Source organism: Mycolicibacterium sp. XJ1819, from assembly GCF_053483675.1.
Genome location: NZ_JBEFST010000031.1, coordinates 1 through 47,059, shown reverse-complemented (window position 1 = coordinate 47,059; position 47,059 = coordinate 1). Strand labels below are relative to the sequence as shown.

General features: G+C 63.1%; 47 protein-coding genes. 37 read left to right on the top strand and 10 right to left on the bottom strand.

Annotated features, from left to right (window positions below):
• Positions 1-25 precede the first annotated feature (25 nt).
• From usfY to rpe, 5 genes are all read right to left on the bottom strand, one after another.
• Complete coding sequence (gene usfY / locus ABQE89_RS25580) at positions 26-403, bottom strand: protein UsfY (RefSeq protein ID WP_131815161.1); 378 nt, start codon at positions 401-403, stop codon at positions 26-28.
• A gap of 463 nt (positions 404-866) precedes the next feature.
• Positions 867-1,634, bottom strand: coding sequence for a hydrogenase nickel incorporation protein HypB (hypB, locus tag ABQE89_RS25575; protein ID WP_064927824.1), 768 nt, complete (start codon positions 1,632-1,634; stop codon positions 867-869).
• A gap of 12 nt (positions 1,635-1,646) precedes the next feature.
• Entirely contained in the window at positions 1,647-1,982 is a 336-nt protein-coding gene (locus tag ABQE89_RS25570) for a hydrogenase maturation nickel metallochaperone HypA (protein ID WP_082933117.1), read from the bottom strand.
• A gap of 227 nt (positions 1,983-2,209) precedes the next feature.
• Positions 2,210-4,228 (bottom strand): transketolase, encoded by a 2,019-nt coding sequence (tkt, locus tag ABQE89_RS25565; RefSeq protein WP_448421898.1) that lies wholly within the window; start codon positions 4,226-4,228, stop codon positions 2,210-2,212.
• A complete protein-coding gene (gene rpe, locus ABQE89_RS25560; protein WP_448421896.1) occupies positions 4,225-4,920 on the bottom strand; it encodes a ribulose-phosphate 3-epimerase in 696 nt (231 codons plus the stop codon). The genes tkt and rpe overlap by 4 nt, the downstream gene beginning before the upstream one ends.
• A 143-nt stretch (positions 4,921-5,063) precedes the next feature.
• On the opposite strand from rpe, the gene ABQE89_RS25555 reads away from it, so the two are divergent.
• On the top strand, positions 5,064-5,735 hold the full coding sequence (locus ABQE89_RS25555) for a response regulator (RefSeq protein WP_064927826.1): 672 nt from the start codon (positions 5,064-5,066) through the stop codon (positions 5,733-5,735).
• Positions 5,736-5,754: 19 nt separating this feature from the next.
• Here the strand turns inward: ABQE89_RS25555 and ABQE89_RS25550 are convergent, their stop codons facing one another.
• Positions 5,755-6,753 (bottom strand): class I fructose-bisphosphate aldolase, encoded by a 999-nt coding sequence (locus ABQE89_RS25550; RefSeq protein WP_069407306.1) that lies wholly within the window; start codon positions 6,751-6,753, stop codon positions 5,755-5,757.
• Between the two features lie 182 nt (positions 6,754-6,935).
• Between ABQE89_RS25550 and ABQE89_RS25545 the strand changes: the two genes are divergently transcribed.
• Genes ABQE89_RS25545 through ABQE89_RS25530 form a run of 4 tightly spaced genes read left to right on the top strand, consistent with a single transcriptional unit; the run spans position 6,936 to position 10,721 of the window.
• A complete protein-coding gene (locus ABQE89_RS25545; RefSeq protein ID WP_448421894.1) occupies positions 6,936-8,366 on the top strand; it encodes a form I ribulose bisphosphate carboxylase large subunit in 1,431 nt (476 codons plus the stop codon).
• A gap of 18 nt (positions 8,367-8,384) precedes the next feature.
• On the top strand, positions 8,385-8,810 hold the full coding sequence (locus ABQE89_RS25540) for a ribulose bisphosphate carboxylase small subunit (protein WP_064927829.1): 426 nt from the start codon (positions 8,385-8,387) through the stop codon (positions 8,808-8,810).
• A 4-nt stretch (positions 8,811-8,814) separates the two neighbouring features.
• Positions 8,815-9,813: a CbbX protein gene (gene cbbX, locus ABQE89_RS25535; RefSeq protein WP_069407304.1), complete on the top strand. Its 999-nt coding sequence runs from the start codon at positions 8,815-8,817 to the stop codon at positions 9,811-9,813.
• Positions 9,810-10,721, top strand: a complete 912-nt coding sequence (locus tag ABQE89_RS25530; protein WP_448421891.1) for a LysR family transcriptional regulator — start codon at positions 9,810-9,812, stop codon at positions 10,719-10,721. Before cbbX ends, ABQE89_RS25530 begins: the two co-directional genes overlap by 4 nt.
• Here ABQE89_RS25530 and ABQE89_RS25525 read toward each other — a convergent pair.
• Positions 10,711-11,868 carry an AraC family transcriptional regulator gene (locus ABQE89_RS25525; protein ID WP_448421889.1) on the bottom strand — a complete coding sequence of 386 codons (1,158 nt, stop codon included), beginning with the start codon at positions 11,866-11,868 and terminating at the stop codon, positions 10,711-10,713. The two genes, ABQE89_RS25530 and ABQE89_RS25525, sit on opposite strands and share 11 nt — an antisense overlap.
• Positions 11,869-11,999: 131 nt before the next feature.
• Between ABQE89_RS25525 and ABQE89_RS25520 the strand changes: the two genes are divergently transcribed.
• The 31 genes from ABQE89_RS25520 to nuoN all read left to right on the top strand — a co-directional run bounded on the left by ABQE89_RS25520 (position 12,000) and on the right by nuoN (position 43,526).
• Entirely contained in the window at positions 12,000-12,548 is a 549-nt protein-coding gene (locus tag ABQE89_RS25520) for a DUF1641 domain-containing protein (RefSeq protein WP_069407301.1), read from the top strand.
• A gap of 100 nt (positions 12,549-12,648) precedes the next feature.
• Positions 12,649-13,620: an NADH-quinone oxidoreductase subunit B family protein gene (locus ABQE89_RS25515; protein ID WP_448421887.1), complete on the top strand. Its 972-nt coding sequence runs from the start codon at positions 12,649-12,651 to the stop codon at positions 13,618-13,620.
• A gap of 63 nt (positions 13,621-13,683) precedes the next feature.
• Positions 13,684-15,291 carry a nickel-dependent hydrogenase large subunit gene (locus ABQE89_RS25510; protein ID WP_064927068.1) on the top strand — a complete coding sequence of 536 codons (1,608 nt, stop codon included), beginning with the start codon at positions 13,684-13,686 and terminating at the stop codon, positions 15,289-15,291.
• Positions 15,288-16,145 (top strand): hydrogenase maturation protease, encoded by an 858-nt coding sequence (locus ABQE89_RS25505; protein WP_448421884.1) that lies wholly within the window; start codon positions 15,288-15,290, stop codon positions 16,143-16,145. The genes ABQE89_RS25510 and ABQE89_RS25505 overlap by 4 nt, the downstream gene beginning before the upstream one ends.
• 5 nt (positions 16,146-16,150) lie before the next feature.
• Positions 16,151-16,417, top strand: coding sequence for a hypothetical protein (locus tag ABQE89_RS25500; protein WP_448421882.1), 267 nt, complete (start codon positions 16,151-16,153; stop codon positions 16,415-16,417).
• The gene (locus ABQE89_RS25495; RefSeq protein ID WP_448421880.1) at positions 16,410-17,687 is read left to right on the top strand and encodes a hypothetical protein; all 1,278 of its coding nucleotides are present in this window, start codon (positions 16,410-16,412) and stop codon (positions 17,685-17,687) included. The genes ABQE89_RS25500 and ABQE89_RS25495 overlap by 8 nt, the downstream gene beginning before the upstream one ends.
• Positions 17,688-17,703: 16 nt before the next feature.
• On the top strand, positions 17,704-18,624 hold the full coding sequence (locus ABQE89_RS25490) for a NifU family protein (protein ID WP_069406941.1): 921 nt from the start codon (positions 17,704-17,706) through the stop codon (positions 18,622-18,624).
• The gene (locus ABQE89_RS25485) at positions 18,621-19,817 is read left to right on the top strand and encodes an NHL repeat-containing protein (protein WP_448421878.1); all 1,197 of its coding nucleotides are present in this window, start codon (positions 18,621-18,623) and stop codon (positions 19,815-19,817) included. The genes ABQE89_RS25490 and ABQE89_RS25485 overlap by 4 nt, the downstream gene beginning before the upstream one ends.
• A complete protein-coding gene (hypF, locus tag ABQE89_RS25480; protein ID WP_069406939.1) occupies positions 19,814-22,180 on the top strand; it encodes a carbamoyltransferase HypF in 2,367 nt (788 codons plus the stop codon). Before ABQE89_RS25485 ends, hypF begins: the two co-directional genes overlap by 4 nt.
• A 3-nt stretch (positions 22,181-22,183) precedes the next feature.
• Positions 22,184-22,432 (top strand): HypC/HybG/HupF family hydrogenase formation chaperone, encoded by a 249-nt coding sequence (locus ABQE89_RS25475; RefSeq protein ID WP_069406938.1) that lies wholly within the window; start codon positions 22,184-22,186, stop codon positions 22,430-22,432.
• Positions 22,432-23,154, top strand: coding sequence for a hydrogenase assembly protein HupF (locus tag ABQE89_RS25470; protein WP_069406937.1), 723 nt, complete (start codon positions 22,432-22,434; stop codon positions 23,152-23,154). The genes ABQE89_RS25475 and ABQE89_RS25470 overlap by 1 nt, the downstream gene beginning before the upstream one ends.
• Positions 23,151-23,831, top strand: coding sequence for a D-sedoheptulose-7-phosphate isomerase (locus ABQE89_RS25465; protein WP_069406936.1), 681 nt, complete (start codon positions 23,151-23,153; stop codon positions 23,829-23,831). The genes ABQE89_RS25470 and ABQE89_RS25465 overlap by 4 nt, the downstream gene beginning before the upstream one ends.
• The gene (hypE, locus tag ABQE89_RS25460) at positions 23,828-24,940 is read left to right on the top strand and encodes a hydrogenase expression/formation protein HypE (RefSeq protein WP_069406935.1); all 1,113 of its coding nucleotides are present in this window, start codon (positions 23,828-23,830) and stop codon (positions 24,938-24,940) included. Before ABQE89_RS25465 ends, hypE begins: the two co-directional genes overlap by 4 nt.
• 33 nt (positions 24,941-24,973) lie before the next feature.
• Entirely contained in the window at positions 24,974-25,246 is a 273-nt protein-coding gene (locus tag ABQE89_RS25455; protein WP_064929219.1) for a HypC/HybG/HupF family hydrogenase formation chaperone, read from the top strand.
• 14 nt (positions 25,247-25,260) lie between these two features.
• Positions 25,261-26,406: a hydrogenase formation protein HypD gene (gene hypD, locus ABQE89_RS25450; protein WP_064929221.1), complete on the top strand. Its 1,146-nt coding sequence runs from the start codon at positions 25,261-25,263 to the stop codon at positions 26,404-26,406.
• Positions 26,407-26,411: 5 nt separating this feature from the next.
• Entirely contained in the window at positions 26,412-27,161 is a 750-nt protein-coding gene (locus ABQE89_RS25445) for a DUF6390 family protein (RefSeq protein WP_064929227.1), read from the top strand.
• Positions 27,158-28,003 carry a hypothetical protein gene (locus ABQE89_RS25440; RefSeq protein WP_448421873.1) on the top strand — a complete coding sequence of 282 codons (846 nt, stop codon included), beginning with the start codon at positions 27,158-27,160 and terminating at the stop codon, positions 28,001-28,003. Before ABQE89_RS25445 ends, ABQE89_RS25440 begins: the two co-directional genes overlap by 4 nt.
• Positions 28,004-28,176: 173 nt before the next feature.
• Positions 28,177-28,536 (top strand): NADH-quinone oxidoreductase subunit A, encoded by a 360-nt coding sequence (locus ABQE89_RS25435; protein WP_448421901.1) that lies wholly within the window; start codon positions 28,177-28,179, stop codon positions 28,534-28,536.
• Positions 28,527-29,081, top strand: coding sequence for a NuoB/complex I 20 kDa subunit family protein (locus ABQE89_RS25430; RefSeq protein ID WP_448421871.1), 555 nt, complete (start codon positions 28,527-28,529; stop codon positions 29,079-29,081). The genes ABQE89_RS25435 and ABQE89_RS25430 overlap by 10 nt, the downstream gene beginning before the upstream one ends.
• Entirely contained in the window at positions 29,078-29,737 is a 660-nt protein-coding gene (locus ABQE89_RS25425; protein ID WP_069407688.1) for an NADH-quinone oxidoreductase subunit C, read from the top strand. The genes ABQE89_RS25430 and ABQE89_RS25425 overlap by 4 nt, the downstream gene beginning before the upstream one ends.
• Positions 29,737-31,050 (top strand): NADH dehydrogenase (quinone) subunit D, encoded by a 1,314-nt coding sequence (gene nuoD, locus ABQE89_RS25420; protein ID WP_069407687.1) that lies wholly within the window; start codon positions 29,737-29,739, stop codon positions 31,048-31,050. Before ABQE89_RS25425 ends, nuoD begins: the two co-directional genes overlap by 1 nt.
• On the top strand, positions 31,047-31,796 hold the full coding sequence (gene nuoE / locus ABQE89_RS25415) for an NADH-quinone oxidoreductase subunit NuoE (protein WP_448421869.1): 750 nt from the start codon (positions 31,047-31,049) through the stop codon (positions 31,794-31,796). The genes nuoD and nuoE overlap by 4 nt, the downstream gene beginning before the upstream one ends.
• Positions 31,793-33,172 (top strand): NADH-quinone oxidoreductase subunit NuoF, encoded by a 1,380-nt coding sequence (gene nuoF / locus ABQE89_RS25410; RefSeq protein ID WP_448421867.1) that lies wholly within the window; start codon positions 31,793-31,795, stop codon positions 33,170-33,172. The genes nuoE and nuoF overlap by 4 nt, the downstream gene beginning before the upstream one ends.
• A complete protein-coding gene (locus ABQE89_RS25405) occupies positions 33,159-35,540 on the top strand; it encodes an NADH-quinone oxidoreductase subunit G (protein WP_448421865.1) in 2,382 nt (793 codons plus the stop codon). Before nuoF ends, ABQE89_RS25405 begins: the two co-directional genes overlap by 14 nt.
• A complete protein-coding gene (gene nuoH, locus ABQE89_RS25400; protein ID WP_082933229.1) occupies positions 35,540-36,853 on the top strand; it encodes an NADH-quinone oxidoreductase subunit NuoH in 1,314 nt (437 codons plus the stop codon). The genes ABQE89_RS25405 and nuoH overlap by 1 nt, the downstream gene beginning before the upstream one ends.
• Complete coding sequence (gene nuoI / locus ABQE89_RS25395) at positions 36,846-37,388, top strand: NADH-quinone oxidoreductase subunit NuoI (protein ID WP_064928410.1); 543 nt, start codon at positions 36,846-36,848, stop codon at positions 37,386-37,388. The genes nuoH and nuoI overlap by 8 nt, the downstream gene beginning before the upstream one ends.
• Entirely contained in the window at positions 37,385-38,221 is an 837-nt protein-coding gene (locus ABQE89_RS25390; RefSeq protein ID WP_448421863.1) for an NADH-quinone oxidoreductase subunit J, read from the top strand. Before nuoI ends, ABQE89_RS25390 begins: the two co-directional genes overlap by 4 nt.
• Positions 38,218-38,517, top strand: coding sequence for an NADH-quinone oxidoreductase subunit NuoK (nuoK, locus tag ABQE89_RS25385; protein WP_064927453.1), 300 nt, complete (start codon positions 38,218-38,220; stop codon positions 38,515-38,517). The genes ABQE89_RS25390 and nuoK overlap by 4 nt, the downstream gene beginning before the upstream one ends.
• Before the next feature lie 10 nt (positions 38,518-38,527).
• On the top strand, positions 38,528-40,405 hold the full coding sequence (nuoL, locus tag ABQE89_RS25380; protein ID WP_448421861.1) for an NADH-quinone oxidoreductase subunit L: 1,878 nt from the start codon (positions 38,528-38,530) through the stop codon (positions 40,403-40,405).
• Positions 40,402-41,973: an NADH-quinone oxidoreductase subunit M gene (locus ABQE89_RS25375; RefSeq protein WP_448421859.1), complete on the top strand. Its 1,572-nt coding sequence runs from the start codon at positions 40,402-40,404 to the stop codon at positions 41,971-41,973. Before nuoL ends, ABQE89_RS25375 begins: the two co-directional genes overlap by 4 nt.
• Positions 41,970-43,526 carry an NADH-quinone oxidoreductase subunit NuoN gene (nuoN, locus tag ABQE89_RS25370; RefSeq protein WP_082933146.1) on the top strand — a complete coding sequence of 519 codons (1,557 nt, stop codon included), beginning with the start codon at positions 41,970-41,972 and terminating at the stop codon, positions 43,524-43,526. The genes ABQE89_RS25375 and nuoN overlap by 4 nt, the downstream gene beginning before the upstream one ends.
• 44 nt (positions 43,527-43,570) lie before the next feature.
• On the opposite strand, the gene ABQE89_RS25365 is transcribed toward nuoN, so the two are convergent.
• Both ABQE89_RS25365 and ABQE89_RS25360 read right to left on the bottom strand, forming a co-directional pair.
• A complete protein-coding gene (locus ABQE89_RS25365; RefSeq protein ID WP_069407690.1) occupies positions 43,571-44,455 on the bottom strand; it encodes a phosphoribulokinase in 885 nt (294 codons plus the stop codon).
• Between the two features lie 14 nt (positions 44,456-44,469).
• Positions 44,470-45,543 (bottom strand): class 1 fructose-bisphosphatase, encoded by a 1,074-nt coding sequence (locus ABQE89_RS25360; RefSeq protein ID WP_064928016.1) that lies wholly within the window; start codon positions 45,541-45,543, stop codon positions 44,470-44,472.
• 172 nt (positions 45,544-45,715) lie between these two features.
• Between ABQE89_RS25360 and ABQE89_RS25355 the strand changes: the two genes are divergently transcribed.
• Positions 45,716-46,126, top strand: a complete 411-nt coding sequence (locus ABQE89_RS25355; protein WP_064928015.1) for a hypothetical protein — start codon at positions 45,716-45,718, stop codon at positions 46,124-46,126.
• A gap of 445 nt (positions 46,127-46,571) precedes the next feature.
• Here ABQE89_RS25355 and ABQE89_RS25350 read toward each other — a convergent pair whose 3' ends face one another.
• On the bottom strand, positions 46,572-46,790 hold the full coding sequence (locus ABQE89_RS25350; protein ID WP_064928014.1) for a hypothetical protein: 219 nt from the start codon (positions 46,788-46,790) through the stop codon (positions 46,572-46,574).
• Between the last annotated feature and the right edge of the window lie 269 nt (positions 46,791-47,059).

Sequence of the window (47,059 nt, the reverse complement as noted above, 5' to 3'; positions counted from 1 at the left end):
GAGCAATAGAAGAAGCAAATATAGGCTATCGATGTCGTCCAGACGATCTGGAGCCAAGGTCGTCGGATCGCGTAGCCAGCCAATGACGTTCGATCCGCAAAACTCGCCGGTGTTCGATCACCAGCCAGACAATGCCCCCTGTGATCGCGAGCAGTCCGACGATTCCTGCTGTCGGTATCCATTCGTGGCGACCATACGCAGCGGCTGCTACACAGCTGATCAGCGAAATGGTACCCAGTACGATCGACACCACGCCAGGCCAGCTGTAGACGTCGATGAACTGTTCACCGGCGTACTGATTGGTAGTGCGGAAATGGTCGATCGGGTCACGGGTATTTCCCATTGCTCCGCCTCCTAGGTCTTCGATATCCCAAGAGTCGGCTGCCGACCATGCCGTCGTCATCCCCCTTCTGGGTGGCGAGCAGGGTGTCTGAACCGATAGCGCGGCTTGGGTCGCACCGGCACGTGCACGCGAAGCTCTACACGCGTTGATTGAGACGAGCTACGTGCCTTCCGAATGCCACAACAACGTAGGCCCCACCGATGAGAGCTTTTCATGGACTCTAATGCGGTGACAGAACAGATCAGCCGCCCAGCCGCGGCCCTTTATACCTGCCGGCCACGTTTCCCACGTGGTCGTCCGCCGACGGTCATGCGGTCGGACAGTTCAGCCGACAGCGCTCTGGCTGTCGACACCACCGTCGTCGAGGAACGTGGGCAGTGGGCTGTCGACATTATCGTGGTGTTCGCCGACGGTATCGTTCGCGAACGAGTCAATATTCACCGCACGCGGGAGCGAGCCGAGCGAGCGGCCAGCGTGATCAAGCGAGCGGCCGACCGTAGCCGCTGTACTCCAGTCCCGGGCCCTATTCGCTAAGAAACCGGCGCACCCAGCCGTACCAGGCTTCCATCCCCGCGCCGGTACGAGCACTCACCGGTAACACCTCGGCCGCCGGGTTGACCTCGCGGACAGGGGCGGTGTACGCGTCGATGTCGGTATCCAGGTACGGCAGGAGATCGATCTTGTTGAGCAGTACCACGTCCACCGACCGAAACATCACCGGATATTTCAGCGGTTTGTCCTCGCCCTCGGTCACCGAATACACCATCGCCTTGGCATGCTCGCCAACGTCGAACTCCGCTGGGCAGACCAGATTGCCGACGTTTTCGATAACCACGAGATCCAAGTCGGTGAGGTCGAGCCCCGCCAGGGCACGGTTCACCATTGGGGCGTCCAAGTGACATTCACCCCCGAAACCGTTGTTGGTATTCAACAGCGACACTTGAGCTCCGCGTCCACTGAGCTTGGCGGCGTCGAGGTCGGTGGCGATGTCACCTTCGATGACGCCGACCGCGATCTCGCCCGCGAGTTCGTCGAGCGTGGCTGCCAGCACTGTCGTTTTTCCGGATCCTGGTGAACTCATCAGGTTGAGAGCACTAACTCCGTTGCTTTCGAATGCCTTTCGGTTTATGTCGGCACGCGCATCGTTCTCGGCAAAGATCGACTCCAGCACGTCGATCCGTTGCGCACCTGTCTGATAGCCGCTGTGGTCGCCATGGTCATGCGAATGCCCATGGTCACCGTGGTCGTGGCTGTGCGCGGTACCGTCTTCGTGGCGGTGGAATCTACCCATCGTGTTGACCTTTCATGTCACGTCGAGCGAAGTGACCAGGAATTCGTTGCCGCGTACTACCTCGACGTCGGCGTTTGCGCAATGTGGGCAAAGTACCGACCAGCGTGACTCGATCTGTGAGTGTTGCTGGCAAGAGCGGCATTTCACCTCGGCGGGCACCAATTCAAGCTCCAGCTCAGCGCCGCCTAGATCTTCGTAGTCACGGACCAACGACCAGCAAAACTCCAGCGATTCAGGTACGACTTGACGAAGCGCGCCAACCTGAACACGCACAACGTCGATTCGTCGCCCGTGTGCGTGCGGTTTCACGACTCCGGCGATGGCTTGACACAATGACAGCTCATGCACACCTCTATGCTGCCCGCGCGGTCCGGATTGTGTGGCCGATTGAAAAACCCGGAATTGGCCGAGATTGTGCGTGAGATTGCGATTGTCCAAAAACGTGAAGTTCACCGTGACCACCCGAACTCCAGCTGACGTCAAGACCCTGAACCTCGAAGGCGTGGTCAGACACCAGTCGGCGGCGGTCACGTTCGGCTCCTGCCCACGCGCCGTCGACATCGAAGGTCATCACATCAAGCACGACGACCCATCGCGGCGTCGGCTACGGCGGTCGGCGTCAGCCCGAGGTGTGCGGCGACCTCGGCGCCCGGCCCGCTGGCGCCGAACCGCTGGATGCCGATGACCGTATCGCGCGCGCCCGCCAGCGCTCGCCAACCTGTGCTCACTCCGGCTTCGATCCACACGATCGGCGCATCCGGGAACGAGTAAGTTGCCTCGACCATGACGCTGTCGAGCTTCTCGCGCCACATCACCGATGCGACGGTGGCCTTCACGCCACGACCGGCAAGGATGTCGGCGGCATCGAGGGCGAGTGCGACCTCAGAACCGCTCGCCGCAAGGATGACATCGGGACGCGTGCCCGCGTACTTCACGGTACGGCTGCCGTACCGCCGGATGTCGTCCAGACCGGCGCCGCCGAGGATCGGTAAGTCCTGGCGGCTCAGGACCAGAGCTGTCGGGCCAGCCGTGTTCGCGGCGGCTAGCTGCCATGCCAACGTGGTCTCAGCCGCATCAGCCGGACGCAGCACGGTCAGGCCGGGGATCAGGCGCAGCGATTCGATCTGTTCGATGGGCTGATGGGTTGGTCCATCCTCGCCGACGTACACCGAATCATGGGTGAACACATAGATGACAGGCAGCTTCATCAGTGCCGAGAGTCGCAGCGCCGGTCGTAGATAGTCCGCAAACACCAGGAACGTGCTGCCGAAGGGGCGTAGGCCGCCATGCAGCGCGATACCGTTCATCACCGCGGCCATCGCATGTTCGCGGACACCGAAATGAATTGTCCGTCCGACATAGTCGTCGGGACCCACGAAGCCGCCGGGGATGACGGTGTTCGTCGATCCGGCCAGATCGGCCGAACCGCCCACTAGCCCCGGGTACGTTGCCGAAAGTGCGTTCAATGCGGCGCCCGAGGCCTTACGGGTTGCTGTTTTGCCACCGGGCATCGCCTCGTCGGCCAGTGCTGTCAGGACGCCTATGTCTGCGGGTTCCGGCACAGCGTCGAGCGGGAAGTCCGCTGCCAGCGCAGGGTGGCTGGCCTGCCATCTTTCGTGTTCGGTGGACCAATCCGCGTATGCCACAGCACCGTTTGCGGCTGTGGCGGCGGCGATGGCACCGACAGCGAGGGGCACGTGGAATGGCACGTCCGGCCAGTCGAGCCGATTCCGCATGGTCGCAATCGTGTCGGCGCCCAGGGGGCTGCCATGCGCCTTCGGTGTGCCCTCGATGCCGGGGGCACCGTAGCCGATCGTTGTCTTGACCCGGATGAAGGTAGGTCGGTCTTGGTCGCGCGCTGCGGTGAAGGCTTCATCGAGCGCACGCACGTCGTTACCGTCCTCGACAGCCAATACCTGCCACCCGCATGCCACGAAACGACCCTCGACGTCGTCAGCGCAGCTCTGCGTGGCCGGGCCGTCGATGGTGATGTCGTTGTCGTCGAAGATCACCGTCAGCTTGCTCAGTCTTAGCCTGCCGGCCAACGACACGGCCTCATGCGAGATACCTTCCATCAGGTCGCCGTCCCCGGCCAACACCCAGGTGCGGTGGTCGACGACCGTATGGTCGGCAGTGTTGCAGCGGGCAGCCAGCATTCGCTCGGCCAGCGCCATGCCCACCGCGTTGGCCAGTCCTTGGCCAAGCGGGCCGGTTGTGGTTTCGACGCCCGGTGTGTGGCCATACTCCGGATGCCCGGGAGTCTGTGACCCGAGCTGGCGAAACCGGCGCAGTTGGTCGATCGGTAGGTCATATCCGAACACGTTCAACAACGCATACAGCAACATCGAGCCGTGACCCGCTGACAACACAAACCTGTCCCGGTCGGGCCAGAGAGGATTGGCCGGGTCGTGGCGGAGATGGCGTGCCCACAATGTCCACGCGATCGGAGCAGCGCCTAATGGCAGACCCGGATGCCCGCTGTTGGCGGCCTGCACACCGTCGGCGGCCAGAAAACGCAGCGTGTTGATCGCGAGCTGGTCGAGTTCTTCTGACTGCGAACGTGTTTCGTCTGGTGTGCTGGGTGCCGTGGTCACTGCATCACCAGCCGATCGGTTGCGGCCGCACGCAGCGCCGCGGTGCGCTCCGCCATGGTTTCGGCTCCGGTGAACAATGCCGAGCCAGCACAGAACACCGTCGCTCCTGCCGCTGCGGCACCTGCGATGGTCGCTGCACCGATTCCGCCATCCACCTCGAGCTCGATATCCAGTCCGCGCCTGTCGATTTCGTCCCGCGCTTCGGCGATCTTCGTTTCCATGCTGGACAGATAACGTTGACCGCCGAAGCCCGGATTGACCGTCATCACCAACAAGAGATCGGTAACGTCGAGCACGTTGACGACCGCGTCCAGGGGAGTGGCCGGGTTCAGTGCGACGCCTGCGCGCGCGCCAAGGTTGCGGATCAGCGAAAGGGTGCGGTGCAGATGACGGCAGGCCTCGGCGTGCACAATGACAATCTGGCAACCCGCTTCCACCCAACGTGGCAGCATCGGGTCGGGGTCCTCCACCATCAGGTGTGCCTCGAAGCCGATACCGACGCGCTTGCGGTTGGCGGCGATGACATCGGGGCCGAACGTGATGTTCGGGACGAAACGGCCATCCATGACGTCCCACTGGATCCGGTCGATTCCCGCCTCCTCGATTTCCTCGACGTCGCGGCCCAGATACGCAAAGTTTGCGGGTAGGACGGATGCGACGAGCTTGGGTTCTCCCATCACCATCGGCGGCATCGGCCACTCCTTTCCTGTTGGCGCCGATGGTAGGAATGCGAAGCGGGTCATTAATCCCCCAAAATGGGGGATAGGTGGGGTTAAACCCGGTGACCTCAGAAATTTCCGTGGACGGTTAAACAAATCGCAATTAGTGTGAGTGCATGACGGCGCCAGCATCAGCGGGCCCATTGCGGGTCGTACTTGTCGATGATCATGAGATCGTAATTGAGGGTCTCAAGGCAATGCTCGCGGCATTCAAAAATCGGGTACGTATTGTCGGTCAAGCGGTCGGCGTGGAATATGCCCTGACGGTAATTGATAGCTTGCAGCCCGATATTGTGTTGTGTGACGTGCGAATGCGCGGGGGAAGTGGACTCGATCTGTGCCGGGCGGTCCACGAACACCAGCCCGAGCGCAAGGTTGTCCTGCTGTCGGTGTACGACGACGAGCAGTACCTGTTCCAGGCGCTCCGGGCCGGGGCCTCGGGGTACCTGCTGAAGGGCGTCAGCAGTGACGAACTTGTGCAGCAGCTCGAGTACGTGCACAGCGGCTCGACGGCGATCGACGCGAGTCTCGCCGCCCGAGCGGCCGACACCGCGGCCCGCCTGCAACGTAAGGAGTTCTGGCCTGGCGCTAGCCACGGACTCACCCAACGTGAGAGTGAGATTCTCTCCCTCGTGGTGTCTGGGCTGTCCAACCGAGGCCTGGCCAGCAAACTCTTTATCGGCGACGAGACGGTTAAGAGTCACTTGCGTTCCATCTACCGCAAGCTGGACGTCAGCGACCGGACCGCTGCGGTGGCCGTCGCGCTGCGCGAGGGCATCTTCCAGTGATTGCGGCCGAGTACTGCGCTCAGGCTGACTGAAGCTCGCTGCGCAATCGCACCGCGGCGGCATTGGCTGCGACGTGCATCGCGAGTGCGGCTTGCCCGTCGGTGACTCGTGCCTCCTCACCGCGCCATGCAGCCAGCGCGGGTGAGACCAGAGCCCGGCCGAAGGAGAAGGTCAGGGGCCAGGGGGTCTGCTGCGTTTGGAGCGCCTCGAGATTTGCGGTGGCCCGCTCCGGCGATTGACCGCCGGAGAGGAAGGCCACGCCGGCCAAACTGGCCGGCCAAGCCCGCAACACGCGCACGGTGGCGTCGGCCACCTGCTGCGGTGTCGCGTGCTCGGGATGATCTGCACCCTCGGTGATCATGTTGGGCTTGAGCACGATCCCACCCAGGTCGACATTGAGCACCCCGAGTTGTTGGCGCACCGCGGCATGCACGGACGCGGTGACATCGGCACAACGTTCGATGGGGTGGTCGCCTGCGGTGAGCACCTCAGGCTCCACGATGGGCACCAGGCCCGCTTCCTGACATGCAGCGGCATACCGTGCGAGCGCATTTGCATTGCTGGTGATGGCGCCCCAGCTGGGTCCGTTCTGGGTGATCGTGTACACCGCGCGCCACTTCGCGAAGGCGGCACCCATCTGGGCGTAGCGGGCCAACCGGTCGCTGAGCCCGTCGAGGCCCTCGGTGATGGTTTCGCCGGGCAGCCCCGGACATGGTTTGGCGCCTGTGTCGACCTTGATCCCGGGCAATATGTCGAGCTCGCGAACGGCCTGCGCGAAGGGGCGGCCGTCGGAGAACACCTGATTGAGCGTCTCGTCACAGAAGATGATCCCCGAAACGCCGTCGGACAGGCCGGGCGTGCTGACCAATAGTTCGCGGTAGTCGCGGCGGCTCGTTGCGCTCGGCGTGACGCCTGCGTTCTCCAATCGGGACGACATGGTGGAAATACTCTCGTCGGCCGCCAGGATCCCCTTCCCGGGGCTGACCAGTTGGGCTGCGATCTGGGTGCAGGTGCTCATCGATACTCCTCGTCGTAGGAACCCCGTGAGGTTTGTGTCCGTAAGGCTATGAGCTGGCGGAACAGAATTACCTCACCCAGGAGGTGGATCCGACAGGGGATGGTGATACTTAAGTATTTACTTCTGAATTAGCGTCGAATTACCGATGGACAGCTTTATGATCGGGTGGAAACATTCGCGTCATGACAGACAGATGGAACGCGGGAGTCATCCCCTACGCAGAGATGGGCTACTGGCAACCGGACTACGTCCCCAGGGACTCCGATGTGTTGTGCGCCTTCAGGATCACCCCTCAAGACGGGGTGCCGCCCGAGGAAGCCGGCGCGGCGGTGGCCGGTGAATCCAGTACCGCGACATGGACGGTGGTGTGGACCGACCGGCTCACGACCTTTGAGCACTATCAGGCCAAGTGTTACAGCGTCGAGGCTGTCCCCAACGCCCCCGGGCAGTGGATCGCCCTCATCGCCTACGACATCGACCTGTTCGAGGAGGCCTCGATCGCCAACCTCACCAGCTCGATCATCGGCAACGTGTTCGGGTTCAAGCCGCTCAAGGCTCTGCGCCTGGAGGATATGCGGATCCCCACGCACTACGTCAAGACGTTCCAGGGCCCCGCGCACGGGATCGTGATGGAACGCGAGTACCTGGGTAAGTTCGGCCGGCCGCTGCTTGGCGCGACCACCAAACCCAAGCTCGGCCTATCAGCGCGCAACTACGGTCGCGTCGTCTACGAGGCGCTGCGCGGGGGCCTGGACTTCACCAAGGACGACGAAAACATCAACTCGCAGCCGTTCATGCGGTGGCGGGACCGCTTCCTGTTCTGCATGGAAGCGGTCAACCGGGCACAGGCGGCGACGGGCGAGATCAAGGGGCACTACCTCAACATCACCGCAGGCACCATGGAGGAGATGTATGAGCGGGCCGATTTCGCGGCCGAACTCGGCTCGGTGGTGGTGATGATCGACCTGACGATTGGCTACACGGCCATCCAGTCGATGGCCAAATGGGCCCGCGACCACAGCGTGCTGCTGCATCTGCACCGCGCCGGCCACGGCACCTACACCCGGCAGAAGACCCACGGTGTGAGCTTCCGGGTGATCGCCAAATGGATGCGGCTGGCCGGTGTCGACCACATCCATGCGGGCACCGTCGTGGGCAAGCTTGAGGGTGACCCGAACACCACCGCAGGCTTCTACGACACCCTGCGCCTGGACAGCATCCCGGCCGACCCGGTCAAGGGTCTGTACTTCGACCAAAAGTGGGCATCGATGCCCGGTGTCATGCCGGTGGCCTCCGGCGGTATCCACGCCGGCCAGATGCACCAGCTGATCCACTACCTGGGTGAGGACGTGATCTTGCAGTTCGGTGGCGGCACCATCGGGCATCCGATGGGTATCGCCTCGGGCGCCGAGGCCAACCGTGTGGCGCTGGAAGCCATGATCAAGGCTCGAAACGAGGGCCGCGATTACTACAAGGAAGGGCCAGACATCCTCAAGAAGGCGGCGTCGCAGAACCGGGCGCTGGACACCGCGCTGGCCACCTGGGGCGACATCACTTTCAACTACGAGTCCACCGATACACCCGACGTCGTCGCGACACCGACGACGGTCTGACCCGAGGCGAGTTGACATATGCGAATCACCCAGGGCACCTTCTCTTACCTTCCCGACTTCACCGACGAGGAGATCACCGCTCAGATCGACTACGCACTGTCCAATGGCTGGCCCTTGTCGGTCGAGTTCACCGACGACCCGCATCCGCGCAACACCTACTGGGAGATGTGGGGGCTGCCAATGTTCGACCTCAAGGATCCGGCTGGGGTGCTGCTCGAGGTCAACGCGTGCCGGACGGCCAACCCGAACAGCTACATTCGGCTCAACGCCTACGATGCGGGCTTGGGCCGGCAGACGACCGCCCTGTCGTTCATCGTCAATCGGCCCGCCGAGGAACCCGGTTTCCGCCTCGACCGCGCCGAGAGGGCCAACCGCCAGATCGGCTACACCACCTATTCGTATGCGACCGAGCGTCCCGAAGGGGACAGGTACCAACCGGGGTGAATCGATGACGCTCCAATCCGCCGAGAACCCGCGCAGCCCGTTCGGGTACCGGCCGCGTCCGGCTCCCGGTCCTCAACGGGACGGGGAGTCGGACGTGCCGGAGCGGGAGACCCTGCCCGCCGATGCTGTGGTCGACCTTTCTGTCGCGCGCCGCGAGTCGGGCGTGGAGGAGGTACTGGCCAAACTCGACGGTGAGCTCGTCGGGCTGGTGCCGGTGAAGACACGCATTGCCGAAATCGCCGCGTTGCTGCTGGTGGACAGGGTGCGGGCACGTTTTGGTGTGAGTGCGCCGCAGCCCACCCTGCACATGTGTTTCACCGGGAACCCAGGCACCGGTAAGACCACCGTCGCGATACGGATGGCCGATCTCTTGCATCGGCTCGGCTACCTCCGCCGCGGGCACCTGGTCAGTGTCACCCGCGACGATCTGGTCGGTGAGTATGTCGGGCACACTGCCCCGAAGACCAAGGACGTCATCAAACGGGCGATGGGCGGTGTGCTGTTCATCGATGAGGCGTACTACCTCTACAAAGTGGAGAACGATCGCGATTACGGCTCGGAGGCAATCGAGATTCTGCTGCAGGTGATGGAGAACAACCGCGATGATCTGGTGGTGATCCTGGCCGGTTACGCCGACAAGATGGATCAGTTCTTCTCGGCAAACCCGGGCATGCAGAGCCGGATCGCCCACCACATCACCTTCCCCGACTACACCGTCGATGAATTGAAGGACATCGCAATGTTGATGACCGAGGGAATGGGCTACCGGTTCTCAGACGAGGCCCACGAGGTGTTGCACCGATACCTGAAGCTGCGGATCGATCAGCCGTGGTTCGCCAATGCGCGCAGTGTGCGCAATGCGTTGGAGCGGGCCCGGCTGCGCCATGCTCGCCGGCTACTCGGCGGCGACGACCAGATGGTGGACTTGGCGGCGCTGTCCACCATCGAACCGGCCGATTTGCTGTCCAGCCGGGTGTTTCGAGCGGCCGAGAATAACCGATGACCACCAATGCGCGGCTCCGAGCGTTGGTCGAGCTGGCCGACACCGGCTCGGTGCGCGGTGCCGCCGAACGTCTTGTGGTCACCGAATCATCGATCTCCTCGGCGTTGCGGGCGCTGAGCCACGACATCGGCATCAATCTCGTCGACCGGTACGGCCGCGGAGTCCGGTTGACGCCCGCCGGACAACGTTACGTCGAATACGCGCGGCGGATTCTTGGCCTGCACGACGAGGCGATCCTTGCTGCGCGTGGCGAGGCCGATCCGGAAAATGGCTCGGTTCGACTCGCCGCGGTCACCTCGGCCGGTGAACTACTGATTCCGGTCGCCCTGGCATCGTTTCGCACGCAATACCCCGGCGTCGTTCTGCATCTCGAGGTGGCACCTCGCAGCTCCGTCTGGCCTATGCTCGCCCGGCACGAGGTCGACATGGTGGTGGCCGGCCGTCCTCCGGCTGAGTTGAGCAAGACGGTGCGGGTGCGTGCGGTCAGCCCAAACGAGCTCGTCGTGGTGGGGGCACCCGCGGTGGCCGAGCGGTTTGAACCAGCCACCGCGACGTGGCTTCTGCGCGAGCCGGGATCGGGTACGCGGTCGACTTTGACCACACTGCTCGACGACCTCGACGTCACGCCGCCTCAGCTGGTGTTGGGATCGCACGGCGCGGTGGTGGCCGCTGCGGTCGCCGGCCTGGGGGTGACGCTGGTGTCGCGGCAGGCCGTGCGACGCGAATTGGAGTTGGGCACTTTGGTCGAGCTGTCGGTGCCCGGCACTCCGGTGAATCGGCCGTGGCACGTGGTCAGCCAAGATGCACCGACGATGTCCACGGAGTTGCTGATCACCCACCTACTGTCTCAGCGGGCACTGGGCTGGCGAAAATTCAGCGCGGTTCGGCGCGACACCGCTATCGCCTGAGAGTCTCCGACGGTGTTTCACCCCAGCGTTTGCGGTATTCCACCGCGAAGCTGCCCAGGTGATGAAACCCCCAGCGCTCAGCGACAGAAGTCACGGTGACACCGTCGGTCGGCATTGCATCGGTGAGCTCCTCGTGCACCCGCTGCATTCGTCGCTCGCGCACGAACATCATCGGTGTCATCGCCAGTTCCTCCCGGAAGCCTTGCTGAATTGATCTGACGCTCATGTGGACCGCCTTGGCCAACGACCCCATCGTGATGCGTTCGGCGAGGTGGTCCTCGATGTAGTTCATCGCCTCCCGGACCACGGCGCGCCGCTGGTCGGGCTGGGGCGGCCGGACGAACTCCTCGTGGTAGCTCGATGGCTGCAGTTGCAGCAGGCTGCTCATGACCAGTTCTTCCAGGGCGCCGATGCCCTGCCCTCGCTGCACCAGCGAGCCCGGATGGAAGACCTCGCTATGGATCAGCCCCACAGCCGCGTGCCAACGCATGGCGGCCTCGGTCGCCAGGTCGAACTCGGGGTTGAACTCCAGCGGCCGCCGCAGGGTGCGGCCGAGCAGCCGGGTCAGGTGCGCGACCATGGCAGGCGCCTCGACGCGGATTATCAGGTGTGGTGAATCGTGCTCGAAAGCGACGCGCAGAGATCCCTGCGGGCTGGTCACCAGCGAGCGGATGGTGTTGGCCTCGAACACCTGCCCGCGGTGACGCACTAGTGCGGTTCCGTTGGTTGGCATGTGCACAGCAAAGTACGGACCGTGGTCCGGGATCTCCAATGTGCATGCCACGTGCAGGTCGAGGTAGAGCATGCTGACATTGCGAAGGCGTACTCCATGCATCGTCGCAGCAAATCCGTCGCCGGCATGGGTGTCAACGTCGAGGGTGAGCGGTGCGAGCGCCTTGCCGATCAGGCGCGACGCCTCAGCGACGTCCTCGGTGTAGAAGATCTCCTTGTCGGCCAGAGCCGGCGGGACGCCGCGAGATCTGACCTTGCGCCGTACCGGGTTGCTGGTGCGGCGAACATCGATATAGCCCAGACGGGTCAGTCGGGACATTTCCGGACCGCGATGTCGAGCCGAACCGATGATGAAGCGCTGGTTAAAGTATTTGCGGTAAACACGCAAGTCTCCCGTCCTCTTGGCGCGCGCCACCGTGTTCAAGTCTGCGTAATTCTGACAGCCTCTGCGTGAAAGCGATAGGCAGGTGGGTCACATGCCGTTAGGTTTGTGATCGTCGGCACATCGCATCGTGGCGCTTGGGCTCGGAAAGCAGGAGGTCTTGTATGACGGCAAACGGTCAAGTGATCGCCATCTCGCCGGCTGACGCCCTGCGCCAGCGGCTGGACGATCCTGCGGTCGCGGCTTCGCTGAACGATCTACTCGACCATGCCGATCTGTTGGCAATCCTGGTAGAGGGACTCGACGGGATGGTTCGGCGCGGTGACGAGATCGGCGCGTCGGTTGTCGCCGCCGTCGATGAGCTCAGAGAATCCACGGCCCCCGGCGCGATCCCCGGTGTCGAGTCATTCAGGGCTGTCGACCTGCGAGGTCTTGCCAGCAGCCTGGCCGCTCTGTCTGGGGCGCTGGTGGATGCAACTCCGGCGCTGAACACGCTGTTGACCTCGCGCCTCACCGATCCGCAAGCCGCTGACGTGCTCGCTCAGCTCGGGCAGGCATTGGTCGAGGGCAAGGCGGCGGCCGCGGCCGATCCCGGGGGGCCGAAAGGCATCTTCGGTCTGTGGCGCGTGAGCAAGGACAAGGACATCGTTCGAGGCCTGGGCTTCATGATCCAGGTGGCGCGTGCTTTCGGCCGCCGGCTCGCCCAGGAATAGCGAAAACCAGCCCAAACAACAGTCAGACAAAATCATCAGCCCGCACCAATCCGCAACCCAATTGCGGCCTCGCCCTGGGTCGCTGTCGAGAGGAGTTCAAATGGCGTCAGTTCTGTGGTTCCAAGGAGGTGCATGTAGTGGGAATACGATGTCCTTCCTCAATGCGGATGAACCCAATGTCGTCGATTTGATTGTTGATTTTGGTCTCGATTTATTGTGGCATCCGTCATTGGGATTGGAATTAGGTGACAATGCCCAGAAAGTATTCTGGGATTGCGCAAAAGGGGAACGCCCACTTGACATCTTTGTATTCGAGGGCACCGTCATCGAAGCGCCCAACGGAAGCGGCCGAATGGACATGTTCGCCGACCGCGCGATGAAGGACTGGGTCATCGACCTCGCGGGCGCGGCGCAGATCGTGGTCGCCATCGGGGACTGCGCGTGCTGGGGCGGCATACCGGCGATGGAACCGAACCCGTCGGGCTCGACCGGGCTGCAGTTCCACAAGCGCGACAAGGGCGGGTTTCTGGGGCCGGACTTCCGATCGAAGATGGGTCTGCCGGTCATAAACATTCCGGGCTGTCCCGCGCATCCGGACTGGATCACCCAGATCCTTGTCGCACTCGCGTCGGGGCGCGCCGGCGATATCGCGCTCGACGAACTGCATCGGCCGGAGACCTTCTTCAAAACCTTCACCCAAACCGGGTGCACGCGTGTGCAATTCTTCGAGTACAAGCAGTCGACCCTGTCGTTTGGTGAGGGCACCCGCACTGGCTGCCTGTTCTACGAGTTCGGCTGCCGCGGGCCCATGACGCATTCGCCGTGCAACCGCATCCTGTGGAACCGCCAGTCGTCGAAGACCAGGGCCGGGATGCCGTGCCTTGGCTGCACCGAGCCTGAGTTCCCGCACTTCGACCTCGCACCGGGAACGTTGTTCAAGACCCAGAAGGTCAGCGGGATGATTCCGAAGGAAGTTCCGGAAGGTTCCGATCACCTCACCTACATGGCCCATGCGGCGGCCGCGCGAATCGCTGCCCCGCAGTGGTCCAAAGAAGACATGTTCGTGGTCTAGACGGTGGCGAAACATCGCGCGGCCAAACCATCAGCCAAGGTTTATCGGAAGGACCAAACCAACATGACCGAGCTTGATCTGTTCGTCAGCCCATTGGGCCGGGTCGAGGGCGACCTCGACGTCCGCGTCACCGTTGAGGATGGAGTCGTCACCTCCGCCTGGACGGAGGCCGCGATGTTTCGCGGCTTCGAAATCATCTTGCAGGGTAAGGACCCGCAGGCCGGCCTGGTGGTCTGCCCGCGCATCTGTGGGATCTGCGGCGGCAGCCACCTTTACAAATCTGCCTACGCGCTCGACACCGCGTGGCGGACCCATCTGCCGCCGAATGCGACCCTGGTCCGCAATATCTGCCAGGCCTGCGAAACCTTGCAGTCGATACCGCGCTACTTCTATGCGTTGTTCGCAATCGACCTGACCAATAAGAACTACGCGAAGTCACCGCTGTACGCAGAATCGGTGCGCCGGTTCGCACCGTATGTGGGCACCAGCTACCAGCCGGGTGTGGTGTTGTCGGCCAAACCGGTCGAGGTGTATGCCATTTTCGGGGGGCAGTGGCCGCACTCCAGCTTCATGGTGCCTGGCGGCGTGATGTGTGCGCCGACGCTGGCCGATGTCACCCGGTCGATCGCGATCCTCGAGCACTGGAAGGACAACTGGCTGGAGAAGCAGTGGTTGGGCTGCTCGGTCGACCGATGGCTGGAGAACGAGACCTGGGAGGACGTGCTGGCCTGGGTCGACGAAAACGAAGCCCAGTACAACAGTGACTGCGGCTTTTTCATCCGGTTCTGCCTGGACGTCGGCCTGGACAAATATGGCCAGGGCGTCGGCAACTACCTCGCTACCGGCACCTATTTCGATCCGTCGCAGTATGAGAACCCGACGATCGACGGGCGAAACGATGCGCTGATCGGCCGGTCCGGCGTTTATGCGAACGGACAGTGGCACACCTTCGACCAGGCGCGCGTCACCGAAGATGTCACGCACGCTTTCTACGAGGGCGACCGTCCGCTGCATCCATTCGAGGGTGAGACCATTCCGATCGACCCCGAAGTCGGTCGTACACAAGGGAAATACAGTTGGGCCAAGTCACCTCGGTACGACATTCCCAGTCTCGGGCACATCCCGCTGGAAGCCGGACCGCTGGCGCGTCGGATTGCGGCCGGCGGCCCGAACCCGCTGCCGCACCAGGACAACGATCCGCTGTTCCTGGACATCTACAACAAGATCGGCCCCAGTGTGCTGGTGCGCCAGCTCGCCCGTATGCACGAAGCGCCCAAGTACTATAAGTGGACACGAGCCTGGCTTGATGCGATCGATCTCAAGGAGAGTTTCTACACCAAACCGGTCGAACACGCCGAAGGTAAGGGGTTCGGCGCCACCGAGGCCGCTCGTGGGGCTCTGGCAGACTGGATTGTCATCGAAGACAACAAGATCAAGAACTACCAAGTGATCACACCCACGGCGTGGAACATCGGCCCACGCGATGCCGCACAATCGTTGGGGCCGATTGAGAAGGCTCTGGTCGGGTCGCCGATCGTCGATGTGGAGGATCCGGTCGAGCTTGGCCACGTTGCCCGCAGTTTCGACTCCTGCCTAGTCTGCACGGTGCACGCCTACGACGGGAAATCGGGTCGTGAGCTGTCTCGGTTCGTGATCAACGGAATGGTGTGATTCCGACGTCTACCGAATCCCATTCCTACCCTGCTGATTCCGGCGCTCAAGACAACGCTGTCGATATCGAAACGTCCGGCTGCGAGGTCCTGGTCGTCGGGTGCGGCAACCTGTTGCGTGGTGACGACGGGGTCGGACCGATCCTGGTCCGCCACCTGTGGGAACGCGGTGTCCCCGACGGTGCCCGTCTGGTCGATGGTGGGACGGCAGGCATGGACGTGGCGTTCCAGATGAAGGGAGCGAAGCGGGTCGTCATCGTCGACGCCGCAGCCACCGGTGCGGCGCCGGGGACCGTCTACAAGGTGCCCGGCGCCGAACTAGCCGAACTGCCACCCCTGCAAGGGCTGCACACCCACTCGTTTCGCTGGGACCACGCAATCGCCTTCGCGCGCTGGGCGCTCGGTGAAGCTTGCCCGGACGACATCACGGTGTTCCTCATCGAGGCCGGCGGAGTGGAGCTCGGTGCGGACCTGAGCGAACACGTTGCGGCCGGGATGGAGAAGGTGATCGGCATCGTCGAGGCCGAATACCTTTCCGTGCTACGCCCGGTGGGAGACACCAGGCTGCAAGTCGAGTTCACCGCCGACGGCTATGTGCGGCTGGATGCCAGGCTGGCGGCCAGCCGGTTTCCATCGGATGCCGTCGCCGCGGTGCGGCGGGATGCCGACCTGTGGCTGATCCCGCTGCGCGGCCCCCGCAGTGGGGGTCTACTGCTCAAGCAGCGCAACCCGGCAGGCGACCGCAGCACGCTGGTGCGTGAAGTGTTGGATGACGATGTCCCGGTCGGCATTCGTGATGCATTCTGGGATGATGACCAGGGAGCACTGCGCGTTCCGATGGGGCCAGAAACGTGACCGCGATGTGTGAGGAACGTCCGGTCCGTCCCGAGGCCGCACACCCGAAGACTGTTGTCCGAGCCGGTGATTCCAGTGATGATGCGCGCGATGTCGAGGCTGTCGTGGTGGAGGAGCATGGCCGATGGGCGGTCGAGCTTGTCGTGGTATTCACCGACGGCGTGGTGCGGACCCGAATCTGTACTTACGCCACCAAGGCCAGGGCCGAGCTGGCGGCCAGTTTGATCAAGCGTGTTGCCGAGCGGGATTTGCGAGGACCTCTCAATGGCTGAGGCGATGACAACATTCTCGACAACTACGCAGGCCGCCGGGGTGCCGGTTACCCGGCCGCAGGCGCTGGGTGCATTTCCGCTTCCGCTGGGCTACATGCTGATTCCCGCGGGTCAGGATTGCGATCAGGTACGCGCCGAGTTGCTGGCCGGGCGTACCCCGCAATCCTGGCCAGCCCGGCTGCGAGCCCACGAACTGGTACTGGCCGGAGAGCGTGATGCCGCACTTGCAGCGCTGGCCGCTGACGACCCCGACGACGTCGTGGCACGATACAACCGTTTCGTCCTTGATCCCGACAGCGTCGACCCGGATACCTTACGCACGGCGCTCGGCGAATTCGGGGTGCTGGTCGACCTGGTCCTGTACGTCGTCGGACGCGCCGACGCCGCACCGGACAGCGGCTCCCTTGGCGCCGAACTGACGGCGGTGGTGTTGTCCGCGCAGGCCAGCGCGGCTTTGGCCGACGGTGACCCGGCCACGGCAATCGTGCTTATGGACAAGGCGATCGAGGCCGCAGCCGTGGTCTCCGCGCCACTGCAGGGAGTAATGCTGTCGGCCTCGGGTTCGATCTGCCGCGAAACCGGCGATCCGAGTGCACAACAGCGTTTGGAACGGGCACTGCGCTGCCTGGACAAGGCCGACAGCCTGCGGATTGCCCGCGCTGAGGTGCACATGAGCCTGGCCGGCCTGCTGCACGAGCAGTCGCAGGACCGTCCGGAGCTACTGCCGCAGTTGATACCGCATTACCACTCGGCGCTGCAGTTGGTGCTACGCGATGAGGCACCGCTGCTGTGGGCCGCCGCGCACGCCAATCTCGCGACCGCCTACCTGACCATGCCGATGGTCGAAGCATCCGGGCAGCTTCGGCTCGGTGTGGCAGCCCAGTCGTTGCGCTCGGCGCTGACCGTGTACACCAAGGAGGAACATCCCGAACAGTGGGCGAGTGTGCAACTCAACCTTGCAAACTCGTTGGTGTACACCCCATCAAGACACCAGGCCGACAACCTGGTCGAGGCAGTGGAGCTGTACGAGGCGGTGCTGGAGGCACGCGACCGCGACTCCGATCCACTCGGGCGGGCCAGGGTACTGGCCAATCAGGGCAATGTGTTGGCTCATCTCGGTGTCTTCGACCAGGCCCGCGCCAAGCTCTACGACGCCCGGTTCCTGTTCGAAGAGGCCGGGGACCACGACTCGGTGCGCGCGGTGCGCGGCGTGCTCGACGAGATATCCCGACAACGCACGCTGATCCGTACCGAAGTCGAAAACGGGTAGTAGAGAGGAGCGGCGCATGACGACCACCACCACGGCGGCCGCACCGTCGACGAATGCCGCGCAGGTAGCCGCATCGGAACCGGATTTCGAGACCCTGGCCAAACGGGTGGACGACGCGATTAGCGCGTTGAACCAACTCGATGACGGGTCACGCGCCGTCGCTGAGGAGGTCAAGGCCGCGATCGAGGCGGTGCACCGGGCTGGCCTGATCACGATGGTTCGGCGGATGCGCGCGGATGACGCCGCGCGTCCGGTGCTGTTCGAACTGGCCGATGACCCGGTGGTGCATCTGCTGCTTTCGCTGCACGGCATCGTCCGGCCAGATCCGATGACCCACGCCAACCGGGTGCTGGTCGAGGTTCGGCCGCAATTGCAGAGCCATGGCGGCGATGTCACGCTGGTGCGGATCGAGGACGGCACCGCGTTCGTGCGACTCGAAGGTGCTTGCAACGGCTGCTCGATGTCGTCGGTGACCCTGCGGAACCTGGTGGAAAGCGCGCTCACAGAGAACGTTCCGTCGGTGACCGGCGTCGAGGTGTTGGCGAACGAGCCCTCGCCCACGTTGATCCCCTTGGAATCCTTGCGCATCGGGCCGGATCCAGCCAGTGAAGGCTGGGTGAGCGCGGGGCCCTCCGCCGATGTGCATGACGGAGATCTGGTGGTGCGGAGATTGACGGCCACCTCAGGCGAGCAAGCCGAGGTGATCGTCGTCAACGTGGGGCAGCGTTTGTCGGCCTACCGCAACGAGTGCGCCCACGAAGGTCTGCCGTTGGACAACGCCGTGCTCGACGTCGTCGGTGGCACGCTCACCTGCCCGTGGCACGGCTTTTGCTACGACGCAAGTTCGGGTGAATGCCTCACCGCCCCCGGCGCACAGCTGGAACAGCTGCCGCTGCGCGTTGACCGAGGCGAACTCTGGGTCAGAGTCGGGACATGACCCGCTACACCGTCCGTCACAACGTCGGCGGTCGGTCGGCCCTGGTGGATACGGCGCCAGCGACCGACCTCAGCGACGGGTGGTCACCGGAAGTCTGGTTGGGCGCCCCGGCACCCGGCGGCCTGGCGTTACCGCCCGCGCATCCGTCGATGTCGTGGATGTACTCGCCGAGAGGAGTGTTCCTCGGATCGGACCACTTGGTAGTCGCCGATTCCGGCAACCACCGGGTGCTGGTGTGGCATGGCTACCCTGGTCACGACGAGCAACCGGCTGACATCGTGCTGGGACAGCCTGACGGCCATACCGAGGGTAAGGCCGCCGGCGGGCGCGGGCCCGAACGCGGCATGAACCTACCCACCGGGGTGCTGGTGCACCAGGGCAGGTTGATTGTTGCGGATGCGTGGCACCATCGCATCCTGATCTGGAACTCGGTGCCAGAGCGCAGCGATGTGGCACCGGATCTGATTCTGGGACAGCCGGATGCTTCTTCGGTCGCTCCCAACCAGGGGAAGACATGCTCGGCGTCGACGATGTACTGGCCGTTCGGGATCGCGGTGATCGGTTCACGATTCTGGGTTGCCGACACTGGAAATCGGCGGGTGCTGGGTTGGAAGGGCGGCATCCCCGAACCCGGGCAGCCCGCCGATATCGTCGTCGGCCAGCCCGACGCGGCCCATCGCTCGGAGAACCGTGGTGGCGCAGTGGGTCCGGCGAGTTTCCGCTGGCCCCACGATCTTGCCGGCCGTGACGATCTGCTGTTGGTGGCCGACGCCGGAGATCACCGGATACTGGGCTGGTCACCGCTGCCCTCGACCGACCGACCAGCCGATATTCTGGTGGGACAACCCGATTTCTCGGCATCCGAGGAGTGGCCGTATGGTCCGCATACCGGGGACCGCTTCCGCTTCCCGTATGCGATTGGACTCGATAGGGTCGGCGGAGAAGGGACTGAGCGGCTGGCGGTCGCGGACACGGCCAACAACCGAATTCTGTTGTGGGACAACCTTCCGGCCGATGGGCGCGCCGCTGATCATGTACTGGCCCAGCCGGGTTTCGGGTCCAACGGCGAGAACCGCTGGACATCGGTTCAGCGGGACACCCTGTGCTGGCCATACGGGATTTCGCTGCGGGCAGACAGATTGGCGGTAGCGGACTCGGGAAACAACCGCGTCGTCATCTGGCGGCGAGCATGACGGACGCTACGGTGTTGACGCAGCCCACTGACGTCCGGCGACTCCGATTCACCGTCGCCGGGGTGGTGCAGGGTGTCGGGTTTCGCCCGTTCGTGCATCGAGTCGCCACAGAACTCGGGTTGACCGGTTTCGTCGGCAACGATTCATCCTCGGTGTTCGTCGAGGTGCAGGGGCCCGCCCGGGCGCTCGAGGAATTCGCGTGCCGACTGCGCACCGATGCGCCACCATTGGCCACGATCGCCGCGGTGGCCCGGGCCGAGATGCCACTCGAGGCACACACCTTGGCACCGTTCCGGATCGTGACCAGTCGCCCGGCGGATGGCGCACCGACCCCCATCCCTCCCGATATCGCGATTTGCGACAACTGTGTCGCCGAACTGTTCGACCACGCCGATCGGCGCTACCGTCATCCCTTCGTGACATGCACCGACTGCGGTCCCCGGTTCACCATCATCCGCGAACTCCCATATGACCGTCCCGCCACCACGATGGCCGACTTCCCGATGTGTGCGCGCTGCGCCGCTGAATACCACGACGTGACCGATCGCCGGTTTCACGCCCAACCCATCGCCTGCCCGGATTGTGGTCCGACACTGTGGTTTCGGATGCACACCGCGGCCACCAACGCCCGGATCGACGGCACTGATGCCGCCATTGCTGCGGCGCAGCGGGCACTTCGTGCCGGGATGGTTGTCGCGATCAAGGGCATCGGCGGCTACCACCTCGCCTGCGCTGCCGACAACGACACCGCCGTGGGCAAGCTGCGCCAACGCAAGGCAAGGGCAGGTAAGCCGTTCGCTGTGATGGTGCGTGACCTAGCCGTGGCGCGGCGCTATGGCCAGATCGATGACGACGAAGCGGCGGTGCTGTCGACGTCAGCGCGGCCGATCGTGCTGGTCCGTCGTTTCCACGAGGCGCCGGTTGCCGCAGGCGTCGCGCCGGGCAGCCCCTGGATCGGATTGCTGCTTCCGTACTCGCCGATCCATCACCTACTGCTGTCAGAGGTTCCCGGCGCGGTCGAGCATGCCCCGGATGCAGTGGTGCTGACCAGTGCGAACCTATCCGATCAACCCATCTGTTACACCGATGAGGATGCAGCCGAACGTCTCCCGGCGCTGAGCGATGCGGTGATCGATCACAACCGGCCGATCTATGTGCCGTGTGACGACTCCGTGGTCCGGGTCCTCGACGGCAGGGAACTGCCGATCCGGCGTTCGCGTGGCTACGCCCCGTTGCCGATCGATTTCGGCGACAGCGCGGCCGCCGGGCCGACGGTGCTGGCGGTCGGCGGTGAACTCAAGAACACTTTCTGTCTGACGGATGGGCGTCGTGCTTATTGCTCAGCGCACATCGGCGATATGGGCGGTTGGGAGACATTGCGCGCGTTCGAACATTCGGTAGCCCAGATCAGCCGGATGCGACGGCATCCGATCCGGCTGGCGGCCGACATGCACCCCGGGTATCTGACCCGTAGCTGGGCTGAGCGCAACGCAGGGGGCCGGCCACTGGACCTGGTGCAGCATCACCACGCACATGTTGTGTCGCTGCTGGCTGAGCACGGCAGACTGGGTGAGCCGATCATCGGAATTGCTTTCGACGGCACCGGGTTCGGCGTGGATGGTGCGGTCTGGGGCGGTGAGGTCCTCGCGCTGGGCACTGATAGTCACCGGTTCACCCGGGTCGGCCATCTACGCCCGGTGCCGTTGGCCGGTGGCGATGCCGCGGTGCGCAATCCGTGCCGGATGGCGCTGTCCTATCTGTGGGCCGCAGGAATCAAGTGGGCGGCCGATCTGGCCCCGGTGACCGCGTTGACCGACGCGGAGCTGCGGCTGCTGCGGTCGCAGCTCGTCAGCGGCACTGGTTGCGTGCCATGCACCAGTATGGGCCGCCTGTTCGACGCGGTCGCCTCACTGCTGGGGGTTCGGCACCGCATCGAGTACGAGGGTCAGGCCGCCATCGAGCTCGAAGTGATGGCGACGGACGGGGCGGCGTCGTCAACCCCGGACCTTCGATTGTCCGTCGGATTCGGACCGGACGCCGGGGTACTGATGGACCCCTCGCCGATGTTGCGCTCGATGGTGTCGGCGCTGCGTGACGGTGCGGAGCCCGCGGCGCTGGCCGCGGCCTTCCACCACGCGGTGGCAGGCGCCGTCACCGAGACGGTCGGCCGGGTTGCCGGACCCGTTCGTCTGGTGGGGCTGACCGGCGGCGTCTTCCAGAATGTGCTGCTGATGCAAGCATGCCGACAGCAGCTCGTCGAGCGGGGCTTCGAGGTACTCGTTCACCGCGCAGTTCCCCCGAACGATGGAGGTATCGCATTGGGACAAGCAGCAGTATCGGTGTTGACGGCGCAGGAGGGCTGACGCATGTGTTTGGGGATTCCGGGACGCATCACGCAAATCTGGGATGCGGCCAACGGCGCGCGGATGGCGCGGATCGCCTTTCCCGGTGAAGAGAAGACTGCCTGCTTGGCGTATCTGCCAGAGCTGCAGATCGGCGACTACACGATCGTGCACGCCGGGTTTGCCTTGACCCGCATTGACGAAGAATCGGCGCGAATCACCCTGGCGACGATGACCGAATACGGCGTGTTCGGCGATCCGGCGGTGTCGTGATGTCTACCACCACCACCGACCACGGACTGGGCGCTGACCTCGCCGCAGATCTCGCTGCGACATCGCTGACGCTGGCCCGGCGATTTTCTGCCGGAGGCACCATGTGGTGTCTGGCACCGTCTTGGCAGCCGCATGCCCAACACATCGCGGTCGAGTTCGTGCACCCGGTCATCGTTGGCAAGCGGGCGCTGCCCGCGGTTGCGCTGACCGATCCCGACCTCGTCGATGTCGTGCGAGTGTCTGTGCGTTCCGGGGACATCGTGATCGCCGTCGCGGACGCCGACGACGCCGATGTGCGGTCGGTCATGCGCAGAGCGCCGGCGTGGGGCGCCACCACCATTTGGATAGGCAGCGGCACACGTCCCTTCGACGGCGCGGCCGACCATGTGCTCTGGCTCGACGATCCAGATCCGGGATTGCCAGCGACCGGGGGGTTCGTCCTGCTGTACCACCTACTGTGGGAACTGACCCACGTCTGTTTCGAACACCCCGGCCTGCTGAATGTCGACGAGTGCACCGACGAGGTGTGCATCACCTGCAGCGACGAGGGGCGCCTCGCCGAGGTACTCGCTCCGTCGGACGGCAGTTCGGCGATGGTGCGGACCGCCAAAGGCGCCGAGAGTGTGGAGACGGTCCTCATCGGTCCGGTGTCGACCGGTGACTTGCTGCTGGTGCATGCGGGTATGGCAATCAGCCGGGTCGGGCAGGAGGTTGACGGATGAACACAACGGAATCCGGTGCCGGGACGCCCCAGGAGGCTACCAATTTCCTCTACCCGTTCATCGACTCGCAGGAAACCGATTCGGGATCGTTGCTCACGGACCTCGCCGCATCGGCGCAGGCGAAAGCGGCCGAGAGCGCCGCGTTGCGCCGGTCCTCACTGGAAGCCAATGCTGCGCTGGTGGACAGTGCGGGTGCCGAGATGGCACGGCGGTTCACCGCCGGCGGTCGGCTGTTCACATTCGGAAATGGCGGTAGCTCAACAGATTCTGCGACGTTGGCGGCGTTGTTCGCGCGGCCGCCGCTGGGCCGGCCGCTGCCGGCCTGGTGCCTGACCGCCGATCAGGCCATCCTGACTGCGTTGGGTAACGATGTCGGGTTCGAGTTGGTGTTCGCACGCCAACTGATCGCTCGTGCCGGGGCGGGCGACATCGCGATCGCCATGTCTACCAGTGGCAATTCAGCGGACCTCACGCACGCACTGCGCGAAGCCAGGCGCCGAGGCCTTTACACCATCGGCTTTGCCGGATACGACGGCGGGGCCTTCGCCAGCAGTGCCGACGTCGACGCGTGTTTCGTCGTCAGGTCGCAGAGCGTACATCGCATCCAAGAGGCGCAGGCCCTGCTCGGCTACCAACTCTGGTCCACCGTGCATAAGAAGGGGAACGTCGGCTCATGAGTAAACCAGTCAGCGACTACCGCTCGACCGGCCCGAGTTGGGCCGAGGGCGAGGTCATTGAGCGCATCGAAACGTTCCGTCGCCGCAGACCGCGGCTCCGGGACGAAATCATCACGCTGGCACATGGTGCGGGAGGAAAGTCCTCGGCGGCGCTGGTGGATGCCGTCTTCGTCGAGGCATTCCGCAACCCAGTGTTGGAGTCTCTCGATGACGGCGCAGTGATCTCGCTGCCGGAGGGGCCGCGCATGGTACTTTCCACCGACTCGTTTGTGGTGCAGCCCTTGCGCTTTCCCGGCGGATCTATCGGCCACCTCGCGGTTCACGGCACGGTCAACGACCTCGCCATGGCCGGTGCGATCCCCTCCTGGATCACGGCGGCGTTCGTGCTCGAGGAGGGTTTCCCGGTATCCGAGTTGGAAGCCATCGTCGCGGACATGGCCACCGCGGCGGCCGCAGCGGGTGTGCAGATCGTCACCGGCGATACCAAGGTGGTGCCGAGGGGCGCGGCCGACGGGCTGTTCATCACTACGAGCGGTGCCGGGATTATCCCGGCGGAGCGCGAGTTTTCTGCCACCCGGGTCTGCCCGGGGGACAAGGTGCTGCTATCCGGGTCGATGGGTGACCACGGTATGGCGGTGATGTTGGCCAGGGGCGACTTGGCGATCGATGCCGACATCCACTCCGACACCGCATCGGTCAGCGAGCTGGTGGAAGTGATGCTCGCGGCAGCACCATCCACTCGCTGGCTGCGTGACCCGACCCGCGGCGGTGTTGGCACTGTGTGCAACGAGCTGGCCCAAGCAGCCAACGTCGGGGTGGTCCTTGATGAACAGCGTCTGGTGGTGCGGCCAGACGTGGGTGGTGCCTGCGAAATGCTCGGTATAGACCCGCTTTACGTCGCCAACGAAGGAAAATTCATTGCTGTGGTCGCGCCGGATGAGGCCGATGTCGCGCTGAGTGCGTTGCGGTCGCATCCCTTGGGTACCGACGCGGCCGAGATCGGTGAGATCACCGCCGAACCGACGGCCGCTGTGCTATTGCGCACGGTGTTCGGCGGTACCAGAGTCGTCGACATGCTGGTCGGTGACCCGTTGCCGAGGATTTGTTGACAAGGTCTGCAGCGAAGAAAGGAGCGTGGCGCCATGTGCCTCGGTATTCCTGGGCGGATCGTCGAGATCACCGACGCCGCAAACTATATGGCAAAGGTAGACGTCAGTGGCGTACGTCGGATCATCAGCGTGCGATTGCTGGAGAAAGACATGCCGGAGCCCGACGACTGGGTGCTGGTTCACGTTGGCTTCGCGATGGCAAAGATCGATGAAACCGAGGCGCTGCTTACTCTCGCCGCTGTGCAGAAGCTCGGCGAAGCATACGACAGCGAGATCGAAGCCTTCGACACATCATCGATCGTCTGAAAAGGAGAGCACACATGCGATTCGTCGACGAGTTCCGTGACCCTGCGGCAGCCAGGAAACTCCTGGGAACCATAGAGTTCCTGGCCAAGGAGGGACACGATGGCGAGCCGTTCAAGTTCATGGAAGTCTGCGGTGGGCACACCCATACCATTTACCGACACGGTATCGAGCACCTGCTTCCTGAGAGTGTCGAACTGGTCCACGGCCCTGGTTGCCCGGTGTGTGTGATCCCGATGGGGCGGATCGACGATGCCATGTGGTTGGCCGCTCAGCCCGATGTGATCTTCACCTGCTTCGGTGACATGATGCGGGTGCCTGGCTCGCACGGCAGTCTGCTCGACGCAAAGGCGCGCGGAGCTGACGTCCGGTTCGTCTACTCTCCGCTGGACGCGCTCAAGATCGCTGTCGACAGCCCGGACAAACACGTGGTGTTCTTTGCCATCGGCTTCGAAACCACCGCTCCGTCCACAGCGGTAACCCTCTTGCGGGCCAGTGAACTCGGAATCACCAATTTCAGTGTGTTCTGCAATCACGTCACGATCGTTCCGCCGATCAAAGCCATTCTGGAGTCGCCCGACCTTCGGCTGTCCGGTTTCCTCGGACCTGGCCACGTTTCGACGGTGGTCGGCAACCGGCCGTACCGATTCGTTCCCGAGGTATACCGAAAGCCTCTGGTGGTAGCCGGATTCGAGCCCTTGGACATCATGTCAGCGGTGGCGATGCTGCTCCGGCAGATTCGCGAGGGGCGCTGCGAGGTGGAGAACCAGTACTCCCGTATCGTGCATCCAGAGGGCAATCCGGCCGCTCTGGCACTGCTGGGCAAGGTTTTCGCGCTACGGCCGCATTTCGAGTGGCGTGGACTCGGGTTCATCTCACAGAGTGCGCTCAAACTGCGTGACGAGTACGCAGAATTCGATTCGGAGCTTCGATTCGACATGCCCGGAGTGCGGGTCGCCGACCCCAAGGCATGTCAGTGCGGCGAGGTACTCAAAGGTGTGCTCAAGCCATGGGAGTGCAAGGTGTTCGGCACCGCCTGCACACCGGAGACACCGATCGGGACCTGCATGGTCTCGGCTGAAGGTGCTTGCGCCGCCTATTACAACTTCGGCCGGATGCACCGTGATGCGGCCCAGCTCGTAGGGCAGGCCGGGCAGGTGTGACGCAGATGGTGCAGCAGGTGAGCATCAGCGGACCGCAGATGTTCGCCCGGTATGCGTACGCGCCCAATCAGCTGGGCTATTGCGGACCGTCGGAGAGTACCGCCCTGCGCGAAGGTTCAGACAAAGCGGTCCGCGCAGTGGCGCAACGCTTCTCGGGGGCATGGCCGTATTTGCAGGTACTGTCCCGGATGACCGGAATCGCTGACCCGCTTGATCTACGTCTGGTCGAATCATATTGGTTGGGTGGAGGAGTCGCGGCATCGATCGACCCCGCTGAGTTCTATGCCGAATTGCTCGCCGTTATCGGACCGCAAGCCGGGCACTACTGGATGCACTTGACGCCGGAACTGGCCGAGGAGGCCGCTGGAAATCACTGCTTCCACGTTTTCGGTGTCTATCCTTGGTCGCGGTTGTTGGGTAAGGGGATGGACGAGCATCCGATCCACATCCTGGACAGCTGCCGCATCACGCCGGCCAAGGTGCTCAGCCGAGACGGTGATCAGGTTACTGTTCGCAGTCGGAACCTGGCGTGGGACGGCCAGGCCCTGAGTATGTCCGCTCCGGCCAACCGCATTGTCGATGTCTTCGTCGATGGGTATAGCGCGGTACCCCAGGTGGCTCCTGGCGACCGAATTGCGCTGCACTGGGGTGGCATATGCGGACGGGTGGGGACAGCGCAGGTGCGAGCCCTCGATGAGTCCACTGCGCGGCAGTTGTCGCTCACAAACCGCAGACTCGCCATGGAGATTCGGTGAGACCGCGAATTGTTCAGGCCGACGGCCAGATCGGCTTCTACTGGGTCACGCCGACGGGCACCCAGACCACCTTGCAGAGCCTTGTCGCCGAGGACGAGGAGCCCGACCGGCTCATCGCAACCCATCTCGAAGCTCTTGATGACGCGCTGATCATTGCCGCTGAACGATTCGGGGAGTATCTGGGCGGTGGAAAGACGCCTATCGAACCGACCGAACGTGAGAGCTTGCTCGACCTGCACCGTGCCCTGGACCGGTTGTGTTTCGACTACGCGACCGCACTTGAATCGGTCGCCATCACCGCGGATGTCCGCGCCGGCAAGATCATCGGCACGGCCGCCCTGTTTTCGATTCGGGCCCGGCAGCCGCTGGGTTTGCTTGGGCCGGCGCCGCTCGACGATGAACTCGACGATCCGACGCTCGGCGTCGTCAGCGGATTCGGCCAGATGCAACAGGTCGATGAGGACAGGCCGTGGAAGGGTGGACGCTGGGTCCTACGCGCCGAATCAGGACAGCGCTTCCCGTTGACGTTGTCGATGCTTCTGTTCGATAGCTCCGGGGTGAACAAGGACGCGGCCCGCACCGAACATCGTCAGGCGATCGAAGCGGTGGTCTCCTCGGCGTGCAGTGCCGAGGCTGATCCGTTTGCCGTCACATGTGCACTGGACTGGCTGCTATACGACTGGTTGATGGCGCACCGCGACGGGCCGGACAGCGCCGAGATCGTATTTCCGAAAGGCCATGACTCCGATGCGCGAATGATCGTTGCCGCCTCGGCCGCTTCGGTGGCCGCCAGGGCCACGTTTGATCCCGGCCTGGTCGGCCTGTCGCAGACACCGCACTGAATCTATCCCTCCTCGAATCACCTGGCGTATCCCCCATCTTGGGGTCAACCCTTCGTCGTCCGGCCGGTAGACAGTTCAGAACGAGGTAATCCCGCCGCCGGCGGTCCAGGTTGCATCACTTCGGCACAACGTCAGTGCATCGTCTGTCGCGCAGGAGGGCTGCAGGTATGGGAATGGGAATCTATGTGCCGATCCTGGTTCTCGGCGCGATTGCCGCCGCATTCGCGGTGGGCTCAGTGGGTATTGCGTTACTGATCGGTCCGCGCAGATTCAACCGGGCCAAACTGCAGGCGTACGAGTGTGGCATCGAACCGGCCCAACACGCGCTGGGGATGGGCCGATTTCCCATCAAGTTTTACGTGACCGCAATGCTGTTCATCGTCTTCGATATCGAGATCGTATTTCTGTACCCGTGGGCTGTGGCGTTTGACCAGCTGGGGATCTTTGCCCTGGTCGAGATGGCGTTGTTCATGGCAGTGGTCTTCGTGGCGTACGGCTATGTGTGGCGGCGGGGTGGGCTGGAATGGGATTAGAGGAGCAGCTGCCTGGCGGGATCATATTGTCGACCGTGGAAAAGATGGCTGGATACGTTCGGAAAAATTCGTTGTGGCCGGCAACGTTCGGCTTGGCGTGCTGCGCGATCGAGATGATGTCAACGGCCTCACCGCGATTCGATATTGCCAGGTTCGGCATGGAGCGGTTCTCGGCGACCCCTCGCCAGGCCGATCTGATGATCGTTGCGGGCCGTGTCAGCCAGAAAATGGCTCCGGTGTTGCGGCAGGTGTACGACCAGATGGCGGAACCGAAATGGGTTTTGGCAATGGGTGTTTGCGCATCTTCTGGTGGAATGTTCAACAACTACGCGATAGTCCAGGGCGTCGACCATCTAGTGCCGGTGGATATCTACCTGCCTGGATGTCCACCGCGTCCAGAAATGTTACTGCATGCAATTATCAAGCTGCACAGCAAGATTCAACAAATGCCATTGGGCGTGCACCGCGAAGAGGTGGTCGCCGCGGTTGAGCAGGCGTCACTGGCGTCCACGTCGAGCCCAAAGACTGACCGAGGTGCACGATGAGCAACCGAAGCGGAGTTGGCCGCGGAATGTTCGGCGTCGCCGGCAGCGGTGACACGTCGGGTTACGGCCGCTTGGTGCCCCCGGTGAACCGGCCGAGCAGCTCGCCACGTCCCTACGGTGGCTATTTCGACGACATCGTCGACCGGTTGGTCGAAATCCTGGGCGGCCGGGGATCGTTCGAGACCAGTGTCGAGCGCGTCATGGTGCACCGCGACCAACTTACTCTGTGCGTGCACCGATGGCAGCTGCCCCGGCTCGCAGTACACCTGCGCGATGACGAGGCATTGCGATTCGAACTGTGCGCCGGTGTGTCCGGCGTCCACTATCCGGACGAGGCCGGTAGTGAGCTTCGTGCCGTCTACCCATTGATGTCGATCACCCACAATCGGCGTATTCAGTTAGAAGTCTCTGCACCGCAGAACGACCCGCGCATTCCATCATTGTTCGCGCTCTATCCCACCACCGACTGGCACGAGCGGGAGACCTATGACTTTTTCGGGATCATCTTCGATGGACATCCGGCGCTGACCCGGATCGAGATGCCTGACGACTGGGTCGGCCATCCCCAACGCAAGGACTACCCGCTCGGCGGTGTTCCCGTCCAGTATCACGGTGCCCAGATCCTGCCCCCCGATCAGCGGAGGTCATACCACTGATGACCGAAATACCCGAAATGACGGTCACCGTGGCCGGGCAGGATTGGGACGAGATCGTGGCGGCAGTCCGCGACGCAGGCCCGAGCGCAGCCTCGGCCGAGCGAATCGTGGTCAATATGGGTCCACAGCACCCGTCCACTCACGGTGTGCTTCGGTTGATCCTGGAGATCGAAGGTGAGACGGTCACCGAGGCTCGCTGCGGCATTGGCTATCTGCACACCGGAATCGAGAAGAACCTCGAGTATCGCACCTGGGCACAGGGCGTCACGTTCGTCACCCGGATGGATTATCTGTCACCGTTCTTCAACGAAACTGCCTATTGCCTCGGTGTCGAGAAGCTACTCGGCATCAGCGACGATATCCCTGAACGCGCCAGCGTGATCCGGGTGATGCTGATGGAGCTCAACCGCATCTCATCGCATCTGGTGTCACTGGCCACCGGTGGGATGGAGTTGGGCGCGATGAGCGCGATGTTCTACGGCTTTCTCGCCCGGGAGGACATCCTCAAGGTATACGAGGCAATCACCGGTCTGCGGATGAATCACGCCTACATCCGGCCCGGGGGACTGGTCGCCGACCTGCCAGACAACGGTCTCGACCAGGTTCGCGAGCTGCTGAGGACGTTACCGGGTCAACTCAGAAAGCTGGAGGATCTGCTGCGGCGGAACTCGATCTGGAAATCGCGCAACCAAGGCGTCGGCCATCTGGACCTCACCGCCTGTATGGCGTTGGGGGTCACCGGACCGGTACTGCGCGCCACCGGCTTGCCCCATGATCTGCGCCGGTCACAACCCTACTGCGGCTACGAGACATACGAATTCAATGTGATCACCGGTGAGAACTCCGACTGCTACGACCGTTTCGTGATCCGCGTCGACGAAATGAAGGAATCGCTGAAGATCGTGCAACAGTGTGTAGATCGGTTGGAGGCCGGGCCGGTGATGATCTCGGACAGAAAGCTGGCCTGGCCGGCCGATCTCACGCTCGGTCCAGACGGATTAGGTAACTCACCCGAGCACATCGCCCGGATCATGGGGCGCTCGATGGAGGGGCTGATCCACCATTTCAAGCTCGTGACCGAGGGGATCCAGGTCCCGCCGGGCCAGGTGTACGTGGCGGTGGAATCGCCGCGGGGTGAGCTCGGCGTGCACATGGTGTCAGACGGCGGGACTCGTCCCTACCGGGTGCACTACCGAGATCCATCGTTCACGAATTTGCAAGCGGTAGCCGCGATGTGCGAGGGCGGTATGGTCGCCGACGTGATCGCCGCGGTGGCGTCGATCGACCCGGTGATGGGAGGTGTGGACCGATGAGTGAAGTGTTTCTGAAGTTAGTCCCGCGGCCGCAAGAGCCGGCCCATCCCATCGGCGGACCGAGACACTACCCCGGGGATGTAACGGCACGGTTGGCTGCTGACGCGGCCACGATCATCGCAAAGTATCCACAGCCGCGGTCCGCGCTGCTACCGCTGCTGCATCTGGTACAGAGCCACGACGGGTATCTGGCCGCGGCCGGTGTCGACTTCTGCGCCCGACAACTCGATCTCACCGATGCCGAGGTGGCCGCGGTCGCCACGTTCTACTCGATGTACCGGCGTTTTCCGACCGGTAAGTACTTGGTGGGCGTATGCACCAACACGTTGTGCGCGATCATGGGCGGCGACGCGATCATCGAAGCGCTGCAGGACCATCTGGGAATCAGTGTCGGGCAGACCACCAATGACGGCCAGGTGACGCTGGAACACGTCGAATGCAATGCCGCCTGCGATTACGCGCCGGTCGTAATGGTCAATTGGCACTTCTTCGACAACCAGACGCCTTGCCAGGCAAGGGAACTCGTCGACCAACTGTGTCGTGGCGATGTCGTCACGTCCAGCCGGGGTGGCCCGGTGTGTGACTTCAGCACTACTGCCCGGTGTCTCGCGGGTCTGCCGGAGCGCCAGCACGAAAGGAGTGGTGGTGAGCCGGGCGCGGCGACACTGGCCGGACTCAAGGTCGCGCGAGAGCTTGGCATGACCGCCAGATACCCGCACACACGACAGAACCGGAAGGGCCGATGACGCTCGCAAGCACGCCGCAAACATCTCTCACACCGGTGTTGAGTGGATTCTGGGACGAACCGCAGCCATGGTCGCTGGACACCTACCGTCGACACGACGGCTATCTTGCCATGGCTAAGGCGCTGGCCATGAATCCCGACGATGTCATTGCGTTGGTCAAGGATTCGGGCCTGCGTGGGCGCGGTGGCGCCGGCTTCTCGACGGGGACCAAATGGTCGTTCATCCCACAGGGGCGCAATGGCCCAGGGGCCGACCATGACACACCGCATTACCTGGTGGTGAACGCCGATGAGTCTGAACCGGGTACCTGCAAAGATATCCCGCTGCTGATGACTACACCGCACTTTCTCATCGAGGGCATCATCATTGCCGCGTACGCGATCCGTGCGCATCACGCATTCATCTACCTGCGCGGCGAGGTGCTGCCGGCATTACGCCGGTTGCGGACCGCCGTCGAAGAGGCTTATGACGCTGGGCTTTTGGGTCATGATATCGACGGATCCGGATTCGATCTGGATGTGATCGTGCATGCCGGCGCGGGCGCCTACATCTGCGGTGAGGAGACGGCGCTGCTGGACTCCCTGGAAGGCCGCCGCGGCCAACCCCGGCTGCGTCCACCATTCCCCGCGCAGGCTGGCTTGTACGGCTGCCCCACGGTGGTCAACAATGTCGAGTCCATCGCGAGCGTCCCGCCGATCCTGCTCCATGGGGATGGATGGTTCGCCTCGATGGGATCGGAGGGGTCGCCGGGTTTCACGCTGTATTCGTTGTCCGGCCATGTAACCCGTCCCGGCCAGTACGAGGCACCGCTCGGTATCACCCTGCGCGAGCTGCTGAACTACGCCGGCGGGGTCCGCGCCGGTCACACCTTGAAGTTCTGGACCCCGGGCGGGTCATCGACACCATTGTTGACCGCTGAACATTTGGATGTGCCATTGGACTACGAAGGTATGGCCTCGGTCGGCTCCATGCTGGGTACCAAGGCGCTGCAGATTTTCGATGAAACCACGTGTGTGGTGCGAGCGGTGCGGCGCTGGACCCAGTTCTATGCCCACGAGTCATGCGGCAAGTGCACCCCTTGCCGTGAGGGCACATACTGGTTGTCACAGATCTATGAGCAGTTGGAGACGGGCTCTGGAACAACGACGGACCTCGCCAAGCTCCTCGACGTCTCCGACACCATGATCGGAAAATCCTTTTGCGCCTTGGGAGATGGTGCGGCAATGCCGATCATTTCATCGATCAAGTACTTCCGTGCCGAGTACGAGGCCCATATCGGCCGTGGGTGTCCGTTTGATCCCCACGCCGCGACATTGATGGCGACCGAAGACGCAACCGTGTCGGGCAGTGGAAGGGGCGGTTGTGACGTCAGCTGAATCCACCAGGGGCAACTCCGCGCTGGAGATGGTGTCGCTGACCATCGACGACCACCAGATCGTCGTGCCTACAGGTACATTGGTAATCCGCGCCGCAGAGCTCATGGGAATCCAGATTCCTCGATTCTGCGATCATCCGCTACTGGATCCGGTAGGGGCATGCCGGCAATGCCTGGTCGAGGTCGAAGGACAACGCAAGCCACTGGCGTCGTGCACCACAGCGGTGACCGAGGACATGGTGGTGCGTACCCAATTCAGTTCCGCGACCGTCGATGATGCCCAGCGCGGGGTGATGGAACTGTTACTGATCAACCATCCGCTGGACTGCCCGGTGTGCGACAAGGGTGGGGAATGCCCCCTTCAAAATCAGGCCATGTCCAGCGGCGGTCCAGAGACTCGATTCGATGGTGCCAAGCGGACGTACCCGAAGCCGATCAACTTGTCCACACAGGTGTTGCTGGACCGGGAACGCTGTGTGCTGTGTGCCCGATGCACCCGGTTCTCCGAGCAGATCGCCGGAGACCCTTTCATCGAGATGCTCGAACGCGGTGCACAGCAGCAGGTGGGAACCGCGTCGGGTCAGCCGTTCGAGTCGTATTTCTCGGGTAACACCGTACAGATTTGCCCGGTCGGGGCGCTGACCGGCACCGCATACCGGTTCCGGGCTCGACCGTTCGACCTGGTGTCCAGCCCCAGCGTGTGCGAACACTGTGCGTCCGGATGCGTTCAGCGCACCGACCACCGGCACGGAAGAGTGCTGCGGCGACTGGCCGGTGACGACCCCGACGTCAATGAGGAATGGAACTGCGACAAGGGGCGGTGGGCGTTCAGCTATCCGACCGTCGGTGATCGGATCACCACACCGTTGCTGCGCGATACCGAGGGCGTTTTGCGTCCGGCCGCGTGGTCGGAGGCGATCGGGTTCGCTGCCGAGGGGTTGGCCGCCGCCAAGGGTCGAGCGGGAGTTCTGGTCGGGGGAAGGCTCACCGTCGAAGACGCTTATATGTACAGCAAATTTGCCAGAATCGTGCTGGGCACAAACGATATCGATTTCCGCGCACGTCCGCACTCGGCGGAGGAAGCCGAGTTCTTGGCAGCCCGCGTCGCGGGTACCCCGATGACGGTGACCTATGCGGACCTCGAGAGGGCGCCGACCGTCCTGTTGGTCGGCTTCGAGCCAGAAGAAGAAGCGCCGATCGTGTTCCTGCGGCTGCGCAAGGCCGTGCGAAAGAACGGCCTTGCCGTAATAGCTGTCGCACCTTTCGCCACAACAGGACTCACCAAATGCAATGGCCGGTTGGTCATGACAGCACCGGGCAACGAGGCCTCCGCACTTGAGGCGTTGTCCACAGAACTTCCTGACGGAACCATCATCTTGGCCGGTGAGCGGTTGGCGACCAGTACGGGTGCCTACTCGGCGGTGGCCCGACTTGCCGATAGCGTCGGGGCATCGGTGGCCTGGATCCCGCGGCGGGCCGGCGACCGGGGAGCTCTGGAGGCCGGTTGTCTGCCGAACTTGCTGCCGGGTGGCCGGCCGGTGTCGGACAGCCGAGCCCGCGAGCAGACCGCCAGTGCATGGCGTACCGACGGCCTGCCCACCACCCCGGGGCGGGATACTGGTGGGATCCTGATGGCGGCCGCGCAAAGGGAGATCACCGCCCTGCTGGTCGCGGGCGTAGAGCCCGGCGACCTACCGGACCCTGCGGGCGCGGTCGGCGCGTTGTCTGACGGTCCGTTCGTGGTGAGCCTGGAAATGCGCGAAAGCGCTGTCACCGAACGGGCTGACGTCGTTCTGCCCGTCTCCCCGGTGGTGGAGAAAACGGGCTCCTTCCGCAACTGGGAGGGCCGTGTCCGACAGTTCAGGGCCGCGACACCTAGCAACGCAAACTCGGATCTGCGTGTCCTCCATATTCTGGCGGAACGGATCGGGGTGGACCTTGCGTGCCCGACACCAGTTGCAGCCGCAGCCGAACTGTCCGCTCTCGGCAGTTGGTCGGGAAGGCGTCCCGCCACCCCCGATGTCGCTGCGAATCCACCCATCTCACCAGTGCCAGGCCAGGCACTCCTCGCAGGATGGCGGATGTTGTTGGACTCCGGCCGATTACAGGATGGTGAACCGCATCTGGCTGGTACTGCACGGACCACTGTGGTGCGGCTGTCGCCCCGCACCGCAGCTGAGATCGGTGCGAGCGACGGCGACCCGGTGACGGTGCGAACCGACCACGGATCGATCACCCTGCCGCTGGTTCGAACCGATATGCCGGACCGCGTGGTCTGGCTCCCGGTGAACTCATCGGGTTGCGCCGTACGCGCCCAACTCGGGGCGGGTTCTGGCGAGGTCGTCGATATCGAGCGGGGGGCCATATGATGACCCCGACCGACCTCAGCGTATTCGGGCTCGATCCGTGGTGGCTCATCCTTGCCAAAGCGCTGGCCATTTTCGTCTTCCTGCTTGTGACGGTGTTGGTCGCAATCCTGTTGGAACGCAAAGTATTGGGCCGGATGCAGATGCGCTTCGGCCCAAACCGGGTCGGGCCGAACGGGATGCTGCAGTCTTTGGTCGACGGGATCAAGCTTGCCCTCAAGGAAGGTCTGATCCCGTCCGGCGCAGATAAGCCGGTCTATCTATTGGCCCCGATCGTCGCGGTCATCCCGGCGTTCATGGCGTTCGCAGTCATACCGATGGGTCCAGTGGTTTCGGTGTTCGGCCACAACACACCGTTGCAGCTGACCGACCTTCCGGTGGCGGTGCTCTATATCCTTGCCGTCACATCGATCGGCGTGTACGGAATCGTGTTGGCGGGCTGGTCATCGGGCTCCACCTACCCACTGCTGGGCGGGTTACGTTCAGCCGCACAGGTGGTGTCTTACGAAATCGCCATGGCGCTGTCTTTTGCGAGTGTGTTCCTGCTCGCCGGCACCATGTCTACCTCCGGTATCGTTGCCGCCCAGGACGGTACCTGGTATGCCGTGCTGTTATTACCTTCCTTCGTCGTGTATCTGATCGCGATGGTCGGTGAGACCAACCGGGCTCCTTTTGATCTGCCGGAGGCAGAGGGGGAGCTGGTCGGCGGATTCCACACCGAGTACTCATCGCTCAAGTTCGCAATGTTCATGCTTGCGGAGTACGTCAACATGACCACGGTTTCGGCACTGGCCGCCACGATGTTCCTCGGCGGCTGGCGTGCGCCGTGGCCGGTCAGCATCTGGGATGGTGCGGTCGGCGGTTGGTGGCCGCTGGTCTGGTTCGTCATCAAGGTGTGGACGTTCCTGTTCGTGTTCATCTGGCTGCGCGCCACGCTTCCGCGGATGCGTTACGACCAGTTCATGGCGATCGGCTGGAAACTACTCATCCCGGTGTCGCTGGCCTGGATAATGATGGTCGCCGTACTGAAATCCGTTGGCCGCAACGGTGTCATCCCGATGCTTATCTCGAGCACACTGTTATTGGTGTCGATCTGGCTGATGCTCCGTTTCCGGCGGGGCCAACAAGACCACCAGCAGGCGCTGGCACGAACCTCGGTGGTCGGCCATACCGGACTGTTTCCGGTCCCTCTTTTACCGAGGCCGAACGCAGCCGTCACGATGCCGCCCTACGTCGCCAACGGCACACCGATCCACAACGGTAAGCCGATTCGAAACGGCGCCGTTCTGACCAAGGGAGAAGACCGCCATGTCTAAGTTCACCAGTGCGGTCGCCGGATTCGGAGTGACATTCCTATCGTTGTTCAAAAGGCCGGTGACGGAAAGTTATCCGGAAGACCCCGAGCCGACCGCTCCGCGTTATCACGGTCGCCATCAATTGAACCGCTACGCCGACGGTCTGGAGAAATGCATTGGATGCGAACTATGCGCGTGGGCCTGCCCGGCGGATGCCATCTATGTGGAGGGCGCGGACAACACCGATGGCCGCCGGTTCTCACCGGGGGAACGTTTCGCGCAGGTGTACCAGATCAATTATTTGCGATGCATCGGTTGTGGATTGTGCATCGAAGCTTGCCCTACGCGTGCGCTCACCATGACGAATGAGTATGAAATGGCCGATGACAATCGATCCGACCTCATATACGGCAAGGACGACCTGTTGGCTCCACTTCTGGAGGGAATGCTGACTCCTCCCCATGCCATGGTCGCGGACGCAACGGACGAGGACTACTACCGCGGAAACATCACCGGCGCCGCGGCGGACCACCGGGAAGCGAGGTCGAGCTCATGAGTATCGAGGCATCGGCGGCAGTGTTGGCCGCAGCGCCAGTCGTGCGGACCTCGACCGGGGAGGCCGTCGTGTTCTGGATCGTCGGTGCTTTGGCGTTGACCGGAGCTCTCGGTGTGGTGTGCGCGCGGAAGGCGGTGTACTCGGCCACCTTCCTGGCAGCCACGATGATCAGTCTCGCCGTGTTGTACATCGCTGCGGGAGCGCCGTTCTTGGGTGTGGTTCAGGTAGTCGTCTACACCGGCGCCGTCATGATGCTGTTCCTGTTCGTCGTCATGCTGGTCGGTGTCGAATCGGCGGAGTCATTGGTTGAAACCATTCGGGGGCAACGGGTTGCGGTCATGACCGTGGGTGCGGGGTTCGGAGTCCTGTTGATCGCAGGTATCGGTCGAGCGTCAACCGCGGTTACCGCGGGACCGGCAACGGTCACGCCGACGGTCGGGAGCGACCATCTCGCCGGCCAGGAGAACGTTCAAGGCCTTGCCGCGCTCATCTTCGTCAGGTACCTGTGGACGTTCGAGCTCACCAGTGCACTGCTCATCACCGCGGCACTGGGGGCGATGGTGATGGCTCACCGGGAGCGCTTCTCCCGTCGCAAAACTCAACGTGAACTCGCTGCGGAGCGTTTCCGATCCGGTGGATATCCGACCCCGTTGCCGGCCCCCGGCGTCTACGCACAGCACAACGCGGTCGACATCCCGGCCCTGCTGCCCGACGGTAGGCCGGCTGAGCTGTCGGTCAGCAGGACTCTGCAACGTCGCGGCGTGGTGTTGCGACTGCTGGTCGCTGAACCTGAGAGATGCCGGAGCACATTCACCGAAGAGGGTGTGCGATGAACCCGGTCAACTACCTATATCTGTCGGCATTGCTGTTCACGATCGGTGCGGCCGGAGTTTTGTTGCGGCGCAATGTCCTTGTGATGTTCATGTGTGTGGAGTTGATGTTGAACGCCGCAAACCTGGCCTTCGTGGGGTTCTCCCGGATCAACGGCTACCTCGATGGTCAGGTGGTGGCCTTCTTCACCATGGTGGTCGCCGCCTGCGAGGTGGTGGTGGGCTTGGCGATCATCATGGCGGTGTTCCGTACCAGGCGTTCGACCAGCGTGGACGATGCGAATCTGCTGAAGCATTGAGGGGGCGGCGATGACGATGGTGTGGATGTTGATCATGTTGCCGCTGGCCGGGTCGGTGGTCCTGCTTCTGGGTGGCAAGAAGGCGAACAACTGGGGTGACTGGCTGGGGTGCACCGCCGCGTTGGCATCGTTTGCCGTTGCTACCGTGTTGTTTGCCGACCTTCTGCGGCGCGATGCCCATGATCGGGTGATCCACGAAACACTTTTCTCCTGGGTGCCGGTGGCACGACTGCAGGTCGACTTCGGGCTGCAACTGGACGCATTGTCCGTGTGTTTCGTGCTGCTGATCACCGGTGTGGGTTCGCTGATCCACATTTACTCCATCGGATATATGGCCGCGGATCCCGGCCGCAGATTGTTCTTTGCCTATCTCAACCTCTTCCTTGCCGCCATGCTTCTGCTGGTACTGGCCGACAACTATCTCGGGCTCTACTTCGGTTGGGAGGGCGTCGGTCTGGCGTCCTACCTGTTGATCGGGTTTTGGTCGCACAAGTCTTCGGCGGCTACTGCGGCCAAGAAGGCGTTCATCGTCAACCGGGTCGGCGATGTCGGTTTGGTGATCGCGATCATGGCCATGTTCGCCGCGGTCGGGTCCATCTCATATACGGGGGTTTTCGCCGCAGCTCCAGCCTTATCGGAGACCACCCTCACCGTCGTGGGGTTATTGCTGTTGTTGGCAGCCTGCGGCAAGAGCGCGCAAGTTCCGCTGCAGTCCTGGCTTGGCGATGCGATGGAGGGCCCCACCCCAGTGTCGGCGCTTATTCACGCGGCCACGATGGTGACAGCGGGTGTATACCTGATCGTTCGTTCCGGTCCGCTGTTCAACCTGGCTCCCGCGGCTCAACTGGCGGTGGCGATCGTGGGCGCAGTCACGCTGTTGTTCGGAGCGATCATCGGCTGCGCCAAGGACGACATCAAAAAGGCCTTGGCCGCGTCCACCATGAGTCAGATCGGCTACATGGTGCTGGCGGCTGGACTCGGACCGGCGGGTTACGCGGTGGCGATCATGCATCTACTGGCGCACGGCTTGTTCAAAGCCGGCCTTTTCCTCGGCGCCGGATCGGTAATGCACGCCATGAACGATGAGGTCAACATGCGGCACTACGGGGGGCTGCGCAAACTGCTGCCCGTCACGTTTGTCACTTTCGGGATCGGCTATCTGGCCATCATCGGTGTTCCACCTTTTGCCGGGTTCTTCTCCAAAGACGCCATCATCGAAACCGCCTTTGCCGCTGGCGGAGTACGCGGATGGCTGTTTGGCGGCGCGGCCCTGGTGGGTGCCGGGATCACCGCGTTCTACATGACAAGGGTGATGCTGCTCACGTTCTTCGGTCGGGCGCGCTGGCGCCCCGACACGCATCCACACGAATCACCGGCGGTCATGACGTGGCCGATGATCGTGTTGGCCTTCGGATCGGTCGTGGGTGGCGCGGCGCTCAGCCTCGGCGGGGCACTGAAGCATTGGCTAGAACCGGTCGTTGGCAGTCACCACGTCCACCATGCGGTGCCGGTCTGGGTGATGACGATCATCACGTTGTCGGTCGTGGCGACCGGCATCGTCATCGCCTACTTCGGATACGCCGCCCGACCGGTGAGCCCCATCGCTACCGGGTGGGTGTCCACGCCGACCGTTGCTGCCCGTAAGGATCTTTACGGCGACGCGGTCAACGAGGCCGTCTTCATGCGCCCGGGTCGCGCACTGAGCCGCTCGCTGGCGACCCTCGACATCCGAGGAATCGACGGTATGGTCACTGGATTGGCGCAAGCTATCGGCATTGCCTCGGCACGAATCCGCCTGCTGCAGAATGGGTTCGTCAGATCCTACGGACTTGGTGTACTCATCGGCGTGACGGTGATTATCGCGGCCATGAGTTTGGCGAGGCTATGATGAGTCAGTTTCCGTGGTTGAGCGTGCTATGGGTGGTTCCGGTTGTCGGGGCCGGTTTCGTGATGACCCTGCCGCGTCACGCCCGTGATCTGGCGAAGTGGGTCGGGGTAGCGGTCTCGGTCGCCACGGTCGCCGTCGCGGCACTGGTCACCGCGCAGTTCCAGACCTCGGGCGATCGATATCAGTTTGTCGAAAGCCACTCCTGGATCCCCTCATTCGGCGTTGGTTACATCGTCGGGGTCGACGGCATCGCGCTGGTTCTCATCATTCTGACCGTCGTCGTGGTGCCTGTGGTGTTGTTGGCCGGCTGGCATGACGGTGCCAATGAGGGTCGGTCCACCCACGCATATGTGGCCCTGACCCTTCTGCTCGAGGGCATGGTACTGATCTCACTGATGGCGCTGGATGTGCTGCTGTTCTTCATGTTCTTCGAGGTCATGCTGGTACCGCTGTACTTCCTGATCGGTGTATTCGGTGGTGAGCGCCGCGGCAAGGCTGCCCTGAAATTTCTGCTGTACAACCTGTTCGGTGGTCTGATCATGCTTGCGGCGGTGATCGTGCTGTATGTGGCGACGCTGACCAACGGTCTCGGTAGTGAGACCGCGGGAACATTCGATCTTCGGACGATCGCCGCCGCGGTGGCCAACGGCGAGCTCTTGGTCAACCCCGCGGTGCTGAACATGATGTTCTTGGGGTTCATGCTCGCATTCGCGATCAAGGCACCGCTGTGGCCGTTTCACAGTTGGTTGCCCGACGCCGCGGTGGAGGCCACGCCGGCGACCGCGGTACTCATGATGGCGGTCGTCGATAAGGTCGGCACTTTCGGCATGCTGCGCTACTGTCTGCAGTTGTTTCCGCAACCCTCAACATATTTCCGTCCGGCCATCATCGCGCTGGCCGTTACAGCGATTATCTACGGCGCCATCGTGGCCATCGGCCAGACAGATGTGATGCGCCTGATCGCCTACACCTCGATATCGCACTTCGGGTTCATCGTGATGGGCATATTCGTGATGACGAGCGAAGGGCAGTCAGGTTCGACCTTGTACATGGTCAACCACGGCATCGCGACCGCTGCCCTGTTCCTCATCGCCGGGTTCTTGGTGTCACGGCGGGGAACCCGTGCGATCGCTGCGTATGGCGGTGTGCAGAAGGTCGCCCCGGCGTTGGCCGGCACCTTCCTGGTGGCGGGCATGGCCACGTTGGCACTGCCTGGTCTGGCACCGTTCATAAGCGAATTTCTGGTCTTGGTAGGAACATTCACCCGCTATCCGATCTTTGCGGTGTTGGCATCGGTGGCTTTGGTGCTCTCGGCCGTCTACATCCTGTGGCTCTATCAGCGGATGATGACCGGGCCTGTCACCGACGGTAATGAGAAGCTTCGCGACTTGGTGCCGCGCGAGATCGCCGTGGTCAGCCCACTTATCGCCCTCCTCATCGTTCTTGGCTTTTATCCCAAACCGGCACTTGATCTCATCAACCCTGCGGTCGCCCACACGTTGACGAGCATCGGTCAGCAGGATCCACAGCCGACGGTGCCGACAGCAGCGGAAGGATCTGACCCATGACAATGTTGCTGAGCCTGCCCGCTCCGAGCATCGAATATAGCTGGCTCTCACCGATGTTGATGGTCTTCGGGGCGGCCGTCATCGGGGTTGCGGTCGAGGCATTCGCGCCGACCCGCCGCCGTTACCGTATCCAGCTGACCCTGTGCCTGGGCGCATTGCTGGCGGCTTTGGTTGCAGTCATGGCACTGGCGCTCACCGGCGCCCATGGGGCCGCGGTGGTCGGCGCGGTCGCCGTTGACGGGCCGACACTGTTTCTCCAGGGCCTCATCCTGCTGATCGGTGTGCTGGCCCTTCTGCTGATCGCTGAGCGCCGCAGCTCCGGTGGTTTGGATGCCTTCACTCCCCAGGCGTCGGCGGTTCCCGGCAGCGTCGCCCAGATCGAGGCGACCCAGGTTCGGGCCATGCAGACCGAGGTGTTTCCGCTGACGATGTTCGCACTCGGCGGCGTGCTGCTGTTCCCGGCGGCCAATGACCTGTTGACGATGTTCATCGCGCTGGAGGTGTTCTCATTTCCGTTGTACCTGTTGTGCGGGCTGGCGCGACACCGTCGGGTGTTGTCCCAGGAAGCATCCCTCAAGTACTTCCTGTTGGGTGCTTTCTCGTCGGCAATCTTCCTCTATGGCATGGCGATGCTGTACGGGCACGCCGGAACGTTGTCCTTGACCGGTATCGCTGAGGTGCTCGCCAGCGGCGCCGGTCACGGTGGGCTCGCAGTGGTGGGCATGGGCCTGTTGTCGGTCGGGGTGTTCTTCAAGGTTGGTGCTGTGCCGTTCCATTCCTGGATCCCCGACGTTTATCAGGGTGCGCCCACCGCGATCACCGCGTTCATGGCCGCCGCCACCAAGATCGCTGCCTTCGGCGCCATGTTGCGCATCTTCTACGTCGCATTACCCGGCCTGCAGGCCGGCTGGCGTCCGCTGACGTGGGCGGCGGCGATCGTGACCATGGTCGCGGGTTCGGTCATGGTCGTCGTCCAGACCGACATCAAGCGGATACTGGCTTACTCCGCGATCGCCCAGGCGGGGTTCATTCTCATCGGGGTTGCTGCAGCAAACGTGGCTGGGCTCTTTTCGACGTTGTTTTATCTGGTGGCGTACGGCTTGGCCACCTTGGGCGCGTTCGCTGTCGTGACGTTGGTCCGCGCTGCCGGTGGCGAGGAGGACACCGACATCGCCAGCTGGGCCGGCTTGGGTCGGCGCGCCCCGCTGCTCGGTGCGGCGTTCACGATCTTCCTGCTGGCGTTTGCCGGGGTTCCACTCACCAGCGGTTTCATCGCGAAATTCGCCGTGTTCAAGGCGGCAGGTGAAGGCGGCGCAATCCCGCTGGTCGTCGTCGGTGTCATCGCAAGTGCCGTCGCGGCATTCGTTTACGTGCGCGTGATTGTCGTCATGTATTCGGCAACGCCGTACCGTGATGGCCTGCCTCAGGTGGTGGTACCTGGTTCGATGACCCGCGTCGCGATTTTGGCAGGTGCCACCGCGACGGTGCTGTTCGGGGTGCTGCCGCAGTCCTTGCTGGCCTTGGCAGGCAATACCGGAGGTTTCCTGAACTGAGCCCCGGCAGGCGAACCGGCCGGGGCTCAGTCGGCGAAAAATGGCTATCGAAGGCCGAGTTCGGCCATGCGCCGGTCCCGTAAGCGCAGCACCATCGGTGTGAAGATCAGCTGCATCGCCAGATCCATTTTGCCGCCGGGACACACGATGGTGTTCGCGCGGGTCATGAACGAACCATGAAGCATCGAAAGCAGATACGGGAAGTCGATACCGTGCGGATCACGAAACCGAATGATCAGCATCGACTCGTCGGCCGTTGGGATGGCTCTGGCGATGAAGGGGTTGGATGTGTCGACGACAGGCACGCGCTGGAAGTTGACGTCGGTGTTCGAAAACTGGGGACAGATGTAGTTCAGATAGTCCGGCATCCGGCGAAGGATCGTGTCGGTAACGGCTTCTGAGCTATACCCACGCGTCAGCTTGTCCCGATGCAACTTCTGGATCCACTCCAGGTTGATCACCGGCACAACGCCTATGCGCAAGTCCGCGTAGGCCGCGACGTTGACTTCGTCGGTTGCAACAGCACCATGCAGGCCCTCGTAGAAGAGCATGTCGGTGTTGTCCGGTATGGCCTCCCACGGCGTGAACGTTCCCGGATCCTGCCCGTAGGGCTCGGCTTCCTTCTCGTCGTGCAGATACCGTCGAACCTTTCCGGTCCCTGTTTCACCGTAGGTCTGAAACAGATCCTGGAGTTCCTCGAACAGGTTTGCGTCGGGTCCGAAGTGGCTGAAGCTGTGGTCGCCCCGGGCGTAGGCGTCCGCGATGGCAGCCTTCATTTCTGCACGGTTGAAGCGGTGGAAGCTGTCACCCTCGACGAAAGCCACGCGCACCTGCTCACGGCGGAAGATCTGCTCGAAGGTGCGCATCACCGACGTGGTGCCGGCGCCAGACGACCCGGTAACCGAAATGATCGGATGCAGACGAGACACGGATCTCTCCTTCCTCAGCCAACCGTGGCGCGGAACAGTCCGCGACGGCCGTACAGCGGCAAATCCCCGGGGTTGTCATTGCTTTCCAGGTGGTAGCTTTCGATCCGTTCCACTTCCTCTTTCACGCCAAAGATCAACGGCACGCGCTGGTGGATGTGCTCTGGAACGACATCGCGTATGCGGCCACGCCCGGTGCTGGCCGCGCCGCCTGCCTGCTCGATCAGGAACGCCACCGGGCTGGCCTCGTACAGAAGTCTCAGACGACCGGGCTTGCTGGCGTCTTTTGTATCGCGCGGATAGAGGAAAACGCCTCCTCGCGTGAGTATTCGGTGTGTCTCGGCCACGAGGGAGGCGACCCAACGCATGTTGAAGTCCCGTCCCCGAGGTCCCGACCGGCCCGCCAGACACTCGTCGATATACCGCCGCACGGCCGGTTCCCAGAATCGCCGGTTGGAGGCGTTGATCGCGAACTCTTTCGCAGTGGGTGGAATAAGTATGGATTCACGAGTCAGGATGAACTCTCCGAGTCCGGGATCCAATGTGAAGGCGTGCACGCCGGTCCCCACCGTGAGCACAAGCACCGTTGACGGCCCATAGAGGGCGTACCCGGCACACACCTGCTCGGCCCCGGGCTGCAGAAAGTCCTCGGGACTGGGGTCGGCACCCGGATGGGCAGCCCGCAGGATCGAAAATATGCTGCCCACTGAGACATTGACATCGATGTTCGATGACCCATCCAACGGGTCGAATATCAGCAGGTACTTGCCGCGTGGGTACTCCCCGGGAAGCAGATAGGGATGGTCGAGCTCCTCGGACGCCATCCCGGCGACCTGGCCACCCCATTCGTTGGCCCGCAGGAAGTAATCGTTGGCCACCACGTCGAGCTTGTGCTGGACTTCGCCCTGGACATTCACCCCGCCGGCGGAACCGACGGCGCCAGCTAGCTCCCCGACCGCGACACGCTTGGAGATTGCCTTACACGCAAGCGCCACACTGAGTATCAGGCCGTTGAGGTCACCGCTCGCGCTCGGATGCTCGCGTCTCTCGTTGATCAGGAACTGCACAAGGGTCGTGTGAGAAGCAAGCATGAGCCGTTCCTTGCATCGAGTTGGTCACTTGGGGTCGCCGCACCCGGGCAACCGGGATCAATCTGATATTGCTGGCACGGTGCGTTACGGCCATCCCCCATGTGGGTGGGGTAGGCGGGGAATCTGAGCGGCAACATTTCCCGGTGCCGAACTCCGGCTTAGCATCACCGCCATGAAGGAGCCGAGGGTGCTGGCCGCCCGTGAACGAATGCGGGTTCTGGTCTACAGCGACAACGCAGCGACTCGCGGTCAGGTGCTCACCGGTTTGGGCTCACGTCCACACCCAGGACTCCCAGAGGTCGAGTATGTCGAGGCCGCAACGCATGCGGCGGCGATCGCGCTGGTGCATACAGGCAACATTGGGCTGGCCATACTCGACGGCGAGGCCACCCCCGCGGGCGGCATGGCCATCGCGAAACAGGTGCGGAACGAAGTCGACGAATGTCCGCCGATCATCGTTCTCATCGGACGATCAGAGGACGGATGGTTAGCGCGCTGGGCGCAGGCCGATGCGGTGGTGGTGCACCCGCTGGACGCGATCCGGCTCGCTGAAGCTCTGGCCGCGTTGGTACTGAGCGCGTGAGCCCGTTCGTGGCTCGAAACGTCTGACGTGTCCGTTTGGCTGAAGTAAACAGCGCGATGTCGATGATGAATGCTCGATAGACAGTTGTGCATCACGCTGGCAACATTCCTGTCGGACTGCTGCTACGGCACCGTAACGATTGAACAGAGACGAAATACGTTATCCCCTGGAGGTTGCGGTGTCAGATGTCAAGAGCGTTGCGGGGGCCGACCTTGTCATCGACGCACACCGAGCTACCCGGCCGAGCATCCATCCTCGCCGCACCGCACCGAACCCTCGCAGGCGTCGGGCACCATCGCATGTGCAGCGCGCCGACTGCCTGGTTTTCGATGGAATCGTTGAGACGGCCTGGGTTTCGGGTCCAAGCCACGGATCTCCAGTGGTGCTACTGACCCGGCTGCCGAGTCCGTTGGACGCCGTATGCCAACGCCTGCGCATCGCGGATCTACGCACTGTTGTCATCGACATTGACGATCGGATGACCGTTGACACAGTGGTAGGGATACTCGATGCGATCGGCGTGAAATGTGCCGTGCTGGCCGGAGACCGGGGCGGTGGTGAGTTGGCGTGGAGGCTGGCCGCGGCCCGTCCGGATCGCTTCACCGGGTTGGTGGTGATCGATGTCGGTCACCCCGAAGTAGCTGGCCGACCGTGCTTCGCCCACGGCGTGCCTTGTCCGCCAATCAACGTCAATACCACAGCCATAGTGAGTAATTCAGATGCGCTGGACGCGGTACACGCCAGCGGACGTTACATTTGCGGCGATTTCCGGTTAGTACGGTCGTCGCGGCATGCACCATACTTCATAGCTCAGGTTGCCTCCGAGATCGTGCTGCGATCCGCCGTCTGGTAATCATCGATGTACCCCAACGCTGCGCTGGCGCATCGAACGGAAACAGACCTCCTCCAACAAAGAAAGGCACGGACGTGACG

What these genes read in the sequence shown, in the direction of transcription:
- ABQE89_RS25435 (WP_448421901.1), top strand. Translation starts at nt 28,177, where the DNA reads ATGGGAATCTATGTGCCGATCCTGGTTCTCGGCGCGATTGCCGCCGCA.
- ABQE89_RS25470 (WP_069406937.1), top strand. Translation starts at nt 22,432, where the DNA reads ATGTCTACCACCACCACCGACCACGGACTGGGCGCTGACCTCGCCGCA.
- nuoI (WP_064928410.1), top strand. Translation starts at nt 36,846, where the DNA reads ATGTCTAAGTTCACCAGTGCGGTCGCCGGATTCGGAGTGACATTCCTA.
- ABQE89_RS25495 (WP_448421880.1), top strand. Translation starts at nt 16,410, where the DNA reads ATGGCTGAGGCGATGACAACATTCTCGACAACTACGCAGGCCGCCGGG.
- hypF (WP_069406939.1), top strand. Translation starts at nt 19,814, where the DNA reads ATGACGGACGCTACGGTGTTGACGCAGCCCACTGACGTCCGGCGACTC.
- ABQE89_RS25545 (WP_448421894.1), top strand. Translation starts at nt 6,936, where the DNA reads ATGACAGACAGATGGAACGCGGGAGTCATCCCCTACGCAGAGATGGGC.
- hypE (WP_069406935.1), top strand. Translation starts at nt 23,828, where the DNA reads ATGAGTAAACCAGTCAGCGACTACCGCTCGACCGGCCCGAGTTGGGCC.
- ABQE89_RS25430 (WP_448421871.1), top strand. Translation starts at nt 28,527, where the DNA reads ATGGGATTAGAGGAGCAGCTGCCTGGCGGGATCATATTGTCGACCGTG.
- nuoH (WP_082933229.1), top strand. Translation starts at nt 35,540, where the DNA reads ATGACCCCGACCGACCTCAGCGTATTCGGGCTCGATCCGTGGTGGCTC.
- hypD (WP_064929221.1), top strand. Translation starts at nt 25,261, where the DNA reads ATGCGATTCGTCGACGAGTTCCGTGACCCTGCGGCAGCCAGGAAACTC.
- cbbX (WP_069407304.1), top strand. Translation starts at nt 8,815, where the DNA reads ATGACGCTCCAATCCGCCGAGAACCCGCGCAGCCCGTTCGGGTACCGG.
- ABQE89_RS25540 (WP_064927829.1), top strand. Translation starts at nt 8,385, where the DNA reads ATGCGAATCACCCAGGGCACCTTCTCTTACCTTCCCGACTTCACCGAC.
- usfY (WP_131815161.1), bottom strand. Translation starts at nt 403, where the DNA reads ATGACGACGGCATGGTCGGCAGCCGACTCTTGGGATATCGAAGACCTA.
- ABQE89_RS25515 (WP_448421887.1), top strand. Translation starts at nt 12,649, where the DNA reads ATGGCGTCAGTTCTGTGGTTCCAAGGAGGTGCATGTAGTGGGAATACG.
- ABQE89_RS25485 (WP_448421878.1), top strand. Translation starts at nt 18,621, where the DNA reads ATGACCCGCTACACCGTCCGTCACAACGTCGGCGGTCGGTCGGCCCTG.
- ABQE89_RS25375 (WP_448421859.1), top strand. Translation starts at nt 40,402, where the DNA reads ATGATGAGTCAGTTTCCGTGGTTGAGCGTGCTATGGGTGGTTCCGGTT.
- ABQE89_RS25455 (WP_064929219.1), top strand. Translation starts at nt 24,974, where the DNA reads ATGTGCCTCGGTATTCCTGGGCGGATCGTCGAGATCACCGACGCCGCA.
- ABQE89_RS25520 (WP_069407301.1), top strand. Translation starts at nt 12,000, where the DNA reads ATGACGGCAAACGGTCAAGTGATCGCCATCTCGCCGGCTGACGCCCTG.
- nuoD (WP_069407687.1), top strand. Translation starts at nt 29,737, where the DNA reads ATGACCGAAATACCCGAAATGACGGTCACCGTGGCCGGGCAGGATTGG.
- ABQE89_RS25445 (WP_064929227.1), top strand. Translation starts at nt 26,412, where the DNA reads ATGGTGCAGCAGGTGAGCATCAGCGGACCGCAGATGTTCGCCCGGTAT.
- ABQE89_RS25360 (WP_064928016.1), bottom strand. Translation starts at nt 45,543, where the DNA reads ATGCTTGCTTCTCACACGACCCTTGTGCAGTTCCTGATCAACGAGAGA.
- ABQE89_RS25490 (WP_069406941.1), top strand. Translation starts at nt 17,704, where the DNA reads ATGACGACCACCACCACGGCGGCCGCACCGTCGACGAATGCCGCGCAG.
- nuoL (WP_448421861.1), top strand. Translation starts at nt 38,528, where the DNA reads ATGACGATGGTGTGGATGTTGATCATGTTGCCGCTGGCCGGGTCGGTG.
- ABQE89_RS25510 (WP_064927068.1), top strand. Translation starts at nt 13,684, where the DNA reads ATGACCGAGCTTGATCTGTTCGTCAGCCCATTGGGCCGGGTCGAGGGC.
- ABQE89_RS25555 (WP_064927826.1), top strand. Translation starts at nt 5,064, where the DNA reads ATGACGGCGCCAGCATCAGCGGGCCCATTGCGGGTCGTACTTGTCGAT.
- ABQE89_RS25390 (WP_448421863.1), top strand. Translation starts at nt 37,385, where the DNA reads ATGAGTATCGAGGCATCGGCGGCAGTGTTGGCCGCAGCGCCAGTCGTG.
- ABQE89_RS25355 (WP_064928015.1), top strand. Translation starts at nt 45,716, where the DNA reads ATGAAGGAGCCGAGGGTGCTGGCCGCCCGTGAACGAATGCGGGTTCTG.
- ABQE89_RS25425 (WP_069407688.1), top strand. Translation starts at nt 29,078, where the DNA reads ATGAGCAACCGAAGCGGAGTTGGCCGCGGAATGTTCGGCGTCGCCGGC.
- ABQE89_RS25465 (WP_069406936.1), top strand. Translation starts at nt 23,151, where the DNA reads ATGAACACAACGGAATCCGGTGCCGGGACGCCCCAGGAGGCTACCAAT.
- nuoE (WP_448421869.1), top strand. Translation starts at nt 31,047, where the DNA reads ATGAGTGAAGTGTTTCTGAAGTTAGTCCCGCGGCCGCAAGAGCCGGCC.
- nuoF (WP_448421867.1), top strand. Translation starts at nt 31,793, where the DNA reads ATGACGCTCGCAAGCACGCCGCAAACATCTCTCACACCGGTGTTGAGT.
- ABQE89_RS25550 (WP_069407306.1), bottom strand. Translation starts at nt 6,753, where the DNA reads ATGAGCACCTGCACCCAGATCGCAGCCCAACTGGTCAGCCCCGGGAAG.
- rpe (WP_448421896.1), bottom strand. Translation starts at nt 4,920, where the DNA reads ATGCCGCCGATGGTGATGGGAGAACCCAAGCTCGTCGCATCCGTCCTA.
- nuoK (WP_064927453.1), top strand. Translation starts at nt 38,218, where the DNA reads ATGAACCCGGTCAACTACCTATATCTGTCGGCATTGCTGTTCACGATC.
- nuoN (WP_082933146.1), top strand. Translation starts at nt 41,970, where the DNA reads ATGACAATGTTGCTGAGCCTGCCCGCTCCGAGCATCGAATATAGCTGG.
- hypB (WP_064927824.1), bottom strand. Translation starts at nt 1,634, where the DNA reads ATGGGTAGATTCCACCGCCACGAAGACGGTACCGCGCACAGCCACGAC.
- ABQE89_RS25475 (WP_069406938.1), top strand. Translation starts at nt 22,184, where the DNA reads ATGTGTTTGGGGATTCCGGGACGCATCACGCAAATCTGGGATGCGGCC.
- ABQE89_RS25530 (WP_448421891.1), top strand. Translation starts at nt 9,810, where the DNA reads ATGACCACCAATGCGCGGCTCCGAGCGTTGGTCGAGCTGGCCGACACC.
- ABQE89_RS25500 (WP_448421882.1), top strand. Translation starts at nt 16,151, where the DNA reads ATGTGTGAGGAACGTCCGGTCCGTCCCGAGGCCGCACACCCGAAGACT.